At 65.2% G+C, this 52,271-nt stretch carries 51 protein-coding genes, 1 tRNA gene and 1 other RNA gene (1 of these 53 cut by a window edge); 44 read left to right on the top strand and 9 right to left on the bottom strand.

Going from position 1 to position 52,271, the window contains the following annotated elements:
- Positions 1–882, top strand: the 3' portion of a protein-coding gene (locus NE591_RS09920; RefSeq protein WP_114540604.1) for a DegV family protein. Its footprint begins 21 nt before the window's first position; the window shows 882 of its 903 coding nt (coding positions 22–903); its start codon lies beyond the left edge, outside the window; its stop codon occupies positions 880–882.
- A 41-nt stretch (positions 883–923) separates the two neighbouring features.
- Here the strand turns inward: NE591_RS09920 and NE591_RS09925 are convergent, their stop codons facing one another.
- The 3 genes from NE591_RS09925 to NE591_RS09935 form a co-directional block, all read right to left on the bottom strand.
- Positions 924–1,880 carry a TIGR03915 family putative DNA repair protein gene (locus NE591_RS09925; protein ID WP_256156656.1) on the bottom strand — a complete coding sequence of 319 codons (957 nt, stop codon included), beginning with the start codon at positions 1,878–1,880 and terminating at the stop codon, positions 924–926.
- A gap of 9 nt (positions 1,881–1,889) precedes the next feature.
- Positions 1,890–3,407 (bottom strand): putative DNA modification/repair radical SAM protein, encoded by a 1,518-nt coding sequence (locus NE591_RS09930; RefSeq protein ID WP_256156657.1) that lies wholly within the window; start codon positions 3,405–3,407, stop codon positions 1,890–1,892.
- 236 nt (positions 3,408–3,643) lie between these two features.
- A complete protein-coding gene (locus tag NE591_RS09935; protein WP_114548716.1) occupies positions 3,644–4,492 on the bottom strand; it encodes an Rpn family recombination-promoting nuclease/putative transposase in 849 nt (282 codons plus the stop codon).
- A 206-nt stretch (positions 4,493–4,698) separates the two neighbouring features.
- On the opposite strand from NE591_RS09935, the gene pyrE reads away from it, so the two are divergent.
- From pyrE to hisF, 21 genes are all read left to right on the top strand, one after another.
- A complete protein-coding gene (pyrE, locus tag NE591_RS09940; RefSeq protein WP_161127796.1) occupies positions 4,699–5,382 on the top strand; it encodes an orotate phosphoribosyltransferase in 684 nt (227 codons plus the stop codon).
- A 100-nt stretch (positions 5,383–5,482) separates the two neighbouring features.
- Positions 5,483–5,557: transfer RNA gene (locus NE591_RS09945), tRNA-Thr, on the top strand.
- Between the two features lie 371 nt (positions 5,558–5,928).
- Positions 5,929–6,225 (top strand): hypothetical protein, encoded by a 297-nt coding sequence (locus NE591_RS09950; protein ID WP_022740210.1) that lies wholly within the window; start codon positions 5,929–5,931, stop codon positions 6,223–6,225.
- A gap of 1 nt (position 6,226) precedes the next feature.
- Positions 6,227–7,396 carry a M42 family metallopeptidase gene (locus NE591_RS09955; RefSeq protein ID WP_161127795.1) on the top strand — a complete coding sequence of 390 codons (1,170 nt, stop codon included), beginning with the start codon at positions 6,227–6,229 and terminating at the stop codon, positions 7,394–7,396.
- Positions 7,397–7,401: 5 nt separating this feature from the next.
- The gene (smpB, locus tag NE591_RS09960; protein WP_022740208.1) at positions 7,402–7,869 is read left to right on the top strand and encodes an SsrA-binding protein SmpB; all 468 of its coding nucleotides are present in this window, start codon (positions 7,402–7,404) and stop codon (positions 7,867–7,869) included.
- Positions 7,870–8,085: 216 nt separating this feature from the next.
- Positions 8,086–8,718, top strand: a complete 633-nt coding sequence (locus tag NE591_RS09965) for a hypothetical protein (protein ID WP_114540611.1) — start codon at positions 8,086–8,088, stop codon at positions 8,716–8,718.
- A gap of 125 nt (positions 8,719–8,843) precedes the next feature.
- Positions 8,844–9,797 carry a choloylglycine hydrolase gene (gene bsh, locus NE591_RS09970; RefSeq protein ID WP_114548719.1) on the top strand — a complete coding sequence of 318 codons (954 nt, stop codon included), beginning with the start codon at positions 8,844–8,846 and terminating at the stop codon, positions 9,795–9,797.
- Positions 9,798–9,893: 96 nt separating this feature from the next.
- Positions 9,894–10,272: a transfer-messenger RNA gene (ssrA, locus tag NE591_RS09975) on the top strand.
- 292 nt (positions 10,273–10,564) lie between these two features.
- Positions 10,565–12,259: a L,D-transpeptidase family protein gene (locus NE591_RS09980; RefSeq protein WP_161127793.1), complete on the top strand. Its 1,695-nt coding sequence runs from the start codon at positions 10,565–10,567 to the stop codon at positions 12,257–12,259.
- Positions 12,260–12,265: 6 nt separating this feature from the next.
- Entirely contained in the window at positions 12,266–13,141 is an 876-nt protein-coding gene (murI, locus tag NE591_RS09985; protein ID WP_022740204.1) for a glutamate racemase, read from the top strand.
- Positions 13,142–13,186: 45 nt separating this feature from the next.
- Positions 13,187–13,813 carry an RdgB/HAM1 family non-canonical purine NTP pyrophosphatase gene (rdgB, locus tag NE591_RS09990; RefSeq protein WP_256156658.1) on the top strand — a complete coding sequence of 209 codons (627 nt, stop codon included), beginning with the start codon at positions 13,187–13,189 and terminating at the stop codon, positions 13,811–13,813.
- A 135-nt stretch (positions 13,814–13,948) separates the two neighbouring features.
- Positions 13,949–14,332 carry a MerR family transcriptional regulator gene (locus NE591_RS09995; RefSeq protein ID WP_256156659.1) on the top strand — a complete coding sequence of 128 codons (384 nt, stop codon included), beginning with the start codon at positions 13,949–13,951 and terminating at the stop codon, positions 14,330–14,332.
- Between the two features lie 132 nt (positions 14,333–14,464).
- Positions 14,465–15,190 (top strand): nickel pincer cofactor biosynthesis protein LarB, encoded by a 726-nt coding sequence (larB, locus tag NE591_RS10000; RefSeq protein WP_227070763.1) that lies wholly within the window; start codon positions 14,465–14,467, stop codon positions 15,188–15,190.
- 64 nt (positions 15,191–15,254) lie between these two features.
- Complete coding sequence (locus NE591_RS10005; protein WP_114540504.1) at positions 15,255–16,112, top strand: LarC family nickel insertion protein; 858 nt, start codon at positions 15,255–15,257, stop codon at positions 16,110–16,112.
- Positions 16,113–16,431: 319 nt separating this feature from the next.
- A complete protein-coding gene (hisG, locus tag NE591_RS10010) occupies positions 16,432–18,144 on the top strand; it encodes an ATP phosphoribosyltransferase (protein ID WP_256156661.1) in 1,713 nt (570 codons plus the stop codon).
- A gap of 12 nt (positions 18,145–18,156) precedes the next feature.
- Positions 18,157–19,518, top strand: coding sequence for a histidinol dehydrogenase (hisD, locus tag NE591_RS10015; protein WP_232325754.1), 1,362 nt, complete (start codon positions 18,157–18,159; stop codon positions 19,516–19,518).
- Complete coding sequence (gene hisC, locus NE591_RS10020; RefSeq protein ID WP_114540502.1) at positions 19,511–20,605, top strand: histidinol-phosphate transaminase; 1,095 nt, start codon at positions 19,511–19,513, stop codon at positions 20,603–20,605. The genes hisD and hisC overlap by 8 nt, the downstream gene beginning before the upstream one ends.
- A gap of 12 nt (positions 20,606–20,617) precedes the next feature.
- The gene (gene hisB, locus NE591_RS10025) at positions 20,618–21,208 is read left to right on the top strand and encodes an imidazoleglycerol-phosphate dehydratase HisB (RefSeq protein WP_114540501.1); all 591 of its coding nucleotides are present in this window, start codon (positions 20,618–20,620) and stop codon (positions 21,206–21,208) included.
- On the top strand, positions 21,205–21,909 hold the full coding sequence (gene hisH / locus NE591_RS10030) for an imidazole glycerol phosphate synthase subunit HisH (RefSeq protein WP_114540500.1): 705 nt from the start codon (positions 21,205–21,207) through the stop codon (positions 21,907–21,909). Before hisB ends, hisH begins: the two co-directional genes overlap by 4 nt.
- A 2-nt stretch (positions 21,910–21,911) precedes the next feature.
- Positions 21,912–22,703 (top strand): 1-(5-phosphoribosyl)-5-[(5-phosphoribosylamino)methylideneamino]imidazole-4-carboxamide isomerase, encoded by a 792-nt coding sequence (hisA, locus tag NE591_RS10035; RefSeq protein WP_114540499.1) that lies wholly within the window; start codon positions 21,912–21,914, stop codon positions 22,701–22,703.
- A gap of 178 nt (positions 22,704–22,881) precedes the next feature.
- Positions 22,882–23,646, top strand: a complete 765-nt coding sequence (gene hisF / locus NE591_RS10040) for an imidazole glycerol phosphate synthase subunit HisF (RefSeq protein WP_114540498.1) — start codon at positions 22,882–22,884, stop codon at positions 23,644–23,646.
- 6 nt (positions 23,647–23,652) lie between these two features.
- Here hisF and NE591_RS10045 read toward each other — a convergent pair whose 3' ends face one another.
- From NE591_RS10045 to NE591_RS10055, 3 genes are all read right to left on the bottom strand, one after another.
- The gene (locus NE591_RS10045; protein ID WP_114540497.1) at positions 23,653–23,955 is read right to left on the bottom strand and encodes a nucleotidyltransferase family protein; all 303 of its coding nucleotides are present in this window, start codon (positions 23,953–23,955) and stop codon (positions 23,653–23,655) included.
- Between the two features lie 225 nt (positions 23,956–24,180).
- Complete coding sequence (locus NE591_RS10050; RefSeq protein WP_181869741.1) at positions 24,181–24,624, bottom strand: helix-turn-helix domain-containing protein; 444 nt, start codon at positions 24,622–24,624, stop codon at positions 24,181–24,183.
- A 30-nt stretch (positions 24,625–24,654) separates the two neighbouring features.
- Positions 24,655–24,828, bottom strand: a complete 174-nt coding sequence (locus NE591_RS10055; protein ID WP_114540495.1) for a type II toxin-antitoxin system HicA family toxin — start codon at positions 24,826–24,828, stop codon at positions 24,655–24,657.
- 152 nt (positions 24,829–24,980) lie between these two features.
- On the opposite strand from NE591_RS10055, the gene NE591_RS10060 reads away from it, so the two are divergent.
- Together NE591_RS10060 and hisI are read left to right on the top strand one after the other, a co-directional pair.
- Positions 24,981–25,274, top strand: coding sequence for a helix-turn-helix transcriptional regulator (locus NE591_RS10060; RefSeq protein WP_114540494.1), 294 nt, complete (start codon positions 24,981–24,983; stop codon positions 25,272–25,274).
- Between the two features lie 8 nt (positions 25,275–25,282).
- Positions 25,283–25,606 carry a phosphoribosyl-AMP cyclohydrolase gene (gene hisI / locus NE591_RS10065; protein WP_114540493.1) on the top strand — a complete coding sequence of 108 codons (324 nt, stop codon included), beginning with the start codon at positions 25,283–25,285 and terminating at the stop codon, positions 25,604–25,606.
- 126 nt (positions 25,607–25,732) lie between these two features.
- Here hisI and NE591_RS10070 read toward each other — a convergent pair whose 3' ends face one another.
- Positions 25,733–26,458 carry an EamA family transporter gene (locus tag NE591_RS10070; protein ID WP_256156662.1) on the bottom strand — a complete coding sequence of 242 codons (726 nt, stop codon included), beginning with the start codon at positions 26,456–26,458 and terminating at the stop codon, positions 25,733–25,735.
- On the bottom strand, positions 26,404–26,691 hold the full coding sequence (locus tag NE591_RS10075) for a hypothetical protein (RefSeq protein ID WP_157012851.1): 288 nt from the start codon (positions 26,689–26,691) through the stop codon (positions 26,404–26,406). Before NE591_RS10075 ends, NE591_RS10070 begins: the two co-directional genes overlap by 55 nt.
- A gap of 189 nt (positions 26,692–26,880) precedes the next feature.
- Here NE591_RS10075 and NE591_RS10080 point away from each other — a divergent pair, with 189 nt between their 5' ends.
- The 18 genes from NE591_RS10080 (at position 26,881) to polA (ending at position 47,415) form a co-directional block, all read left to right on the top strand.
- Positions 26,881–27,765, top strand: coding sequence for a LysR family transcriptional regulator (locus NE591_RS10080; RefSeq protein ID WP_114540491.1), 885 nt, complete (start codon positions 26,881–26,883; stop codon positions 27,763–27,765).
- A gap of 284 nt (positions 27,766–28,049) precedes the next feature.
- A complete protein-coding gene (locus NE591_RS10085; RefSeq protein WP_114540510.1) occupies positions 28,050–28,736 on the top strand; it encodes a transaldolase family protein in 687 nt (228 codons plus the stop codon).
- Positions 28,733–30,754: a transcription termination factor Rho gene (gene rho / locus NE591_RS10090; RefSeq protein WP_114540490.1), complete on the top strand. Its 2,022-nt coding sequence runs from the start codon at positions 28,733–28,735 to the stop codon at positions 30,752–30,754. The genes NE591_RS10085 and rho overlap by 4 nt, the downstream gene beginning before the upstream one ends.
- 33 nt (positions 30,755–30,787) lie before the next feature.
- Positions 30,788–32,038: a signal peptide peptidase SppA gene (sppA, locus tag NE591_RS10095; RefSeq protein WP_114540489.1), complete on the top strand. Its 1,251-nt coding sequence runs from the start codon at positions 30,788–30,790 to the stop codon at positions 32,036–32,038.
- Positions 32,022–34,043 (top strand): class I tRNA ligase family protein, encoded by a 2,022-nt coding sequence (locus NE591_RS10100; protein WP_256156660.1) that lies wholly within the window; start codon positions 32,022–32,024, stop codon positions 34,041–34,043. Before sppA ends, NE591_RS10100 begins: the two co-directional genes overlap by 17 nt.
- Positions 34,044–34,589: 546 nt before the next feature.
- The gene (gene rpsB / locus NE591_RS10105) at positions 34,590–35,414 is read left to right on the top strand and encodes a 30S ribosomal protein S2 (protein ID WP_114540508.1); all 825 of its coding nucleotides are present in this window, start codon (positions 34,590–34,592) and stop codon (positions 35,412–35,414) included.
- Positions 35,415–35,457: 43 nt separating this feature from the next.
- Positions 35,458–36,318: a translation elongation factor Ts gene (tsf, locus tag NE591_RS10110; protein ID WP_227070761.1), complete on the top strand. Its 861-nt coding sequence runs from the start codon at positions 35,458–35,460 to the stop codon at positions 36,316–36,318.
- Positions 36,319–36,450: 132 nt separating this feature from the next.
- The gene (murA, locus tag NE591_RS10115) at positions 36,451–37,731 is read left to right on the top strand and encodes a UDP-N-acetylglucosamine 1-carboxyvinyltransferase (RefSeq protein ID WP_227070760.1); all 1,281 of its coding nucleotides are present in this window, start codon (positions 36,451–36,453) and stop codon (positions 37,729–37,731) included.
- An 8-nt stretch (positions 37,732–37,739) separates the two neighbouring features.
- On the top strand, positions 37,740–39,251 hold the full coding sequence (locus tag NE591_RS10120; RefSeq protein WP_227070759.1) for an LCP family protein: 1,512 nt from the start codon (positions 37,740–37,742) through the stop codon (positions 39,249–39,251).
- A 59-nt stretch (positions 39,252–39,310) separates the two neighbouring features.
- Positions 39,311–39,541 carry a NifU family protein gene (locus NE591_RS10125; protein WP_022740175.1) on the top strand — a complete coding sequence of 77 codons (231 nt, stop codon included), beginning with the start codon at positions 39,311–39,313 and terminating at the stop codon, positions 39,539–39,541.
- 197 nt (positions 39,542–39,738) lie between these two features.
- Positions 39,739–40,029 (top strand): hypothetical protein, encoded by a 291-nt coding sequence (locus tag NE591_RS10130; protein ID WP_041714575.1) that lies wholly within the window; start codon positions 39,739–39,741, stop codon positions 40,027–40,029.
- A 308-nt stretch (positions 40,030–40,337) separates the two neighbouring features.
- A complete protein-coding gene (locus NE591_RS10135) occupies positions 40,338–40,568 on the top strand; it encodes a hypothetical protein (protein WP_022740173.1) in 231 nt (76 codons plus the stop codon).
- Positions 40,568–41,419 (top strand): prolipoprotein diacylglyceryl transferase, encoded by an 852-nt coding sequence (gene lgt, locus NE591_RS10140; protein WP_161127780.1) that lies wholly within the window; start codon positions 40,568–40,570, stop codon positions 41,417–41,419. Before NE591_RS10135 ends, lgt begins: the two co-directional genes overlap by 1 nt.
- A 150-nt stretch (positions 41,420–41,569) precedes the next feature.
- Positions 41,570–41,950 carry a desulfoferrodoxin family protein gene (locus tag NE591_RS10145; protein WP_227070758.1) on the top strand — a complete coding sequence of 127 codons (381 nt, stop codon included), beginning with the start codon at positions 41,570–41,572 and terminating at the stop codon, positions 41,948–41,950.
- Between the two features lie 165 nt (positions 41,951–42,115).
- The gene (gene rpmE / locus NE591_RS10150) at positions 42,116–42,598 is read left to right on the top strand and encodes a 50S ribosomal protein L31 (protein WP_114540480.1); all 483 of its coding nucleotides are present in this window, start codon (positions 42,116–42,118) and stop codon (positions 42,596–42,598) included.
- Positions 42,599–42,750: 152 nt separating this feature from the next.
- Positions 42,751–44,094, top strand: a complete 1,344-nt coding sequence (locus NE591_RS10155) for a glutamine synthetase family protein (protein ID WP_157012849.1) — start codon at positions 42,751–42,753, stop codon at positions 44,092–44,094.
- 1 nt (position 44,095) lies between these two features.
- Positions 44,096–44,770, top strand: a complete 675-nt coding sequence (locus tag NE591_RS10160; protein ID WP_022740168.1) for a winged helix family transcriptional regulator — start codon at positions 44,096–44,098, stop codon at positions 44,768–44,770.
- A gap of 17 nt (positions 44,771–44,787) precedes the next feature.
- Positions 44,788–47,415, top strand: coding sequence for a DNA polymerase I (gene polA / locus NE591_RS10165; protein WP_227070757.1), 2,628 nt, complete (start codon positions 44,788–44,790; stop codon positions 47,413–47,415).
- A gap of 245 nt (positions 47,416–47,660) precedes the next feature.
- On the opposite strand, the gene NE591_RS10170 is transcribed toward polA, so the two are convergent.
- Positions 47,661–48,626: a helix-turn-helix transcriptional regulator gene (locus NE591_RS10170; RefSeq protein ID WP_227070756.1), complete on the bottom strand. Its 966-nt coding sequence runs from the start codon at positions 48,624–48,626 to the stop codon at positions 47,661–47,663.
- Between the two features lie 483 nt (positions 48,627–49,109).
- On the opposite strand from NE591_RS10170, the gene arcA reads away from it, so the two are divergent.
- Together arcA and NE591_RS10180 are read left to right on the top strand one after the other, a co-directional pair.
- The gene (gene arcA, locus NE591_RS10175; RefSeq protein WP_227070755.1) at positions 49,110–50,333 is read left to right on the top strand and encodes an arginine deiminase; all 1,224 of its coding nucleotides are present in this window, start codon (positions 49,110–49,112) and stop codon (positions 50,331–50,333) included.
- 68 nt (positions 50,334–50,401) lie between these two features.
- Positions 50,402–52,000, top strand: coding sequence for a YfcC family protein (locus tag NE591_RS10180; RefSeq protein ID WP_227070754.1), 1,599 nt, complete (start codon positions 50,402–50,404; stop codon positions 51,998–52,000).
- The last annotated feature ends 271 nt before the right edge of the window (positions 52,001–52,271 follow it).

A 52,271-nucleotide genomic window follows, 5' to 3' on the forward strand; every position in this document is an offset into this window, starting at 1 on the left:
TCGGTCGCCTCTATCCCCGCCGAGGTGGTGCGGGAGCGCGATATCGAAGTCGTCTCGCTGTTCGTGAATCGGGATGGTCGTGAGTACCGCGAGGCCGACATGGACGTCGATGCATTCTATGAGGATATCGCCGACATGATCGACAATCCGCCTACGTCGAGCCAGCCCTCGCAGCATGCGATGGAGACGATTTTCGAAAAGGCGGCGCAGGCGGCCGATGAGGTGCTCGGGGTTTTCATCTCGTCGAAGATGTCCGGAACGTTCGAAGGGGCGGTGCGCAGCGCTCGGGCCTGCAAGGAGCGCTACAAGCAGTTCCGCTGCACGCTGATCGACTCGACGTCGAACTGCGGCGATGAGATGTTCGCGGTGCTCGATGCATGCGATGCGCGCGATGCGGGCGGCGATCTGACGCGGTGCGCGCAGGCGGCGATTGATTCGGTCGTCTCGTCGCGGTTCATCTTCGCTCCGGAGAGCCTTGCTTTTTTGAAGGCGGGCGGTCGCATTGGAGGTGCGTCGGCGTTGCTCGGCGGTCTGCTGCAAATCTCCCCCGTGCTCACGGTGGCCGATTGGGAGACATCCACGTTGGCGAAAGTGCGCACGTGGAAGAAGACGCTTGCTCGCATGGCAGACGTCTTCAAAGAGGAGATCGAGGCCTTTGGGCTCAAGCGCGTGGTGGTGCACTACATCGGATCGGCGGCCCCCGCCATCAAATGGGCGCGCGAGGCTATCGAGCCGGCGGTGGGACACGCGGTGGAGGTGCTGCCCGTCAGTCCGGTCATCGGCGTTCACGTGGGGCCGGCCGTAGGGATTGCCTATGAGTGCGAGTGCCCCGTGCCCGGCAAGCTGACCGCCCCGACCGGCGAGCTGGTATTCAGCTTGTAGGGCCGTCGTCGCACCGGCGGGGATGTTTGCGCGGCCGCGGCTCACCCGCGTTCAGCGTAGCGCGGGCGCAGGGCGGCAGGGCTTTCCTGCAGCTCGGTGAGGTTCTTCCAGAAGCGCTTGGGCATGAATTGACGGCGCAGCTCCGGGTGGTAGCGGGCGTCGATGGAGACGCTTTTGTAGAAGGTGCGCCAGGCCTCGCTCATGAGGGCCTCGTCGGCGGTGCGGTCGGGCAGCGCTCGTTCCAAGTCGCCGGCGCCCTCGGTGTTCACCAGCTGCCAGTCGCCGCCGTCGTAGACGCCGGCGAGATGGTGCACCTCGTCGTAGATGATGAAGGGCTGCACGCCGAGACGTTCCACGAAATGATCCATGATAAGCGGCACCACCGAGGCTTTCGGGTTCACGCGGGCGAACCATACATCGGCTCCTTCGCCGGCGAGGTGCTGGAAGCGCACGAACTGGCGCATATGCTCGCATTCCTGACCGACCGAGCGCGAAATGCGGAAGAGCCGCTCCACGGCCGGATGCGTGATGTCCGAGAAGGCGCGGCCCCGCTGCTTGGGGCACGGCCCCATGCCGCCGCGGCCTGCGCAGGAGGCGCGCTTGCGACAGTGCTCGCATGCGCGATGCTTTTGCTCGTCGATGGCATAGCGCACGAAGCGGTAGACCGCCGTGCCCGCATCCGGCTCGTCCGAGCAAGCGGCGCGGGTCACCGCCAGGGCTGCCGCGCGGCCGCACTGGCGGCGCAGGGTGCTCATGACGCGCAGGGCCCGGTCCTGGTCGGTGGGGATGAGCGCCACGCGCTGGCCGAGACGGGGCTGCAGGCGCTCTTCCGGCGCGACATCGGTGGGACGCTCGTGGCGCTCGTAGGCGGCGAAGACGGCCGAGAGCAGCCCTTCCAGGGAGCCGTCGTAGGCGTAGGCCACCTCGTCGTAGATGTCGGGAGGAGGGGAGGGCGTCGCAGGGGCGCCCTCCGCGTATGCGTTCGGGATATGCTTCATGGCGCCCACCTAGGCCACCGAGAGCAGCGGGCTGTCGAGCGTTTTGCGGCCGTCGGCGATCGAGCGCTCTGCGACCGATGCCGGCTCGGTTGCGGCCGCTTGCCGCCCGGTCGCCGTCCCGGCCGCCTCAAGGGCCCGGCGCTGGGCGGCGAAGGCGACCTCGCGGGCGGTTGCCGCATCGGGGCTCGCCTCGGGCAGTACGGGCGGTGCCTCCACGGTTTCGAAGAGGCTCATCTGGCCAGCTGGGGCGCGGTCGGCGCGGCGCCCATGGCGACCGCCGTCGATAGGGGCCGAAAGCCGCGCGTGCAGGGCCTCGCGTGAGAAATCGACTCCTGATCCGCCCCAGGCGCCGTTCACGGTGATGAAGTAGCGGGCCCGCTTGTAGGCGATGCCGAGCTTTCTCAGCTCCGCCTCGCCGAGGGTGGACTGCCGTCGTGCCCGACAGATGAGCTTCGCCCCGCGCACGCCGATGCCGGGCACGCGCAGAAGGGCCTCCAAAGGCGCGCTGTTCACCTCCACGGGAAAGAAGTCCAGGTGGTTCAGAGCCCAGTTCGCCTTCGGATCGACATCGGGGGCGAGGAAGGGGTTCTCCTCGTCGATGATCTCGCTCACGTTGAAGCCGTAGAAGCGCAAGAGCCAGTCGGCCTGGTAGAGGCGGTGCTCGCGGTTCAGCTGCACGGCGTCGGTGGCGGGCAGGAGCGGGTCGGACACGACGGGGAGGTAGGCGCTGAAGAACACGCGCTTCAGCGACAGGTGGGTGTACAGGGCCGCCGACAGGTTCAGGATCTGGTAGTCGCTTTCCGGGGTGGCTCCGACGATCATCTGGGTGGACTGGCCCGCCGGCGCGAAGGCCCGTGCCTTCCGGGCGTTCTTCTTCGTCAGGTATACCGTAGTGCGCTTCTTCGCCAGCGAGCGCGATTCCGCATCGTCGGCGATGGAGTCGCAGATATGCCGCATGGGGGCCAGGATGGACGCACGCGACTTGTTGGGGGCCAAAAGCCCCAGGCTCTGCCGGCTCGGCAGCTCCAGATTCACCGAGAGACGGTCGGACAGGTGCCCCAGCTCGTCGATGAGCTCCACCGAGGTGCCGGGGATGGCCTTGGTGTGGATGTAGCCGCGAAAGCCGTACTCCTCCCGCAGGATGCGCAGGGCCTCGATCATGAGCTCGGTGGTGCGGTCGGGGCATCCGGCGACACCGGAGGAGAGGAACAGCCCCTCGATGTAGTTGCGGCGGTAGAAGCCGATGGTGAGGTCGGCCAACTCGCGAGGCGTAAATGCGGCTCGGGGTGCCTCGGCGTTGCTCGCGCGGTTCACGCAGTAGCAGCAATCGTAGACGCAGACGTTGGTCATGAGCACCTTGAGCAGCGTGACGCAGCGCCCGTCCGGCGTGAACGAATGGCAGCATCCCGCCTGGGTGGCCGCGCCCAGCTGTCCGGCCTTGCCCGCGCGCTGAACCCCGGAGGAGGTGCAAGCCACGTCGTACTTCGCCGCATCGGCCAGAATCTCCAGCTTCTCGATGACGTTCACCGCGCAACCCCTTCCAACCGCCAGACATCTTCCCGCCGCTAACACCAAACGAGCACACTTGTTCGCCCGAATGAATGTACGCTATACTACCCGAATAGATGTTCGCGTGTCAATGGGCGGAACATCGCCGGTTTGCTTGCGGCGTATGTCTTCTGGGGTCGGGAGAGGAGTGTGGCGGCGAGGGGGCTTGCGAAGGGGGAGACTTCGTTGTCGTCGGTTCGCGATTGCTCCTGCTTCTACGAGTCAAGCTCCTCGAGCAACCCCTCACGGTATTCCGCATCGGTCGCCGCACGGCGGGCGTCCTCGAAGCGGCCGGCATCCATAAGCTGAGCTATCAGCTTTCCAAGTTGGTCGGCTCCTTCCGCCCGTCCCGCGGCCCTACCCTCGGCTCTGCCCTCGGCAAGCCCCTCCTCACGACCCTTCTTCTGCAGGAGGCGGCCTTGGGCGCGCATATCCTCTTCCAGCGTCAGCATGACAAGAGACTCCTCTCTCCATGGAGCGTCTTCGTTGGCGGCCTCCACGGCGGCCGCGAGGTCGGCGGTAAGGCCGTCGCCTCCGACCTCCTCGGTGGCGACGTACCGAAGTAAACCACGAAGCGGCCCGTCTGGCAACATCTCCCAAGCGGAGGCGTTGAGCACGACCCATCTGAAGCCGTGCCCGAGTACCACGGATCCGCTCTCATCGCATATCATGTCGAAGGTGTAGACGGGGAGCCCCTCCTTGAACTCGTCGTGTAGGCAGATGAAAACGATAAAGCTCTCGGGCAAACTGTCGTAGGTGGCTCCCGGGCGCAGCATCGCAGTGTCCATGGCGCTCTGGTAGTAGCGCATGCGTCGACCCAGGCCCTCGCGGGAGTAGGTCTGCATCTCCACGTCGTAGAGCGCGTCCGAGGTGCGAACCCAGGCGTCGAGGCGCACTCCGTGGGAGCCGACGCGGGGCTGCAGGGTGCGCTCGGCGACGACGTTGCGTACCTCGTCCACGGGCACACCGAGGGCCGTCTCCAGCACTCGGCGGCACAGATCGGGGCGCTCCTCCATGATCCTGTCAAACATGGGGTACTCGCTGAACAGAAGGTTTCTCGACATCTAGGCCGTCCTTTCACCGGGGGTTTGGATCGTGCCATGCTACGCGATCCGAACCGCAGAAATGACGCGGGAATGTCCCGGTTCGTTCCCCGCGCCAACCGTGCTGGAGCCGCACTTTGATCGATTCGGGGAAACCGACGAGGAAATCGGGTATCATGGTGCCCATAGGAAACATGAGGGAACTCCTCACGGATGAAAGGGCGGCTATGGAGGCTTACAAGCGCGAGTTCATCGAGTTCATGGTTCAGAGCGACGTGCTGAAGTTCGGCGATTTCACGCTGAAGAGCGGGCGCAAGTCGCCGTTCTTCATGAATGCGGGCGCCTATGTGACCGGCGAGCAGCTGCATCGGCTGGGTCTGTACTACGCCCAGGCCATCAACGACAATTTCGGGCTGGACTTCGATGTGGTGTTCGGGCCAGCCTACAAGGGCATCCCCTTGGCGGTGGTGACGGCCATGGCGCTTCAGGAGCTGTACGGCAAGGAGGTAAAGTACTGCTGCAACCGCAAGGAAGTGAAGGACCACGGGGCCGACGCGGGCAACCTGCTCGGCGCGGAGCTTCACGACGGCGACAAGGTCATCATGGTGGAGGACGTCACCACTTCGGGCAAGTCCATCGACGAGACCTACCCCATCTTGAAGGCCGCTGCCGATGTGGATGTGCGCGGGCTCATCGTGTCGCTCAACCGCATGGAGGTGGGGAAGGGCGGCGTCACCACGGCCCAGAAGGAGATCGAGGCGAAGTACGGCTTCCCGGTGGCTTCCATCGTGTCCATGGCCGAGGTGAAGGAGTGCCTGCACAACCACGAGGTGGCCGGGCGCATCGTGATCGACGACGATATCGCGGCCGCCATCGACGCCTACTACGAGCAGTGGGGCGCCAAGGAGTAGGGAATCTGCGGTTGCAACTTCCCTAAATCGGAGCGTTGTCGTACAATGGGCCGACGCGGAACGGCATCGATGGGGAGGGTCGGCCGTTCACGCGCTCGTCGCCGGTGTGGCTCAACGGTAGAGCAACTGATTTGTAATCAGTGGGTTGCGGGTTCGATTCCTGTCACCGGCTCCATGTTTTACCAGGTCAGAGGTTTATAGCCTCTGGCCTTTTCTCTTTTTTGGACACTGAAGATACTGTTTGGTATCCAACGGTGCCCAGGCTGGTGGCCGGTCGTCTCCAGATGTTTTTCCGATTCTGCCTTCGAAATGCCACTTTGGCCTAGAAATGGTTGATGGACAAGAGACGGTTTGTACATTTCGGGGCTGAAATGGCAGAAAAGTGCCAGTTGAAGATAGAAATGTACAAGACGTGGAAAATGGGGCGCACATTTCGGGGTCGAAGTGGCATTTACCTGGCAGAATCTGGCGTCCGGGCCATCCACGAAGTTCGTGCGCTCTGCTATCATGGCTCGGGAACGTTTGAGAAAGGAAGCGCGCGAGTTTATGGCAACGTACATCGCCCATTATCAGTCGCCGAAGGGTTCCTACGAGAGGGAGCGCGGGCTGTTCGAGTTCGAGAGCGACGCGCGGGCCGGCACCAAGGCCAACGCCCACGACGCGCGCATGAAGATGCTAGAGCTGTTCGGCGCGAGCGCGGTGTCGTGGACCATCGAGAAGGTGGAGCGCGCCGGCGCCGCTCCCGCCGAGAAGCGGGAGAAGACCACCGACGGCCAGCTGGCGCTGGACTTCCGCCCTCCCAAGCCCGAGCGCAAGCGCAAGCATTCGAAAGGATATTGGTGATATGAAGAAGAAGCACCTGAAATTTCTGAAGCAGCTGGTGGAGACTCCCTCGCCGACGGGCTTCGAGGAACCGGCGGCGTCTCTCGTGCGCGAGAGGCTCGCCGATGTGGCCGACGAAGTGGCCACCGACACCATGGGCTCGGTGCGCGCGGTACTCGAGGGCCGCGACGCCGGTGCGCCCTCGCTCATGCTGGCGGCCCATATGGACGAGATCGGCCTCATGGTCACCTACATCTCCGACGAGGGCTTCCTCTCCGTGGCCTCTTTGGGCGGCGTGGACGCGGCCATCCTGCCCGGCATGCGGGTCGACGTGCACACCGCTTCCGGCACCCTCCGCGGCATCGTGGGCCGCAAGCCCATCCACCTCATCGAGCCGGACGAGCGCAAGACGGTGACGCCGCTCTCCTCCCTCGTTATCGATTTGGGCATGAAGCCCAAGCGCGTGAAGAAGCTTGTGCGGGTGGGCGACCCCATCACGTTCGGCGTCGGATTCGAGCGGTTCGGCGACGACATGGCCGTCTCGAAGTGCTTCGATGACAAGTGCGGCGTGTGGATCGCCTGTCGCGTCATGGAGAAGCTGGCCCGCGCCGGCCGCGCCCCGGGCGACTTCATCGCCGTAGCCACCACTCAGGAGGAGATCGGCACCCGCGGCGCCATGACAAGCGCCCATGCCGTGAATCCGGACGTGGCGCTCGCCTTCGACGTCACCCATGCCACGGACTACCCGGGCATCGACAAAACGAAGTACGGAAAGATCGTCTGCGGGGCGGGCCCGGTTATCGCGCGGGGGCCGAACATCAACCCCGTGGTGTTCGAGCGCCTCGTGGCCGCTGCCGAGGCGGAGGGCATTCCGTACCAGCTGGAGGCCGAGCCGTCGGTCACCGGTACCGACGCTCGGGCCATTCAGGTGACGCGCGGGGGCATTCCCACAGGCCTCATCTCCGTGCCGCTGCGCTACATGCATACTCCCACCGAGGTCATCTGCCTGCGCGATTTGGAGGCCACGGTGCGCCTCATCACCCGCTTCGCACAAGACCTCGCCCCCGACACGAGCTTCGTGCCGGGGCTGGGCGGCGCGGTGACCGAGAATGCGGAAGGGAAGGCCGCCGGCGCCGATGCCGATGCCGATGCCGATGCGTCCGACGCTTCCGCCGCACCCGAGGAGGCGTGAGGGCCGTGCCGAAGCGCGAGGAGAAGACCATCGCGAAGAACCGCCGGGCCTTCCACGACTACGAGATCTTGGAGACCTACGAGGCCGGCATCGAGCTGACGGGCACCGAGGTGCGCTCGCTGCGGGAGAACAACTGCCAGCTCACCGATTGCTTCGCCCTCATTCGGAACGGCGAGGTGTGGCTCAACAACGTGCACATCTCGCCGTACTCCAATGGCAGCATCTTCAACCCCGACCCCGACCGGCGCCGGAAGCTCCTGCTGCACAAGAAGCAGATTCGCTACCTGGACGCGAAGGTGGCCGAGAAGGGCCTGGCCATCGTGCCCTTGAAGATGTACTTCAACGAGGACGGCCGGGTGAAGGTGGAGCTGGCGCTGGCCCGGGGCAAGAAGCTCTACGACAAGCGCGCCTCCATGAAGGAGCGCGACACCAAGCGCGAGATCGACCGCGCGCTGAAGGAGCGCGTTCGCTAGGCCGGGGTCTGCGGGGCTGCGCCGCGCGCCGGCGTTCGGTTGCGCCACCGCCTTCGCTCGGTGTCTGCGGGCTGCACGACCGGCGTCGCGCCTTGGCACGTTCACGCTCGGTCAACGAAACGGCGCGGGAGGGCCACGGCGCGGGAAGTCGTGGCATCATAGGTTCGGCGGGCGAGGTCGCCCGCGCACGTACATCACGAGGTTAGGAGTCTGGCAATGGGTCTTGACGAAGAGCTTGAGAGCATGGAAGAGGTCGGCGAGACCGATGCCGAGTGGACCGACCAGGAAACAGAGCTGGAAGACGCCGAGGACGACGAGGACGCCCTCTTCGACGCCGATGAGGAGGATGCCGCCGAAAGCGACTTGGAGCACGCCTACGACAGCTTCATGACCGACAACGAGGCCGACTACGACGGCTGGGATCCCGACGAGGTGCCCGAGGCCATCCAGGCCGAGGAGGACGCCGACATCCTGCACTCGGAGGGCTATCACATCGAGGAGGAGCCCGAAGAGGAGAGCGAAGTCATCGAGATGGAGATCGAGGACGGCGATGTCTATGCGGTGATCGTCGACGAGCACGACAACGAGATCGGCTTCATCTTGCTCGACGAGGACGGCAACGAGCAGGAGTACTACTACGTCGCCGAGGACAACGACGGCGACGGCGTGCGCGTGGAGCGCACCTCGGACGGCGATGAGTTCGACCTCGGCATCAGCCGCGAGGGCGTGGCCGCCGCCACCAGGGACGTGAACGCCATCTACAAGGACGGCGTTCAGGTGGCCGCCGAGCTGAAGAGCACCTTCGACGAGATCTCCGATTCGCTGAGTTTCCTTAAGAAGAAAAAGTAACGGCGACAAGGCGCTGTCGAAACGACAACGGAGACGGCCCGCATCGGCGAACGTCGGTCATCGGGGCCTACCATGAATGGGAGCGATCGGTTGGGTCGCTCCCATTTCGTCGTTAGGAGATCATTATGTGCACGGGCGTTCGTTTTGCCGATGCAGCCGGCAACTTGTATTTCGGCCGCAACCTCGATTGGTGCGAGAGCTACGGCGAGGGCGTGGTCATCACCCCGCGAGGGGCGTCTATCCCCACGCAGTTCCTTGGTTCGCTGAGTCCAGAGCATGCCTGCGTGGGCATGGGCATCGTCGTGGGCGGCGTGCCGTGCTACTTCGATTGCGCCAACGAGGCGGGACTCGCCATCGCCGGCCTTAACTTCCCCGGCTACGCCCAGTTCGCCGAAGCTCCCGAAAAGGGAGCGGTGAACGTGGCGGCCTACGAGTTCCCTCTGTGGGTGGCGGCGAGCTTCTCCACGGTGGCCGAGGTGCGCAAGGCGCTTAAGGACGTTGTCATCGTGGCCAAGGCGCCCAGCGAGGGCTATGGCGTGGCCCAGCTGCACTGGCTGGTAGGCGATGGGAAGGAGTCCATCGTCATCGAATGCCAAGCCGACGGCATGCACGTGTACGACGACGGGCTGGACGTGCTTACCAACCAGCCGCCCTTCCCCTGGCATACCGAGAATGTGCGTAACTATATGCACATCGAGACCGCGCATCCCGAGCCGGTTGCGTGGACGCGCGACACCCTGCGCGCGTTCGGCAGCGGCGCGGGCATGATCGGGTTCCCGGGCGGCTACGATCCGGCCAGCCGCTTCGTGCGGGCCGCCTTCCTGAATGCGCATTATCCCGCAGAAGAGGGGGAGGCCGCCAATGTGACGCGCCTGTTCCGCACGCTTGAGGGCGCGTCCATGTGCAAGGGCGGCGCGCAGATGGCCGACGGTCGCTTCGAGTACACGATGTTCTCCGACGGCTACTCGGCGGCCACCAAGACCTATTACTGGTGCACCTACGACGAGCCGGCGCGCCAGAGCGTGTGCTTGGACGATTACGACCTGAGCGGCGCCGAGCTCATCCGCGTGGCGGCCTAGCGCCGCGGCGGCTCGGGCGTGTCGGGCTGACGGGGCCGATGGTGCGGCTCTTGACAGGAGCGGCGCGCCCGCTAGAATAAATCGACAACCCTTAAAGGGGGCGACTGGTTTCGACATGGTAAGTTCGAAACGAGGAGCAGGCCGTGGTCTCCTCGCCACGCTAAACAGGGGTACCGTCAAGTTAATTGGCAAAAACACTTCTAAGACCGGCTACTACATGCCGGCCGCCATGGCTGCCTAACAGCAGTTCTGGTGATCACCGACCCCGGTGTTTCCCCGAACCGGGCAAGGTGTCATTTGAGGGGAATGCCCCGCGGCACGTAGTCGGTATGGCCGCTGGAAAGACGGAACCGACTAGGAGCGGCCACGTTGGTCTGCGAACCGATCCGCTCCGAAGCCCGATCGCTGACTAAGCCTGTAGCGCCTTGTGGACAATTTAGTATGGACCGGAGTTCGATTCTCCGCGCCTCCACCAAGCTTTTCGCGGCCGCTCTTCGGGGCGGCCGCTTTTCTCTCCTTGCGTGGCTTATTCCTTACGAAAACGGTCATGTTCTGGGGAAACAGGCTGAAAATCCTTTAAGTTCTGTGGGGGAGTCGTGGGGAATGGCGTGCAGGGTGGCGCGCGGGGCGCGGTCTGTGGGAAAGTAGCGCCGAACGACGTATCCGCCGGCGGCCGCGGGCTCCTTGGCTTATAATGGGCCTAAGGCGCATCCGCCGACTTGCGCGGCGGCCCCAAAGTAAGTTGAATCGCACCACGGAAGCGCACTATGCCACGACACAGCACATCTGACAATCGAATTTCCGAAGCGGGCGCAAGCGCGACCCGCGGTTTCGTCATGCCCGAGGGCCGCTTCGGCGCGCCGAGGCCCGTGGGGCCCCAGGCCACGGGCGCGATGCCGCCCCAGCACGACCAGGGAACCGCCGCGATGCCCCCTCAGCCTTCGCGCCCCGCAATCAGCGGCGCCGGCGCCATGCCCGTCGTGCCCCCCATGGGCCCGACGTCCGGCGGCTACGTGCCCGGCTACCAGGTGAATGCCCGGCCGCCCAAGAAGCATCGGGGGCTCAAGATCTTCGGCATCGTGATGGCCTCCATTCTAGGCGCCATCGCCCTTGTCTACTTCGCCGGCGTCATCGTGTTCTCCGGGCGCTTCTTCCCGCAGTCCACCATCATCGGCATGGACATCTCCGGCAAGACGCCCGAAGAGGTCCATCAGATGCTCGACGAGGTGCTGGGCGACTACACCTTCAAGGTGGAGGGCCCGGGTCTTTCCCTCACGCTGGACGCCACGGACATGGGCATGGCGCTCGACAGCCAATCTATCGCCGACGGCCTTCTGGCCGAGATGAACCCCTGGGCGTGGCCCTACGAGGTGTTCCAGCGCCACGACGACACCGACGACTTAGTCTCCACTCTGGAGAACTCGAAGCTGGCCGACACGCTGACCGCCGCCGTGGAGGAGGCCAACGCCCGCGGCACCGCTCCCAAGAACGCCACCGTGGCCTATGACGCCGACGAGGGCGGCTATGTCGTCGTGCCCGAGGAGGAGGGCAACACCCTTTTGGCCGACGTCGTCATCGACGAGGTGACGCGGGGCACGGTGAACTTCGCGCCGAAGGTGACGCTCTCCGACGCCGTGCTGGCCAAGCCCACGGTGACGCGCGACGACCCCGCGCTGGCCGAGGCGCGCGATGCGGCCAACAAGCACCTCGGCGGGGCGCTTTCCCTCACCATGGCGGGCGCCGAGAAGATGGCCATCACCGCCGACGAAATCGCCGAGCACATCACCTTGGGCGACGATCTCTCCGTGACCTTCGACCCTGAGCCTTTGGTGGCGGCGGTGAAGGAGAAGGTGAACGCCATGGACACCACGGGCGCTACCCGCACGTTCACGCGTCCCGACGGCAAGGCCGTCACGGTGAAGGGCGGCGACTACGGCTGGATCACCGACAGCCAGGCCACCGCCGACGCCGTGCGCGAGGCGCTCACCTCCGGGGCGGGCGGCACGCTGGAGATCATCATGAAGCAGAACGCGGCCCAGGCCCCCGACGAGGGCGGCCGCGACTTCGGCACCCGCTACATTGACGTGGATCTCACCGAGCAGCACGCGCGCTTCTACGGCGAGGACGGCGCCATTATCTGGGAGAGCGATATCGTCAGCGGCAAGCCCGCCGACGGGCGCGACACGCCCCAGGGTACCTACTACATCAAGACCAACGACGGCAAGTCGGTGCTGCGCGGCTACAAGCCCGACGGCACCAAGGACTACGAGACCGAGGTGGAGTTCTGGATGCCCTTCAAGGACAACTCCGTGGGCTTCCACGACGCGGGTTGGCAGGAGAAGTTCGGCGGCGACTGGTACGTCGAGCACGGCAGCCACGGCTGCATCAACCTGCCTCCCGATAAGGCCGAAGAGCTTCACGGGCTTCTGTCGGTGGGCGACGTCGTCGTCGTGCACGAGTAGGGCGCTGTGGATACGGAGCATTTCGACAACCGCCCCATCGGGGTGTTCGATTCCGGCTACGGGGGCCTCACGGTGGCCCGCGCGCTGCAGAAGCGCCTGCCGGAGGAGTCCATCCTGTACTTCGGCGACTCGGCGCGCTGCCCCTATGGGCCTCGCGATCAGGCCGAGGTGGACGGCTTCGTGCAGCAGATCTGCACGTGGCTCGTCGGCCGGGACGTGAAGATGATCGTCATCGCCTGCAACACGGCCACGGCCGCTGGCCTCGCCCATGCCCAGGAGAACTTCTCCGTGCCCGTCGTCGGCGTGGTGGAGCCGGGCGCCCGGGCGGCGGCCCATACGACGCTCAACCGGCGCGTGGGGGTCATCGCCACCAAGGGCACCGTGGATTCCAACGCCTACAGCGACGCCATACGCCACATCGACGCCGGCATCACCGTGTTCTCCACGGCGACGCCTCGGTTCGTGGAGATCGCCGAGATGGGGCTGAAGCTCTCCGACGGGCCCATCGAGGACTACATGGCCGACACCACCAAGGTCTACATCCGCCCGGAGTTCGAAGACATCGCCCGGCAGTACCTGGAGCCGCTGCGCCGCTGCGACATCGACACGCTCGTTTTGGGTTGCACCCACTATCCGCTTCTGAAGGCGCTCATCGGGGGCGTGGTGGGGCGCAAGGTCACGCTGGTGAACTCGGCCGATGAGACGGCCCGCGACGTCGATCACATCCTGCGCCGGCGCCGCGCCCATGCCCGTTCGGGCAACGTGCCCGTCCACTCGTTTTTCACCACGGCCGACGACGTGGAGGAGTTCCGGCGCTTCGGCGGCCGCGTGCTCGCCCGCCCCATGGACGTCGTCGCGCATGTGGATCTGCCCGCACTGTAAGCAACCGCCCGCACCGGCGAGGTGCCCGTCTGCAAGGAGGAGCCCGTGAAGGAAGTGCTCATCGCTACGAACAACGCCCACAAGGTGGAGGAGATCCGCACGGCCCTGAACTTCGAGGGCTGGACGTTCACGACGCTGGCCGAGGCGGGGGTGACATCAGATCCGGCCGAGGACGCCGACAGCTTCGAGGGCAACGCCCGCATCAAGGCCCGGGCGGCGCGTGCGGCGGCACGGGAGTCGCTGGGGCGCTTTGTGGCGGTGCTCGCCGACGACTCCGGTTTGGAGGTGGACGCCCTGGACGGCGCGCCGGGGGTCTTCTCGGCGCGCTACGCGGGATCCGACGGGGACGATGCGGCCAACAACGCGAAGCTTCTGGCCGAGCTTGCCGCCGTGCCGGATGCCGAGTGCACGGCACGGTTCGTGTGCACGCTCGTGTTCATCGACGAGGACGGTACGGAATCGGTGGCCCGCGGCACCATCGAGGGTTCCATCGGGCGCGAACCCCGCGGCAGCGAGGGCTTCGGCTACGATCCGCTGTTTTTGCCCGACGAGTACGGCGGCACGCGAGCGCTGGCCGAGGTCTCCCAGGCCGAGAAGAACGGCATATCTCATCGGGGAAATGCCTTGCGCGTGCTCAAAAAGGCCCTTTCCCAAAGCGTTGACGAACGGTAAAAATAGGCTGTGTGCGGGGCTTTTCCATGGGATATTATTTTGATCTATTGACTTGTAGCATACTCCATATGGTCTAATGGGCACGCAGGCTGCGCGAACGTGAGATGCGCAGCGGCGCGTTTCGAAGGGGACGGCATGAAGATTGCGGAAGTCAGCAAGCGCTACGGTGTTTCCACCGACACGCTGCGCTATTACGAGCGCATTGGCCTGTTGCGCCATGTGCCTCGCAACAAGAGCGGCATTCGCGATTACGATGTGGCCAGCTGCAACGCCGTCGAGTTCGTCAAATGCATGCGCGATGCCGGCATGTCCATCGAGTCTTTGGTGGAGTACATGGAACTTCTGGAACAGGGCGACGAGACGACGGCGGCCCGCAAGGAGCTGCTCATGCGGCAGAGCGGAGAGATCCGGGAGCGCATTGCCGGCCTGGAGCGGGCCTTGGCGCGTCTCGAGTACAAGATCGAGCACTACGACGAGGTCATGACGGCCACCGAGCGGACTCTGCGCGCGGGGGAGTAACCGCCGCGAATGCGTTTGTTCCGTGGGCGTTGCCCTCGAGTCTTTTATTGGAGCTGACTCCAACATTTATCATGGCTTTCCGAGAAACCAACTGAGAACGAGTGAGGGCGTTCGTCGGAAAGCGGGGTGGCCGTGGCCTTTCACCAGAGCGAGAATTCTGAGAGTCTTTGCTGCGGAGCCGCGTTCGCGCGGCCCGACTACGACCGTGCGATGCGACAGGGCGCCGGCGAGGTGATTTACGGCGAGGGAAAGACCGCCGAGCAGATCGCCGCCATCGCCTCGTCGCTCATGGGCGCTGGTCAACCGCGCGTTCTGGCGACCCGCGTGGACGCGAAGAAGGCCGATGCCGTGGCCGCTCTATGGGGCGACGACGGCGGGATCGCCCCGTGCGCCTACTACGAGACGGCGCGGCTCGTCGTGTTCGGCGGCATGCCCGCGCCCGACGGGGACGGAGTGGTGGCCATCGCCTGCGCCGGCACGAGCGATCTGCCCGTGGCCGAGGAGGCGGCGCTCACCGCGGAGTTCCTCGGCAACGAGGTGCGGCGCTTCTACGATGTGGGCGTGGCGGGCATCCATCGGCTCTTGGATGTGGCCGACGAGCTGCGCGCGGCCCGAGTCGTGGTGGCGGTGGCCGGCATGGAGGGCGCGCTCGCCTCCGTGGTGGGGGGTCTTGTCGCCGCGCCGGTGATCGCGGTGCCCACCTCGGTGGGCTACGGCGCCTCCTTCGGCGGCGTGACCGCGCTGCTCGCCATGCTGAACTCCTGCGCGAGCGGGGTGTCGGTGGTCAACATCGACAACGGCTTCGGCGCCGCCTTCCAGGCAAGCGCCATCAATCACTTGAATTCCCGACAGGGATAGGCCTGCGGCGGTTCCCGCCGAGCGCGGGCGCCTCGAGGGTGGCACCATCATGAAAGGCGATGCAATGACGAAACTTCTCTACTTGGAATGCACCTCCGGTATCAGCGGCGACATGTGCGCGGCGGCCCTGCTGGATGCAGGCGCGAGCGAGGAGGCGGTGCGCCGGGCGCTGGAGAGCCTGCCTGTGGAAGGTTTCGCTGTGGAGATATCCCGGGTGAAGAAGTCGGGTTTGGACGTCTGCGACTTCAGCGTCGTGCTGGATGCCGCCCACGAGAACCACGACCACGATATGGCCTACCTGCACGGGCAGGGGGGCGCAAGCGAGCACGGCCACGGCCATGACCATGACCATGGTCACGCCCACGATCACGACCATGGTCACGGTGCCCCCGGTGACCATCATCACCGCGGCCCTGCGGAAATAGCGGAGATCATCGACGGTGCTGCCATGACCGATGGCGCCAAGGCCATTGCGCACCGTATGTTCGGCTTCGTGGCCGATGCTGAGGCGCGGGCCCACGGCGTGCCCGTGGGGGAAGTTCACTTCCACGAGGTGGGCGCCGTGGATTCCATCGCCGACATCATCGCCATCGCCGTGGCGGCCGACGACTTGGCGCCCGACGGGGTCGTGGTGTCCGATCTGCCCTGCGGGTACGGCACGGTGCGCTGCCAGCACGGCCTCATCCCCGTGCCCGCCCCGGCCACGGCGTTCATCGCCGAAGCTGCCGGATTGACGCTTTCCCCGGTGGACGTGGAAGGCGAGCTCGTCACCCCCACGGGCGCCGCCGCGGCCGCCGCTCTGCGCACTGAGTCCGTCCTTCCCGAGCGCTTTTCCATCAAGGCCATCGGCATGGGCGCCGGGAAGCGCGCCTACGCCACCCCCGGCATCCTCCGCGCCATGATCATCGAGCCCGTGGAGTAATTCCAACCGTAGGTGAAAATTCCCATTGCTTTAGCACTCTACTGTGATAAAGTACTAGCATCGATGCGAGATCCTCGTGCGTTCTTTGCGTGGGAACTCTGTCGATAATTCGCCGTTTGCCGTCCCGGTGCGCCGGGAGGGGAGAGGGCGTGTAACATGACAATCTCGGTAATCGAAGGCGCTTTCGACGAGACGAGCCAGGCGATGGCCTCGGCTGCCTGCGAGCCAGGGCGAAAGCTCCGGCTGCATGCATGCCGGGCCACGGGTCTTGAGCCGTTCGCGCATCGCTTGCGCCAGTGAGGAATGTGCGTTGAACGCTGTGACACCATCGGGCTTCCGCGACGTGCTCTCCGAGGAGGCGCGCGTCCGCGAGGCCATCACCCGGGCCGTGGCCGACCTGTTCGCCTCTCGCGGCTATGTGCCCATCGAGACGCCCACCCTGGAGGTGATGGACGTCCTGCGGGCCGGCGGACGGGTGCCGGCCACCCCCTTCAAGTTCTTCGACTCCCGGGGCGATCTTCTGGCCATGCGCCCGGACGTTACCCTGCAGATCGCGCGCATGTGCGCCACGCGTCTGGCCGGCGTGCCCGGCCCCTTGCGCTTCCGCTACACCCAGCGCGTCTTTCGCGAGGCCGAGACGGAGAACCAGGTGCAGGCCCGCGAGCTCACCCAGTGCGGCGTGGAATGCATCGGGGAAGTGGGACCGGCGGCCGATGCCGAGATCGTCGTGCTGTTCGCCGAGGCGCTGCGGCTGGCCGGAGCGACGCAGTTCGTGCTCGCCATGGCCACGGTAGGGGTGCTCCGGGCCCTGCTCGAGCGCTCCGGCGCCTCCGAGCCGTGGAAGGCCGCGGTGCTGGATGCCTACCACAGCTCGGACTTCGTGGCCCTCGACCGTTTGTGCGACGTCGCCATGGGGCGCGCCGTGGAAGGGGAGGCCGTCGATGCGGGGGCTGCGGCGCCCGCTTACACCGAGGCCATCCGGCAGCTCGCGCGCATCCGGGGCGCCCAGGACGCCATCGACGCGGTGCGCGCGCTCGTGGCCCCGCTCGGGTGTGTGGCCGATCTGGACGACTTCCAGGCCACCTACGACCTTCTGGGCGAGGCCGGCCTGGCCTCCTCCGTGCTCGTCGACTTCTCGGTGGCCAGCTCCTTCAACTACTACACGGGCCTCGTCTTCGAGGCCTGCTCGCCCTATCTGGGCTCGCCTCTGGGCTCCGGCGGCCGCTACGACCGCATGATAGGCGCCTTCGGGGCCGATCGTCCCGCTGCGGGCTTCGCCTTCTCGCTGGAGCAGGCCATGGCCGCCGCCTCTGCCGAGGCCGACGCCGCGGCCGCCTCTGGCCGCCCGTTGCGCATCGCCGTGCCCAAAGGCTCCCTGAACACCGAGGCCATCGCCTGTTTGGAAGAGGCCGGGCTCGACGTGACGGGACTTGCCAATCCGGGCCGCGCACTCGTCATTTCCAACCCCGGGGTCGACTACATCATCGTGCGGCCCTCCGACGCGCCCGTCTTCGTGGCCCTGGGCGCCGCCGACTGCGGCATCTGCGGCAAGGACTCGCTTCTGGAAGTGGGCGCGGCCGTGGAGGAGCTGGTCGATCTGCGCTTCGGCGGCTGCCGCTTCGTCGTGGCGGAGTCGGCCGGCACGAGTGCGGCCATCGAGGAGCGCTACCGCAAGCTCGGCAGCATCCGCATTGCCACGAAGTACCCCTCCATCACCCGTGCCCATTTCGTGCGCACCGGCACCCAGGTGGAGATCGTCTACCTGCACGGCAACATCGAGCTGGCGCCCATCACCGGCATGGCCGAGCGCATCGTCGACATCACCGCCACGGGAACCACCCTGCGCGAGAACAACCTGGAGATCGTGGAAGAGGTGCTCGCCTCCACGGCCCGCTTCTTCGCCAACGGCTGCGCCCTGCGCACCGACGAGCGCATCGTGGCGCTGGCCCGCGTGCTCGCCGAGAACGCCCCCAAGCACACTTACGCGCCCATCGCCGGCGCTTCCAACCCTGTCCAACCGAGCCTATCCTAAGGAGTGCGCCCCATGACCATGAGACGAATCGACCTGCAACCCCTCGAGCCCTTCACGAGCGACTTCATCGACCGCACCGGCGCCTTCAACCCCGGCGCCCTTGAGGCGGCCACCGCCATCATCGAGCAGGTGCGCCAAGAGGGCGACGGTGCCCTGCGCGCGCTTACCCAGAAGTTCGACGGCGTGGCCATCGAGAACTTCCGCGTGCCGCCCGAGGCCATCGACGCCGCGATGGCGGAAGTGGACCCGGACACCCTCGAGGCCCTGAGGCACGCCGCGGCCCAGATCCGCGACTTCCACGAGCGCCAGAAGCAGCAGAGCTGGTTCTTCGCCCGCGAGGACGGGGCCATTGTGGGCTCGAAGGTGACGCCTCTCGAATCCGTGGGCATCTACGTGCCCGGGGGACGGGCGCTGTACCCCTCCACGGTGCTCATGAACGCCCTGCCCGCCCAGGTGGCCGGCGTGGAGCGCATCGTCTGCGTGACGCCGCCCACCAAGGACGGCACGCTGGACGCGGCCATTCTCGCCGCCTGCAAGATCGCCGGGGTGACCGAGATCTACACCGTCGGGGGCGCCCAGGCCGTGGCGGCGCTCGCCTACGGCACCGAGACCATCCGCCCGGTGGCCAAGATCACCGGCCCGGGCAACGCCTTCGTGGCCGCGGCCAAGAAGCTCGTCTCGGGCGATGTGGGCATCGACATGATCGCCGGGCCGTCGGAGGTCTGCGTCGTGGCCGACGAGACGGCCGACCCGCGGCTGGTGGCCATCGATCTCATGGCCCAGGCCGAGCACGATCCCCTGGCGGCCTGCTACCTCGTCACCTTCTCGGACGCCTACGCCGACGCAGTGGAGGCGGCCATCCAGGTGCACCTGGCCGATTCCACCCGCGCCGACATCACCCGCACCTCCCTGGACGACCACGGGCTCATCGTCGTGTGCACTTCCATGGATCAGGCCCTGGAGGCAGTGAACGTCATCGCGCCCGAGCACTTGGAGATGCACGTGGAGGGCGCCATGGAGTACCTGGGCGCCATCCGCAACGCCGGGGCCATCTTCTTGGGCGCGTGGACGCCGGAGGCCGTGGGCGATTACGTGGCCGGCCCCAACCACACGCTGCCCACCGGCGGCACGGCCCGCTACTCCTCGCCCCTTTCCGTGGACGACTTCGTGAAGAAGTCCTCCATCATCCAGTACAGCCCGGCGGCCCTGAAGAACGACGCGCGCGCCGTGGTGCAGATCGCCACCCACGAGGGGCTGTGGGCCCATGCCCGCTCGGTGGCCCTGCGTCTTAAGGCGCTGCTGGACGCCGAGCAGGCGAGCGTGGCCGGCTCGGCCGCGGCGGGCGTGGAGGACGGCGAGGCGCGCGGTGAATAAGGTTCGCGCGTCGGCGCCCCAGCTTGAGGGACTCGTTCCCTACGACCCGAAGTACCTGCCGGCCGAGGCGTACCTGTCGGCCAACGAGAATCCGCGCGACGTGGACGCCGAGGTGCGCGCCGCCATTGCGCGTCGCATTGCCCAGGTGCCTCTGAACCGCTATCCCGATCCTCTGGCCAACCGCCTGCGCGATCTCATCGCCGAGGCCAACGGGCTCGACCGCGCCAATGTCCTTCTGGGCAACGGCGGCGACGAGCTTTTGTTCGATGTGGCCCTCGCTTGGGGCGGCCCGGGGCGCAGCTTCCTGAACCTGCCCCCGACCTTCTCGGTGTACGCGGCCAACGCACGGCTCACGAACACCCGCTGCGTGGATGTGCCGCGTCGGGCCGACTTCTCCATCGACGAAGCGGCAGTGCTTGAGCGCGTGGGGAAGGGCGACATCGATTTCGTCATCGTGACGAGTCCGAACAACCCCACGGGCCAGAGGGCGTCCACGGCGTTCATCGAAGAGCTGCTCGACGCCACCGATGCGCTCGTGCTGGTGGACGAGGCCTACTTCGAGTTCTCGCGCGCCACGGTGCGCCCTTTGCTGGCGACCCACGAGAACCTCGCCATCCTGCGCACGTTCTCGAAGGCGTTCTCGCTGGCTGGTGCGCGCCTGGGCTACGTTTTGGCGAACGCGCCGGTCATCGAGGAGCTGTGCAAGGTGCGCCAGCCCTATTCCGTGGACGCCGTCTCCCAGGCCATAGGAGAGGTGGTCTTCGAGAACCGCGCCCGCTTTGAGCCGGGCATCCGCGAGATCATCGAGGAGCGGGGCCGCGTCATGGAGGCGCTGCGCACCCTGCCCGGCGTGACCGCCTACCCGTCGGATTCCAACTGGATTCTGTTCTCGATGGAAGATGCCGGGGCGGCCTGGCAGTACCTGTACGACCGCGGCGTGCTCGTGCGCGATTTCAGCAGCGCCCCCATGCTCGAGGGCTGTCTGCGGGCGACCATCGGCACGCCGGAGCAGAACGACGCGTTCATCCGCGGGCTGCGCGACTTTCTGTCCGAGAGCCGCGAGCGGCGCGCGCGGGCTATGCAATAGGGAAGGAGAGCAATGACGAGAGAGGCCACCATCCTCCGCGAGACGGCGGAGACGCGCATCGAGGTCACGGTGAACCTGGACGGCGCGGGCCAGGCGGAGATAGCGACGGGCATCGGGTTCTTCGACCACATGCTATGCGCTTTTGCACGTCACGGCCGTTTCGATCTGAAGGTGTCGGTGCGCGGCGACTTGCATGTGGACGGCCACCACACGGTGGAGGACACGGGCATCGTGCTGGGCCGCGCTCTGGCCGAGGCCTTGGGAGAGAAGGCCGGCATCGAGCGGTTTGGCAGCGCGTTCGTGCCGATGGACGAGGCGCTGGTGCTGGCGGCTCTGGATATCTCCGGACGCGGGCAGCTGCACTGGGACGTCGAGGCGCCGTTCGGCATGGTGGGCGATTTCGACACTCAGCTCGCCCGGGAGTTCTTCATCGCGCTTGCCGCTAACGCGGGCATCACCCTGCACATCCGGCAGCTCGCTGGCGACAACGTGCACCACATCTTCGAGGCCGCCTTCAAGGCGGCAGGCCGCGCCCTGCGCCAGGCCGTGGCCGTCGACCCGGCCCTGGGTGGCGCGGTTCCCTCAACTAAAGGCGTGCTATGAGCATCGTCATTGTCGACTACCATAAGGGAAACCTGCTCTCGGTGGAGCGGGGACTTGTAGGCGCGGGGGCAGACGTCGTCGTGACCGACGAGGCGGATGTCATCCGCGCGGCCGACGCCGTGGTGCTGCCCGGCGTGGGGGCCTTCGCCGATGCCGCCGCGTCCATGGAGGAGATGGGCCAGATGGAGGCGGTGCGCGCGGCGGTGGCCGGCGGCGCGCCGTTTTTGGGCATCTGCCTTGGGATGCACCTCATGTTCGAGGCGGGCACCGAGCACGCGCCCGCTGACGGCCCGCTGCCACGCGGCCTCGGCTTCATCGAGGGCGTGGTGGACGCCATGCCCCGCACCGACGCTGCCGGCCGCGCCTACAAAGTGCCCCATGTGGGATGGAACTCCGTGGAGTTCTCCGAGCCGAATTCGCTGTTCGATGGAATCGCGCCCGGCGAGTTCTTCTACTTCACCCACAGCTTCGTGGCGCCGCCGAGCGTGGCCACCATTGCCGAGACGGTGCACTCGGTGACCTTCCCCTGCGCCGTGCAGGTGCCGGGCCGTCCCGTCTTCGGCGTGCAGTTCCATCCGGAGAAGAGCTCGGATGCGGGCGCGCGCCTGCTTGCCAACTTCGCAACCATTGCACGAGCCGCGCGCGCCGGCAGCGCGCACGCTGATAAGGTGGCGGAAAACCCCGTCGCGTCAAAGGAGTAGCCATGTACCTTCTTCCTGCCATCGATCTTTTAGACGGGCGCGCGGTGCGCTTGGCCAAAGGAGACTACCACGCCGTCACCGTGTACAACGACGACCCGGCGTATCAGGCTCAGCTGTTTGAGGAGGCCGGTGCGACGTGGCTTCATGTGGTCGATCTGGATGGCGCGAAGTCCGGCAATCCCGACAACTTGGAAGTGGTGCGCGCGATTTTGGCGCGCACGAGCCTGAAGGTGGAGGTAGGCGGCGGCGTGCGCTCCCTGGAAGCGGCCGACCGTCTGCTGGATGCTGGCGCGACCCGCGTCATCCTAGGCACCGCACTTGTGCGCGATCCTGATTTCGCCCAGGCTGCTATAGAGAAGTTCGGCCCCGATGCGCTGGTTGCCGGCATCGACGCGAAGGCCGGCGAGGCCGCTGTGGCCGGCTGGACTGAAGGGTCGGGCGTGGCCGCCGCCGACCTGGCCCGCCGCATGGCGGCGCTGGGATACGAGCACCTCGTCTACACCGACATCGCCCGCGACGGCATGCAGACCGGCGTGGAGAACGGCGCCTACGCGAAGATGGCCGCCGCCTTCGGCAATCCGGTCATCGTTTCCGGCGGCATCGCCACCGCAGCTGACATCCGGGCGCTGGCCCCCATCGCCGACGCCGTCGAGGGCGTCATTACCGGTCGGGCCATCTACGAGGGCACTCTTACCGTGGCCGATGGCGTCGCGGCGTGCGACGGCACCTTCCAGCTGTCCGATCAGCTGGAAGAGGAGGAGCGTCCCCTGACCATCGAAGAGCTGGAAAGCTAGCAAACAAGGAAGAGCAGCCCGGGCGACGCCGGGTGCCTTGACCGAGCGAGTTCCGCAGATGGTATCGAAGGCCAAAAGGGAAAGGGAGCAGTTGGCCTTGACGCCTTCGATACCAGCGAGGACTGTCTGAGCGAATCAAGGTACCCGGCGGCGCCCGGGCGGACGGGTTGAAGAGAGTATGCTAACAAAGAGAGTAATCCCCTGCCTGGACGTAAAGGACGGCCGCGTCGTGAAGGGTGTGAACTTCGTGGGCCTGCGCGATGCGGGCGACCCCATCGAGCTGGCCCGCGCCTACGACGAGCAAAAGGCCGACGAGGTCATCTTCCTGGACATCACCGCCACGAGCGACGATCGCGCCACCACGGTGGAGCTCGCGAGCCACGCCTCGGCCGAGCTGCATCTGCCCTATTGCGTGGGCGGCGGCTTCCGCAGCGTGGCCGACATCCGCAAGATGATCGCCGCCGGCGCCGACAAGGTGTCGGTGAACTCGGCAGCCGTGGCGAACCCCCAGCTCATCACCGATGCAGCTCGGGCCTTCGGTACGCAGGCGATCCTCTGCGCCATCGACGCGAAAGCGGTGCCCGGCAACCCCAACAAGTGGGAGGTCTACGTGGCCGGCGGCCGCAAGAACACCCACATCGACGCCATCGAATGGGCGCGCGAGGCGGCCCGGCGCGGAGCGGGGGAGATCCTGCTCACCTCCATGGACCGCGACGGCAGCCGCGACGGCTTCGACTGCCACTTGACGCGCTCCGTGGCCCGGGCCGTCGATATCCCCGTCATTGCCAGCGGCGGCGTGGGCAAGCTGGAACACTTCGCCGAGGGCATCATCGAGGGCGAGGCCGACGCCGTGCTCGCCGCCAGCGTCTTCCATTTCGGCGAGCTTACCGTGCGCCAGGTAAAAGAATCCATGCGCGCCGCCGGCATCCCGGTACGGCTTTAGGCGAGCTTAGGATTTCGCATAAAGAAGATTTCTGTCTTTCAGGTAGCGCTGTTGAGCGCGCGGGTGGAAGGAATTGCTGCCGCACACGACATCCACGGAGCGACCGAGGGCAGCCTCCAGAGCAACGCCGGGTCCTCCCAGGGAGAAGAGCGTGATGGAGTCGCCGCATTCGATGCAAATATCGACGTCTGATTCCTCGTCGGCCTCATTGCGAGCATAGGAGTCAAAAAGATAGGCTTCGGTGATGTCGTATCGCGGCATCACCTCACGAACGGCAGAGGAAATGGTATGTTCATCCAGCGTCTTCATAGTGCAAGTTTAGCATAACCAGCCAGGGGATCGTCGATGGGCAGGAAGTCGTTGTGGGATGCGACGAGGTTTCCTCTTTCAGATAGATGCTCGTGTTGTTGAGGTTGTTGCTGTTCGACTTTTGCCGCAGAGCTTCGTGCTTGGAGTGAGAATTCTCCCATGCTTGGATGAACTCGGGATTACGTTTACTTCGCTTCTGCACATAACGCTCAATGTCATTAGTCGTCATTCGCGCTTTCCGGCCTTTGGCCTTCCCGCTGGGGCGCGGGAGGCAAGGCGCGCGTCGATGCTGGCTTTGGCCACCCAGGTGTTGCGGCCGTCTTTCCAACCTTCTAGAAGGCCCGAATGCAGCATAGCCGTCACGCGGCTGCGGCTGACGCCGAGTAGTTCCGCCGCCTGAGCAGCGCTCACTTTCTCGATGTCGTCCAGTGTGACATCGACGGACACGATGAGTCTCACGCCTCCGTGAGAGGGCTCGTGGTCGAACGTTGCCTTGGGCGGTGTCTCGCCGCGCATCAGGTATTCCCGAGCGAGCTCCCTCAAAAGGTCGGCCGCCGACTCGCAGACATCTTCCACGTCGACGCCCTGGGTGATGCCCACAAGATCGAAAGGTGCAGCAATCCACGCGAACTCCCCGCGCCACATTTCGAATTCATAGGTATATTGCATCTCTTGCTCCTTGATCATCTGGCTGATCTTCTATAAAAGGCCTGCCTGCTTCTTCAACTCCCTGAATACCTCATCCTCGATTTCTCGGTGTCTCTTGATCATGATGGTTGTGCGGCCGTTGGTGAACTTCTCGTGCTTCGTGCCGCCGACGGACCAGAACCCGTGATTTTCGAAATACCTTATGACATCCCTTCTCTTTGTCATGCTCTCTCCTTAGTAAGATAATTATGAATTGAATTTACAAAAAGTCAACTGCTAACGTGGTTTCGCAACAAACTTGCGTTTGAATCGTAGTCGAACTATAATGCAACCATCACTTTAGCAGATTACGAACTATAGTGCAATAGGAGATTTGAATGGCTAAGGAGAACAGCGTTATCGATTGGGAGGCCTACGGGACGTTGCTGAAGGCGGCGCGGCTGGCCAACGGGTACTCGCGAGGCAAGAAGCTCACCGACGCGGTGGAGGAGAAGACGGGCATGAGGATCTCGGAGCGCACGATTTACGCGCTGGAAGACGCCTCGCGCGCACCTTCCGCCGATATCTTCCTCGCGTTGCAGCAGGTGCTGCCCGAGCTGTGCGATCCGGAATACATGCGCCCGGCCTTCCGCAAGGCCGACATCAAGGTCATGCTCGTCACGCTGCCCTAGGAGGAGAGGTGGATCTTCCCGAGTTGAAGTACAACGAGGCGGGGCTCATCCCCTGCATTGTGCAGGACGCCGACACGGGCGAGGTGCTTATGATGGCATGGATGAGCGCCGAGTCGCTGGCGCTCACGTTGGAGCGCGGCGAGACCGTGTTCTGGAGCCGTAGCCGGCGCGAGCTGTGGCACAAGGGGGCCACGAGCGGCAACACCCAGAAGCTGGCGGATCTGCGCTACGACTGCGATGCCGATACCCTGCTCGCGCTGGTGCATCCGGCCGGCCCCGCCTGCCATACCGGCGAGCGAACCTGCTTCTACCGCTCGATGCTGGAGAGGTAGCTGGTTGCTCGCGTTTTGCGCTCGTCGAGCAAAGGTGCGAGGGGCGTTTTAGGTGGATGAGTCCAAGGATCAATGCTCAGAAGCTGGAAAGCTTGTCCCGCGAGGCTCGGTGATGCCGAGTGAGGCCTAGGCCGCGTGGTGCAGGACGTGACGCTGGGCGCGCACGAGGCGCACGTAGGCGCGGCGCATCCGGCGTCGCTGGGCAGCCGGCAGCTTCACGCGCGCCTCGCCGAGCAGCGCGCCGCCGATGATGCAGCAGGCGCCGGCGAGCTGCACGGGCGTCATCACCTCGCCGAGCGCGAGCGCCCCCAGCACCACGGCCGTGAGCGGCTCGGCGTAGGCGCACACCGACACGGTCTGCATGGGCAGCTGGTCGATGGCCCGGTAGTAGAGGAAGTAGGCCAGGGCGGTGAACACGGCGCCCAGGGCGATGACGGTGGGCCACGAGCTTGAGGGGATGCGGCCGATGAAGGCGAAGCCCTCGCCAGCCGCGGCCACGGCGAGGGCCACCGCCACCGCCGTGGCGAGTTGGATGGTGGTGCAGGGGACGCCGGTGATGTCGCGGGCGAGCTTGTTGAAGATGACCATGCCAGCGGTGCTGGCGGCCGCGGCGAGTCCCATGAGGATGCCGGGAACCGACAGCGTGCCCTCCAGAGCGGACGCATTCAGCAAAAGCAGGCCGCCGACCACGATGGCGAATCCGACCATCACGGGAATCCGCAGGCGCTCCTTGAACAGGAGGGGGGACAGCGCCATGGTGATGACCGGGGCCGTGGCGGCCAGAACGGCGCCGAGGCCTACGCCGAGTAAGCGGTAGGCAGCGAAATGGTCATCATGGCGAGGCCGAGACAGGCGCCGGAGAGGGCCACGAACAGGTACTGGCGACGGCCGACGTGCCGGGGCAGTCGCTGGCGGGTGACGACGAAGATCAGGCCCATGGACAGCGCGCCAATAATGAGGCGCATGAGGCAGACCTCGAAGGCCGACAGCGGCAGCGTGCTGGCAACGATGCCCGACGATCCGAACATCATGACGGCTGCAATGAAGCACAGAAGGTACTTCATCGATGCGATCTTCGTGCGCATGGCAAGCCTCTCCTTCTCGGTGCAGGGCGCGGGGCTCGCAGGCTCAGCGCGCCGCCTCCTTCCTTTTGATGCAGCTGCATTATGGCGCTTGACAAATCCCTTGAAAAGCGAAACTATTTCATAGTTCACATGAGAAATTCTCATAATATGAGGCGATGAGGCACGAAGCAACGAGGGGAAGAGGGAGCTGTGGACGCCAACATTCAGAAGTACCAGGCCTTCGTGGAGGTGGCCGATGCCGGCAGCTTCACCAAGGCGGCCGAGACGCTGGCCTACTCCCAGTCGGGCATAAGCCACATGGTCTCCGATTTGGAGCGCGACTGGGGCGTGGCGCTGTTCGAGCGGAGCCGCCGGGGCGTGGTGCTGACCGGCGACGGCGCACGGCTTCTGCCTGAGGCCCGCGCCCTCTGCGAGAGCTTTCGAGCCCTGGAGGCCACCGTGGACGAGGTGCGCGGTCTCGAGACCGGTCTCATCCGCATCGGTGTGTTCCCGAGCGTGGCCGCCCATTGGATCCCGCGCATCATCAAGCGCTTCAACGCCGACTACCCGGGCATCGACTACAAGCTGCGGGTGAGCGATTACACCGAGATCGAGGAGTGGATCGCCGCTGGCACCGTGGACTGCGGCTTCGTGATGTTGCCGTTGCGCACCGATGCGCGGCTTGTCGTGCGGGCCTTGGAGGAGGACGAGTTTCTGGCCGTGCTTCCGCGCGACCATGAGTTGGCGAGCGCGGAGGTGTTTCCCGTGGAGCGCCTGGCCGAGCTGCCGCTGCTCTCGCCGGCATCGGAGTCCGACGACGAGCTTTTAGAGTTTCTGGAGCGGTGGGGCGTGCGGCAGAACCCGCATTTCACCTCATGGGACGATCGGGCCATCCTCTCCATGGTGGAGTACGGCATGGGCGTGAGCGTGCTGTCGCGCCTTATGCTGCGGGGCCTGTCCCAAAACGTGGTCACGCTGCCCTTGTCCGATCCGGTCTTCCGCACCATCGGCGTGGCCTATCGCAGCGCCGGTCACCTTCCTTTGGCCACCCGCCGCTTCCTCGATTACTTGGAATTTCGCAAAGAAGAGGAGTGAGCGCGGACGGCCTGAGCGAATTGGAATGCCGTCGGAACGCCGACTGGCTCCCCTCCGAGTTGAGTCGCGGGCAGTCTGTGCTTTTTCTTGTGCGGCGCGGTCGGTTGCGCTACTATGGTTCCAGCTCTGAATCTTGGGCGCGATGGCGCCCCACTTCCTTCCCATAGTCCCGTATCGCCCATTTTCAACGTTCTCTCGGTTCGGGTTCGCAGTGCGCTTTACCGCGGTCGATTCGAGCGCCATTCCCATTCCTTTGCCTGTAAACCTCAAGAAGGAGGATGAACGTGAAGTTCTTTCTGGACACGGCCGACCTCGCCGAGATCGAGGAGGCGGCCAGCTGGGGCGCTTTGGCCGGCGTGACCACCAACCCGACGCTGTACTCGCGCATCGGGGGCAAGCTGGACGACTTCCACGCGCACATCAAGCGCATCTGCGACATCGTGGCGCCGGATTGCCCGGTGTCCGCCGAGTCGGTGGCCATGACCCGCGACGAGATCGTCCGCGACGGCCGGGAGCTCGCCGCCATCGCGCCGAACGTCGTCGTGAAGATCCCCACCATGGTGGAGGGCCTGGCCGCCACGCGCGCGTTGGCCGACGAGGGCATCCCGGTGAACATGACCTTGTGCTTCACGGTGCCCCAGGCCATTTTGGCCGCTCGCGCCGGCGCCCGCTACATCTCGCCGTTCGTGGGCCGCTTCGACGACATCTCCGAGGACGGCCTGGCGCAGCTGGACGACGTCGTGCGCGCCATCGGCAACTACGACTTCTCCGAGGACACCGTGAACGGCGAGCAGATCGAGATCATCGCCGCCTCCATCCGCAGCGCCAACCATGTGACCCAGGCCGCTCTCATGGGGGCCGACATCGCCACGGTTCCCTTCGGCATTCTGAAGAAATGCGTGCAGCATCCGCTGACCGACCGCGGCCTTGAGTCGTTCCTCAAGGACTGGGAGAAAGTGCAGAACGCATGAGCGATACCCAAGAGACGATGACGACGGAAGCGGCCGCCCCGGAGGCGACCCTCGAGAAGCCGAAGCGCGGCCGTCCCCGCAAGAAGGCGGAAGAGGCCCCGGCGCCGGCACCGGCACCGGCTGCCGAAGGCGCCGAGGCGTCAGCCGCTCCGGCCAAGAAGACGACGCGCCGCCGTGCTGCGGCCAAGCCCGCCGACGAGGCCGCATCTCCCGCAGCCACCGAGGCGCCGACGGCCGAGGAGGCGCCGAAGCCGCGCCGCACCCGCGCCCGCAAGACGCCCGAGCCGGCGGCGGAGGAGGGGACGGGTGCCGCGACCCACGCAGCATCTACGACTTCCGAGACTTCCGAAGAGGCTCCCAAGCCGCGCCGCGCCCGCGCCCGTAAGGCGGCATCCGAGCCGACGGCCGGCGCGGAGGAGAAGGCCCCGCAGGCCAAGGAGCCCGAGGGCGCCGAGGCGTCCGCAGCGGGCACCGGCACGTCCGAGGCGCCCGCGCCCGCCGATGCCCCCGAGTCCAAGGAGGCTCCTCGCCGCGAGCGCACCACCACGACGGTGATCCGCCGCCGCGACCGCGAGGAGCGCCGCCAGAACCAGAACGGCCAGAACACTCAGAACGGCCAGGGCCAGGGCAAGCAGAACGGCCAGAACAAGCAGAGCGCCCAGAATAGCCAGGGCGGCAAGAAGAACAAGAAGAACCGCCACGAGAATCGCAACCGAGAGCCTCAGCCCTCCGTCTCCAAGGAGGAGCTGACAGAGCTCAAGGTGGCCGACCTGCGCGCTCGCGCCGCCGAGGCCGGGGTGGATGCCGCGGGCCTGAAGAAGGCCGAGCTGGTGGACGCCATCTACGAGGCCGTCTGCAAGGCCGAGGGCTTCGCCGAGGTCACCGGCGTGCTGGACATCATGGGCGACGGCTACGGCTTTTTGCGCACCTCCGGCTACCTGCCCGGCGAGAACGACATCTACGTGGGGCTCGCCACCATCCGCAAGAACGGCCTGCTCAAGGGCGACATGGTCACGGGCACGACGCGCCCGGCGCGCCCCAACGACAAGTTCGCGGCCCTGCAGAAGGTGTCGGCCGTCAACGGCATGGCCCCCGAGATCATGGCCCTGCGCCCGAAGTTCGCCGACCTGACCCCGGTGTTCCCCGACGAGCGCCTGCTCATGGAGCACGGCAAGAACACCACCACGGCCCGCGTCATCGATCTGACGGCCCCCATCGGCAAGGGCCAGCGCGGCCTCATCGTCTCGCCGCCCAAGGCCGGCAAGACCACCGTGCTCAAGGACATCGCCGCCGCCATCACAGCGAACAACCCGGACGTGCACCTCATGTACCTGGGCATCGACGAGCGTCCCGAAGAGGCGACCGACATGGAGCGCTCCATCCGCGGGGAGGTGGTCTCCTCCACCTTCGACATGCCCTCCGAGAACCACATCCAGGTGGCCGAGCTCGTCATCGAGCGCGCCAAGCGCCTGGTCGAGCAAGGGAAGGACGTCGTTATCCTGCTGGATTCCATCACGCGCTTGGCCCGCGCCTACAACTTGGCGCAGCCCGCGAGCGGCCGCATTCTCTCCGGCGGCGTCGATTCCACGGCCCTTTATCCGCCCAAGCGCTTCCTCGGCGCCGCTCGCAACATCGAGAACGGCGGCTCGCTCACCATCCTCGCCTCGGCCCTCATCGAGACCGGGTCGAAGATGGACGAGGTGATCTTCGAGGAGTTCAAGGGCACCGGCAACATGGAGCTGAAGCTCGACCGCTACCTGGCCGATCGCCGCATCTTCCCGGCCATCGACCCCATCTCCTCGGGCACGCGCAAGGAGGAGCTGCTCATGGATCCGCAGGAGGCCCCGCTCATCTGGGGCGTGCGCCGCATTCTGGCCAACACGAACTCCACCGAGCGCGCCATGGACATGCTCATCAAGTCGCTGAAGCAGACCAATTCCAACCAGGAGTTCCTGCTGCGCATGGCGAAGAAGATGCAGGCTCAGCAGGGTCGTGCGGACGATGGCATGGAACTGTAAGCCCGACGAATCCGGCCCGACGAAAGAGGCATCATGAGCGATCAAAACCAATGGCAGAACGCCGCCTGGGGCGCACCGCAGGAGGGCACCCCGTCCTCGGGCGGCACATCGGCGGGGCAGGGGCAGGGCGCCCCATCGCAGCAGGCCGCTCCCCAGCCTCCCTATCAGGTGGCTCCGCAGCCGCAGGCGCAGGCAAATCCCTACGGCTACGCCGCTGCCCAGCCGCGCCCGACTGCCGCCTATGCCGCCCAGTCCCAAGCCGCTTACGCCGCGCAGCCCCAGTCGCAGCCGGCTGCCGCCTACGCGGCGCCGGCCCAGGCTCCCTACGGCACCGCGGCTGGGGCCGTCCCGGCCCAGCAGCCCAAACGGCGCGGTTGGATCGTCGGTCTGGCCGCCGTGCTGACGGTGCTCATCTTGGGGGTGGCCACCATCGGGTCGTGCACCTCGGTGTTCACCAGTTCCATGGGGGCCTTCTCCTACGAGTCGCCCTCCTGGGCCGACACGGTTACCGGAGACACCGTGGGCATCATCAACATCAGCGGCACCATCCAGTACGACGGCACCACCTCAAGCCCCGAGGGGCTTAAAAGCCAGTTGGACGCCGCCGAGCAGAACCCGCATATCAAGGCGGTCGTGCTGCGCGTGAACTCCGGCGGAGGCGTGGCCACGGCCGGCGAGGAGATGAGCACCTACATCCGCGACTTCTCCAAGCCCGTGGTGGTCTCGAGCGCCTCCATCAACGCGAGTGCCGCCTACATGATCTCGTCCCAGGCCGACTACATTTTCACGGACAAGACGACCTCCATCGGCTCCATCGGCGTCATCATGTCGGTGACCGACCTGTCGGGGCTCTACGAGAAGCTGGGTATATCCGTCGAGAACATCACCTCGGCCGACGCCAAGGACTCCGGCGCCGGCAACCGCCCGCTCACCGAGGAGGAGCGCGCCTGGTACCAGGATCAGGTGGATCAGATCAACGAGGTGTTCATCAACTTCGTCGCCGAGGGCCGCGACATGCCGGTGGAAGACGTGCGCGCGCTGGCCACGGGCCTTACGTTCACCGGCATGGACGCCGTGGAAAACGGGCTGGCCGACGAGTTGGGCACCCAAGAGGCCGCCGTGGCGAAGGCCTGCGAGCTGGCCGGTATCGCCGATGCTGATACCGTGTATCTGCAGTCGTCCACGAGCGATTTGTCGCGCCTTCTGGATATCATGGGCACCGAAGATTCGCTGGATGTTTCCGGGACACTGAAGGAGTTGGAGAACCGTGTCGGACTTGAATAGCAGAGAGCGGGTCGAGTGGCCCGCCCGCGCCGTGGTGACGGCGGGCATGCCCTATGGGAACAAGCCCTTGCACTTCGGCCACATCGGCGGCGTGTTCGTGCCCGCCGACGCCTTCGCGCGCTTTCTGCGCGACCGCATCGGCGCCGAGAACGTCCGTTTCGTCTCCGGTACCGACTGCTTCGGCAGCCCCATCAACGAGGGCTACCGCAAATTGGTGGAGGCCGGCGAGTTCTCGGGCACCATCGCCGACTACGTGCTCGCCAACCATGAGCGCCAGAAGGCGACCCTCGAGGCCTTCCAGGTGAGCCTGGACATCTACGAGGGAAGCGGCATCGGGCACGCGGGCGACGTGCACCAGATGATCTCCGACCAGTTCATCGAGCGCCTGCACGAGAGCGGCCACTTGAAGCTGGATTCCACCCTGCAGTTCTACGACGCTAAGGCCGGCACCTTCCTGAACGGCCGCCAGGTGCAGGGCCACTGCCCCGTGCAGGGCTGCAAGTCGGAGCACGCCTACGCCGACGAGTGCGATCTGGGGCACCAGTACGCGCCAGTGGACCTCATCGCTCCGGTATCCACGCTCACGGGCACCGTCCCCGAGATGCGGCCCGTGGAGAACTGGTACTTCGATCTGCCCGGGTTCGAGGACTTCCTGAAGGGCTACGTGCGCGAGCTTGAGGCCGACGACGAGGTGCGCCCGGTAGTGACCAAGGCCATCGCCGAGTTTCTGGCGCCGCCCGTGATCTTCGTGAAGAACGAGCACTTGGAAGAGTACGAGGCCATGGCCGCCGAGCTGCCGCCCCACGAGTTCCGTCCCGCCGAGGGCAACAAGCAATCCTTCGAGATAGAGTTCGCCTCCATCGGCGAGCGCGATCGGGCCCGCGACGCGCTGGCCGCGGCCGGCCTGCGCTTCCGTACCTCGAAGACGCTCGTGCCCTTCCGCATCACCGGCAACATAGAATGGGGCGTGCGCGCTCCCGTCATCGACGGCGTGGAGGGGCTCACGGTGTGGTGCTGGCCCGAATCGCTGTGGGCGCCCATCTCGTTCACCATTACGATCAACGACGAGCAGGGGATGCCGCGCACGAGCTGGCGCGACTTCTGGTGCTCCGACGACGCTCGGGTCTACCAGTTCATCGGCCAGGACAACCTGTACTTTTACGGCGTGGCCCAGCCGGCGCTGTGGGAGGCTCTGCGCCCCGGCGGCCTGTTCGCCGAGGGCCCCGACTCCCAGATGCGCCAGACCACGCTCGTGGCGAACCACCATATGCTCTTCGGGAAAAAGAAGGCCTCCTCGTCGGGCGCGGTGAAGCCGCCCACGGGCGAAGAGCTGCTGGAGCACTACACGCCCGAGCAGCTGCGCGCCCACTTCCTGGCGCTCGGGCTCGACCAGAAGTCCGTCGGCTTTTCCCCGAAGCCCTTCGACCCGGACCCGGCCAAGCGCGACGATCCGCGCTACGCCGACCCGGTGCTCAAGGAGGGGGCGCTGCTCACCAATGTGTTCAACCGCCTCGCCCGCAGCTGCTTCTACGAGGCGCAGAAGAACTTCGACGGCTGCATGCCTTTGGGCGCCGTGACGCCCGAGGTGCGTCGTCGCGCCTTCGAGGCGCTGCTCGACTACGAGGAGCGCATGCACAAGGTGGAGCTGCACCGGGTGATGTCGGTGTGCGACGAGTTCATCCGCTGGTCGAACAAGTGGTGGGCCGACGGCATCAAGGCCGCCGAGGCGTCCGAGGACGCGGATGCGCGCCGCCAGGTGCTTGTGGACTCGTTCTACCTGCTGCGCGTGGCCTGCCTGCTCATGCATCCCGTCGTGCCCGTGGGCTGCGAGAAGATCTGCGACTACCTGAGCTTCGACTTCGGTGACTTCTTCAGCTGGAACTACGACTTCGATTCCAACGACGAGTTGTGCCCGGCCATCGAGATCGATGCCGGCGCCCACCGCATCCACGAGCTCCCTCCGCGCTTCGATTTTTTCCGCAAGCACGAGTCGCAGTACAAGTAAGGCTAACGTGCCGGACCGATCGTTCCGAGAGCCCGCTTCTGGCGGGCTCTTTTTGCTCCTTCGGATGTCCTGTCCGCGAAAGCGATGGTCCGTAAGGGATGAGCGAGAGCGCGCAAATGGGGCTGCGAGTGCCCAGCATGGCGGATCCGATGCATCGAACCGGAAGTCGCGGTTGCGCGGCTGCGTGGCGGAGGCTGTCGGTCGGAGGTTGCGGCCGCGATGCTGTTCGTTGAGTGGTGCGGACGAGATAGCGCGGGCTGGGAGCTTTGTAGCGGAAGGGGAATGAGATGGCTACGATTGTCGAGGGCCTTCTTGCTGCGCGGGGACGCCTCCTCCGGCGCTTGTCTGCCTTGTCGTACTTTCTTTGCGCAATCCCTTGCTTTTGCGGGGGATTGTGCTATTTTAGACAGGCTGTCTTCGCAGGCGTGCGATGGGCAGCGGCAATTATCACACATGCTCGGGCGACCGGCACCGCGAGTGGCCACCGGAAAAGGCTGCGGTTGAGCTGGGATGACCTCGGGCAGAGGACTAACGAATGGAGTGATCATGACGAAAGTCAGCATTACTACGCTGCTCGACGCCGGCGCGCACTTCGGGCATCAGACCCGCCGCTGGAACCCCAAGATGAAGCCGTACATCTTCGGCAGCCGCGGCGACATCTACATCATCGACCTGAAGCAGACCCTCTACGGGCTCGACGCCGCCTACACCTTCGTGAGCAACCTCACCCGCAAGGGCGGTACCGTGCTGTTCGTGGGCACCAAGAAGCAGGCCCAGGAGGCCGTCGCCGACGCCGCCAACCGCTGCGGCATGCCCTACGTGAACGCCCGCTGGCTCGGCGGCATGCTCACCAACTTCGCCACCATCCGCACCCGCGTGAAGCGCATGGAGGAGCTGGAGGCCATGGACGCCGACGGCCGCATGGCGCTGCTTCCCAAGAAGGAGCAGATCCTGCTGCACAAGGAGCTCGCGAAGCTGCAGACCAACCTCAACGGCATCCGCAACATGAAGAAGGTGCCCGACGCCATCTTCGTGATCGACACCAACCGCGAGGGCATCGCCCTGCACGAGGCCCATCGTCTGGAGATCCCCGTCGTGGGCACGCTGGACACCAACTGCGACCCGGACGACGTGGATTACGGCATTCCGGCCAACGACGACGCCATCCGCTCCGTGCGCCTTCTGGCCGACTTCATGGCCGATGCCGTCATCGCCGGCACCGGCGCTGACGTGACCGCCGCCGAGATGGCCGGCGAGGCCGCTGCCGCCGACGCCGTGGCCGAAGTGGCCGTCGAGGCCGCTGCCGACGTGGCCGAGGGCGCGGGCGCCGAGGTCGCTGCCGACGTGGTCGCCGACGCGGTTTCCGAGTAACCCGACCGAGTAAGAACCACCGTTTTCCCCAAAGGAGGAATTCATGGCTAACATCACCGCTTCCATGGTGAAAGAGCTCCGCGAGATGACCGGCGCGGGCATGATGGAGTGCAAGAAGGCCCTGGCCGAGGCCGAGGGCGAGATGGAGAAGGCCGTCGACGTGCTGCGCACCCGCGGGCTCGCCGCCGTCGCCAAGAAGGCCGGGCGCGCCACCAACGAGGGCACCGTCATGGCCATCGTGAACGATGCGTGCACCACCGGCGCCGTGGTCGAGCTGAACTGCGAGACTGACTTCGTGGGCATGAACGAGAAGTTCAAGGCCTACGCCGAGAAGATCGCCAAGGCGGCGCTTGCCGCGAAGCCGGCCGATGTGGACGCGCTGAAGGCCGCCGTCATCGACGGCGAGACCGTCGAGGAGATCGTCACCGACTGCATCCATGTAATGGGCGAGAACACGCAGCTGGCCCGCGTGGCCGTGGTGGACGCCCAAGCTGTGTCCGCCTACATCCACGGCGGCGGCAAGATCGGCGTTCTGGTGACCTTCAACGTCGAGGGCATCGATCCGGCCTCCGACGCCTTCCAGAAGTGTGGCCGCGACATCGCCATGCAGGTGGCCGCTCTGAACCCGGTGTCCGCCACCCGCGAGGACGTGCCCGCCGACGTGGCCGCCCACGAGATGGAGATCTACAAGGCCCAGGCCGCCGAGTCCGGCAAGCCCGAGGCCATCCAGGAGAAGATCGCTCTCGGCCGCATGGACAAGTTCTACAAGGAGAACTGCCTCGCCGAGCAGGACTTCGTGAAGAACCCCGACCTCACGGTGGCCCAGTACGCCGATGAGTGCGCCAAGGAGTTGGGCGGAAAAATCGCCATCACCGGTTTCGTGCGCTTCGCCCTGGGCGAGTAGCCGCAACGGGATGGATTTATTTCCAAAAGGAGGAAAGCCCGCGCGGGTGCGCGGGCTTTTTTCTATAATAGGGACACTTGTGAATAGTTGCATGACGCGGGGCGCTCGGGCGTCCCGGCAAAAGGACTAGAAATGAACCAGGAAGTCATCATCGTTCGGGGAAATCATACCCTCAAAGGCGACGTGCGCGTCTCCGGCGCCAAGAACTCGGCCTTGAAGCTCATGGCCGCGTCCATTCTGGGGCAGGGGGAGACGATCCTGCACAACGTGCCACTCATTTCCGATATCGAACTTATGAGCGAGGTGCTCGCGCGCCTGGGCGCCACCGTGGTGCGCGAGGGGCATACCCTGCGCATAAACACTGCCGACGTCGACAGCTGCGAGACGCCCTACGAGCTCGTCTCGAAGATGCGCGCCTCCATCTCGGTGCTGGGGCCGCTCATCGGGCGCTTCGGCGAGGCGCGGGTGGCCATGCCCGGCGGCTGCCAGATCGGCGCCCGCAAGATCGACATGCACCTGGTGGGCTTGGAGGCCCTGGGCGTTGCGTTCGACGTGGATCACGGCGTTCTGGCCGCCACGACGCCGAACGGCCTGCGCGGCACCCACGTGTACCTCGAGTTCCCCTCGGTGGGTGCCACGGAGAACATGCTCATGGCCGCCGTGACCGCCGAGGGCCACACGGCCATCGAGAACGCCGCCTGCGAGCCCGAGATCGAGGATCTGGTGAACATGCTCAACGCCATGGGCGCGCGCGTGTCCGGCGCCGGCACCTCGCTCATCGAGATCGAGGGCGTGCCGCTCTCGACGCTCCATCCCTGCGAGCACACGACGGTGGGCGACCGCATCGAGGCGGGCACCTTTCTCGTCGGCGGCGCGCTTACCGGAGGCCCCCTCACCGTGCACGGCATCGACCCCGCCTTTTTGCGCATGGCCATTATGAAGTTGCGCGCCATGGGCTGCGATGTCGAAACGGGCGACGACTGGATCACCGTGCGCCGCGAGGAGCCCCTGTCCTCCGTGGACATCCAGACGCTGCCGCACCCCGGGTTTCCCACCGATCTCCAAGCTCAGTTCATGCTGCTGGCGGCCCTGGCCGATGACGTGTCGGTCATCACGGAGAACGTCTTCGAGAACCGCTTCATGTTCGCCGCCGAGCTCATGCGCATGGGGGCCGACGTGACGTTGGACGACCACCACGCCATCGTGCGCGGCGTCGATCATTTGGAGGGGGCGCCCGTGTCCTCCACCGATCTGCGGGCGGGCGCGGCCCTCGTGCTCGCGGGTATCGTGGCCGACGGCGAGACGAGTGTGCATCACCTCGAGCACATCGACCGCGGCTATGAGGACTACGTGGGCAAGCTGGCCTCCCTCGGCGCCGACATCCGTCGCGTGTCCGCGGATTCTCTCCGCTAGGGGCGTCCATGGCACTGCATGGCAAAAAGGCCCCTTCGGCCTCCCAGACCCGTCGCGTCTCCCGACGCGTGAACGATTCCATGATTGGCTCCCATGTGGAGCGCGGCTCCTCCGCTCGGGGGCGGCACGCTGCCGGCGCCGACCGTCCGGCCCGCGTCGACTTCTCCGACGGACGCCGCAGCCGCCGAGCCGACCGCGGCATGGTGGACCAGGTGGACGTGGGCGCCACGAGCGGCGAGAGCGACTCCGATTACGCTCGGCGCCGCGCCCGGCGCAGCTACGCCGAGGAGATTCAGGCCAAGGGGCGCCGCCGCAAGATGATCTTCTTCGGGGCGGTTGCCCTGCTCGTAGTAGTGGTGGCCGTTGTGGCGGGCACGGCGGCGTTCTTCGCCTGGTCCGATTCTCAGCTGTCCTTGGGCGACTCGAACGCCAAAGAGGCGCTGGCGGCTCCCGAGGAGGGCGCGCCCTATTACGCGCTGCTCGCCGCCGATCTCGCCAAGAACACGGCGGCTCCCTCCGCGTCTGACGAGGCCTACCTCGCCGTGCGCATCGACGAGGGCGCCCGCACGCTTACGTTCATCTCGCTGCCGCCCTCGGTGTCCGTGGAGCTTTCCGACGGCGAGCGCCACGCCCTGCGCGACGCCGCGTCGGTGGGCGGCGACGCAGAGCTTCTCCGGGCCGCCGGGTCGCTGCTCGGGGTTCAGTTCGCCCACTTCGCGTCCACCGATGCCGAGGGCCTCGCCTCCCTGGTCGATCTGGTGGGGGGCGTGCCCGTGGAGCTGTCCGAGGAGGTGGACGACCCCCGGGCCGGTATCCATGTGCTGGCCGCCGGAGCCCAGACGCTCGACGGCGCCCAGGCGCTTACGCTTCTGAGGGCGGCCAACTACAGCGATGCAATGGGAACGCAGGCGAAGATGCGGGCCCTGTTCACGGTGAACCTGGCCGAGCGCGCCACCTCGGGCGAGGGCCTTTCCTTCCCGAGCGTGATAGCCGACGGCGCGCCCTTCGTCTCCACGGACTGGACGAGCGGCCAGCTCATTTCCTTGGGCGATGCTCTCAGCCCCCTCACGGAAGCGACGGTGTATGCTGCCGTGGTTCCCGGGCGCCTTACGACTTCCGACGAGGGCGAGGAGACCTACGAGGTGTCCGACGAGGATCTCGCCGCGATGATGGAGGCGGTGAATGCGGGCAACTCGCCAGAGAGCTTCGAGGGCAACCTTGCCAATGTCGATCGCAGCCTCGTCACCGTGGAGGTGCGCAACGGCAGCGGCATTCAGGGAGCGGCGGCCCGCTGCGGCGAGCTTCTGACCTCGGCGGGCTACGACGTGAAATCCGTCGGCAACGTGGACGACGGCACGGTGTACCCCGAGACGCTCGTCATCTACAAGGACGAGGCCTTCGAAATCGCCGCCAAGGCCATCGTGAGCGACCTGTCTGCGGGACGGGTGGTGAACGGCGGTGACTTCTATGCCTTCGACACCAACGTTTTGGTGATCATCGGCACCGACTGGATCGGCTAGGCGCCCTCTGTGTTATGATGCTGGCCGATATAGGAAACCTCTCACGATAGGAGTGACTCATGGTTGAGAAGTCCGATGTGGCCGCGGTGCTGGAGCTGATCCGCCCGAGCCTGCAGGCCGACGGCGGCGACGTGCAGCTGGTGGACGTGTCCGACGACGGCGTCGTCACGGTGGAGCTGCAGGGTGCCTGCAAGGGCTGCCCCATGTCCCAGATGACGCTCGCCAATGGCGTCGAGCGCATCCTGAAGGAGCGCGTGCCCGGCGTTACCTCCGTGGTGCCGGCGATGTAATCTGTTCCGTGCGGCCTGACGGCCACACGGACCACTCGACGCTGCGAGGCTCTGACGCATTTCATATTCACCCTTGTTTTGCACGCGGCGTTGGCCGAAGCCAACTTGGTGCAAAGGCGGGCGAATCTGAAACGCGTCAGAGCCTCTCGCTGACTTTGCCAATTAAGCGTTTGTTCGTAGAGATGAGAGGCTGGTGTATGGAAGGGTGCTGGAGCCGTCGCGGGTGCGATGACGAGATGCAGGGGCGCTGTCCGCACAACGTGCCGGGGGAGCCGTGCCCGGCAGACTGCCATTACGCGGCGTGCCATCGACCGACCCATGTGGTGTGCGAGGACTTCGGGGTGCTTCTAAACCCGAATCGCGATTACGACGCGGCGGTCAAGCAGGTGTGCCGCTTCTGCGAGCATTTCCTTGTGAACGGGCCGGATATCGATCCGGAGACCCGCACGCGCGACAAGTTCAGCGGCCGCAACCGCTTCCTTCTTTAGGTTTCGACATAGGTTTCGAGAAAAATGGTCACAAAATCGACTTTTGGGTTCTAAACGGGAATTTGGAAGAGGAGAAATTAATGTATTGAATTAATTTCTCGCAAATCAAGGGCGAATCTCGTCGATGTAAGGCCTTCTTTAGGGTTCAGCCGAACCCAGAACTCGATTTTGTGACCATTTTCTCTCGACTTTTTGCAAAGACCGAGAAGGCAGTTGGGTGAGAGGGCTTGCTTTTGCGTGATTGTCGAGGGGCTCTGCTACAATGCGGTTCGGTAAAGGTTCAAGCGCGAGCGAAGGCGGTGAGAGCGGTGAAAGCGAAGGTGACCTGTCCGGCCTGCGGGGCCGATGACGTCGATGTGCGATCCTACGAGTCGCTCATGGCCCTGCGCTCCGACCTGGCGCTGTTCACGCTGACCTGCCCCCATTGCGCCGCCCGCATCTCGGCGCTTCTGACCATTCCGCCCGAGTTGCGGGAGGAAGTTGTATTTGCCGCTATCGAGCTGGGTGCTGGTATGGGCGCCCATGAGGGAACATCGTAATGCTGAACGACATTTATCAGGGGCTCGACCCCATCGCCTTCTCGCTGGGGCCTCTGGTGGTGCGCTGGTACGGCCTGGCCTACGTGCTCGGGTTCGTCTGCGCCGCCGCCATCATCTACTTCGTGGCGAAGCGCTGGAAGCTCGGCATGAGCGAGGACAACCTGCTTACGCTCATGGTCTGCGCCATCGTCGGCGTGGTGCTGGGTGCGCGCATCGGATACGTGCTGTTCTACGGCGACGGCTACTACCTGTCCCATCCGCTGGAGATACTCGCGTTCAACCAGGGGGGCATGAGCTTCCATGGCGGTCTCGTGGGGCTGCTTATCGGCGGCGCCGTAGCTGCCCGTATGACGCGCATCCCGTTTCTCACGTTGGCCGACTTGGGATCCATTGCGGCGCCGATTGGCCTGTTCTTCGGCCGCTGCGCCAACTTCGTGAACGGCGAGCTGTGGGGCGCGCCCACCGACGGGCCGCTCGGCGTGGTGTTCGGCGGCGCGGCCGGCATGATGCCGCGGCATCCCAGCCAGCTCTACGAGGCGGTGCTGGAGGGGATCGTCATCTTCTGCGTCCTGTTCGCGCTCTCGCGCAAGCGGCCACCGAGGCCCCAGGGCACCTTCCTCGGCGCATTTCTGGTGCTCTACGGCATCTTCCGCTTCCTCATCGAGTTCGTGCGCGAGCCCGACGTGCAACTGGGATACCTGTGGGGCGGTTGGCTCACCATGGGCCAAGTGCTCTCGGCACCGCTCATCGTGGCCGGTATCGCGTTGCTCATCTATGCGGCGAGGACGCGGCATCCCCAGGCCGGACCGCAGGAGATTCAGCCGCCGTCTGTCCCTGGCGATGCGGCTTAGGCGCTCCATCGGGTTTTCTTGTAACGACGTGGTGTCACCCGGCGTTGCGGAAATCGGGGTGGCACTCCTTCCAGTACAATATTTCAAGGCTGCGGACAGCGCGTCTGCGGCTCTTTGTAACGAGCAGCTACAAGAGATATGAGGTAGAACATGGACGTGAAATTCTACAAGTGCATGCATTGCAGCAACATTGCCGTTAAGGTCTTCGACGCGGGTGTGCCGCTGGTGTGCTGCGGCGAGAAGATGGTTGAGCTGGTCGCCGGCTCCCAGGACGCCGCCCTGGAGAAGCACGTGCCCGCCGTCGAGGTCGAGGGCAACAAGGTCGTCGTGAACGTCGGCTCGGTGGATCATCCCATGCTGGAGGAGCACTGGATCCAGTTCATCTGCCTGGTGACCGACAAGGGCTACCAGATTCACCCGCTCGCCCCGGGCGAGGCGCCCCACGCCGAGTTCGTCATCGCCGAGGGCGAGACGCCGCTCAAGGTCTACGAGCACTGCAACCTCCACGGCCTGTGGGTGACCGAGATCTAAACGCCCGCTCGCGGAGCGAAATGAGAAAGACCCGTGTTGCGCGGGTCTTTTTTCTTGCATTCGGGGAAAACGATGCTAATATAGACAAGCTTGTCTCAGGGCTTGGTCGGAAACCAAGCCGCATTCGGCCCCTTGGTCGGAAACCAAGGAAGTTAGGAGAACCCAATGAAGCAAGGTATTCATCCGGAGTACGTGGACTGCGTCGTGAAGTGCAGCTGCGGCAACACCTTCACCACCCGCTCCACCAAGCCCGAGCTGAAGATCGACATCTGCAACGCCTGTCATCCGTTCTACACCGGCACCCAGAAGCTCATCGACACCGGTGGACGCGTCCAGCGCTTCGCCGACCGCTTCGGCGCCGCTAAGGACGTCGTGGCCGAGCGCGAGGCCGCCAAGAAGGCCGAGCGCGCCGCTCAGATCGCCGAGCGCGAGGCCGCCAAGAAGGCCGAGCGCGAGGCCAAGGCCGCCGCTAAGGCCGAGCGTGCCGCCGCCTATGCCGCCAAGGCCGCCGAGGAGGCCGCCCGCGCCGAGGCCATGGAAGAGGTCCAGAACATGGAGGACGCCGCTGCCGCCGGCACCGCCGAGGAGGCTCCCGGCGTGGAGCTGACCGACGCCGAGGTGACCGAGGCCGTGGAGGCCGCCGAGTAGCCCGTCATCGCATTCGGTGAACGCAAGACCCGCTTGCACCCCCTGTGTGCGGCGGGTCTTTTCTTTTACCGTCCTGTGAATTCCCGCATGGGGGAGCGGGCGCGGTTTTATAATGCTGAAGGTTGAATGTAACGCGACCGATGGGAGTAGAGATGGTTGCGAATCCGGAGCAGGACTTCGTCCTGAAAACGGTGGAGAGCAGGGATGTGCATTTCGTTCGGTTCTGGTTCACCGACGTTTTGGGCAACATGAAGTCCTTCGCGGTGGTGCCCGGCGAGCTGGAGAGCGCCTTCGAGGAGGGCATGGGCTTCGACGCCAGCTGCATCGAGGGGTTCTCGGCGGCGCAGGAGTCGGATATGCTGGCCTTTCCCGACCCCTCCACCTTCGAGATCCTGCCCTGGCGCCCCCAGGCCAACGCCGTGGCCCGCATGATCTGCGACATCCGCACGCCGGAAGGGGAACCCTACGCGGGAGATTCGCGCCATGTGCTGGAGCGCGTAGTGCGTCGGGCCGCCGAGGCCGGCTACTCGTTCATCGTGGGGCCCGAGCTGGAGTACTTCTACTTCAAGGACGCCGAGGGCACCCAGGTGCTCGACCACGGCAGCTATTTCGATCTGACGTCGCTCGATTCCGCCTCCGACTTGCGCCGCGACACGGTGCTCACCCTGGAGAAGATGGGCATTCCCGTGGAGTACTCCCACCATGAGAAGGGTCCCTCCCAGCACGAGATCGACTTGCGCTACGCCGATGCGCTCTCCATGGCCGATGCTGTCATGACCTACAAGCAGGTGGTGAAGGAAATCGCCATGAAGCACGGGGTGTACGCCTCCTTCATGCCCAAGCCCATGGCGGACGCGCCCGGCAACGGCATGCATGTGCACCAGAGCCTCATGGACCGCTCGGGCAACAACGTGTTCTTCGACCCGGACGATCCGTCGGGCTACAACCTGTCGGCCACGGCGAAGAGCTATATCGCCGGCCTTCTGAAGTACGCGCCCGAGTACACCCTGGTCACGAACCAGTACGTGAACTCCTACAAGCGCCTGCAGCCGGGAGGTGAGGCACCCACCTGCATCAGCTGGGGCGCGCGCAACCGCTCGACCTTGGTGCGCATCCCAGGCTATCGCCCGAACAGCGAGTCGGCCTGTCGGGTGGAGCTGCGCAGCCCCGACCCGGCGGCGAACCCCTATCTGGCCTTCGCCGTCATGCTGGCCGCGGGGCTGGCGGGCATCGAGGAGGGGCTTGAGCTCATGCCCCCCGCCGACGAGGCCGCGCCCATCGGCTGCACGCGCTACGAGCATCGGGCGCGGGGCATCGAGACCTTGCCGGAATCCCTCGGCGAGGCCGTGGAGCGCTTCGCGGAAAGCCGCCTTATGCGCGAGACCTTGGGCGAGCACATCCACGATTACCTCGTGCGCACCAAGCGCGAGGAATGGGAGGCCTACCAGGGCATCGTGACCGCGTGGGAGCTCGAGCGCAATTTGGCGGTGTTGTAGCATGCAGCGCAAAACGGTAATCTTCATCGCGGACAGCCTCGATAACGCCCACAAGTTCCAGCAGGTGCTCTCGAAGCTGGACGTAGACGTGGCTGCGGGCTCATCGGTGCAGTTCAAGAAGCTGCTCGCGGCGCACCCGAGCCACGATCTGGTCATCTACGAGGCCCGGGGCGACGCTCTGGGCACGGTGGCCTCGGTAGAGGCGGCGCTTGCCGAGGAAGGCGCCACTGCCATGCTCGTCATTGTGAACGAGGACCAGCTGGCCCAGTTCCGTCTGCCGGTGTCCTGCAAGGCCGACTTCGTCGTGCACGGGGCGAGCGCCGCCGAGTGCGCCACCCGCATCCGTCAGCTGCTGTGGCCCGGCAACGAGGGCAGTTCGGCCGACTACATCACCGTGGACAACATGACGGTGAACCTTGCCACCTACCAGGTGAAGGTCGGCGGGGAGCCGGTGGACCTCACCTATTTGGAATACGCCCTGCTCGCCTTCCTCGTCACCCATCCGGGCCGCACCTACTCCCGAGACGCGCTGCTGCGCCGCGTGTGGGGCTTCGACTACTACGGCGGCAGCCGCACCGTGGACGTCCACGTGCGCCGCGTTCGCGCCAAGCTCGGCCCGGAGCTCGCTCAGCGCCTGGAAACGGTGCGCGGCGTCGGCTATTTGTGGAACGCCTAAGACCCGAAAGGCTCGAAATGTCAAAAAAGATCGCCGTTATCGACGGAAACTCGCTCATGCATCGCGCCTACCATGCGGTGCAGACGCCCATGACCGCCAAGGACGGCACCCCTACCAACGCCGTCTTCGGCTTCCTCACCATGCTCTGCAAGTTCATCGAGATGGCCTCGCCGGACGCGGTGGTGTGCGCCTTCGACGCCGGCAAGCCGGTGCACCGCATCGAGGCCATGGCCCAGTACAAGGCGCAGCGGCCGCCCATGGACGAGGAGCTGCACGTGCAGTTTCCCGTCATTCAGGAGCTGCTCGAGTCCATGGCCATCCCCGTGGTGAAGGTGCCCGGCTGGGAGGGCGACGACATTCTGGGCACCATTGCCGCCCGCGACGAGGCGCTGGGATACGAGACCCTGCTCGTCACCGGCGACAAGGACGCCTACCAGCTGGCGAGCGAGCTGACGCGCATCGTGACCACGAAGAAGGGCATCACGGACGTGACCATCAACGGGCCGGCCGAGGTGGAGGAGCGCTACGGCGTGACACCGGCGCAATTCATCGACTATCTGGGCCTTATGGGCGACAGTTCCGACAACATCCCCGGCGTGCCCGGCATCGGGCCGAAGACCGCCACGAAGCTTTTGCAGACCTACGGTTCCATGGAGGGCATCTACGAGCATGTGGGGGAGCTCAAGGGCAAGCAGAAGGAGAACATCGAGAACAACCGCGAGACGGCGTTTCTGTCCCGCGAGATCGCGACCATCGTGACCGATCTGGACTTCCCCCTCGATCTGGAGTCGGTGAGCTTCCCCGCCTTCGATGCGGCGGACGTGGAGGAGACCTTCGGCAAGTACCAGCTGGCGAGTCCTCTGGCCCGAGTGCTGGCCATGATCGACGCCGAGCCGCCCTCGCGGGAGGCGAAGCTGGAAGTGGCCCCGATGCTCGAAGGGGATGCGGGTGCGGCGGAAGTCGCCCGGGCCGTGGCGGCCGGGGAGACCATCGGCGTCGCCTTCGTCGATCCCGAGCAGGTGTCGCTGTTCGACGAGGGGGCCTGTGGCGCGTTTGCCACCGATAAGGCGACGGTGATCGCTGTCGGCGACGCGGCGCTGGCGCTGCTTGCCCAGGTGGTGCGCGAGGGCTCCTTCGTGGCCCTGGACGTAAAGGCCGAGCTGCACCGGGTGTACCCGGCCGACACCGCCGAGCCGGCTCTCGTGAGCGATGGGGAGGTGCTCTCTGCCGACGGCTTCGACCTGTCCGTGGCGGGCTACGTGCTGAACTCGTCGCTTTCCGCCTACACCTACGACTCGCTCATGGAGGTCCTGGCCGCCTCCACGCTGCCCGAGGCCGAAACCGACGCCGAGCGCGCGGCCATCCGCGCCACGGCGGCCCGACTGCTGAAGGGGCTCTTGGAAGAGGCGCTGAAGAAGGACGGCAGCTGGGACGCCTATGCCGACATCGACTTGCCGCTCGTGGGGGTGCTCGCCGTCATGGAGCGCGTGGGCGCCGCCATCGACGTGGAGCGTCTGGAGGCGCTGGGGTGCGAGGCCCAGGCCGAGGTGGACGGTCTCACGGCCCAGATTTACGAGCTGGCCGGGGAGCCCTTCAACTTGAGTTCCCCCAAGCAGCTGGCCCACATCCTCTTCGAGGTACTGGAACTGCCCCCGGTGAAGAAGAACCAGCGCGGGTACTCCACCGACGCCAAGGTGCTCACGGAGCTGTCGGCCATCCATCCGTTGCCCGACCTCATCCTGCGCTACCGCGAGTTCTCGAAGATCAAGAACACCTACATCGACGCCCTGCCCCGCATGCGGGCCGCCGACGGCCGCGTGCACACCCAGTTCAACGAGACGGTCACCACGACCGGGCGCCTGTCCTCATCCGACCCGAACCTGCAGAACATTCCCGTGCGCACCGAGTTCGGCCGCCAGATCCGCAGTTGCTTCGTGCCGCTGCGGGCGGGCGAGCTGTTCCTGTCGGCGGACTACTCGCAGATCGAGCTGCGCCTGCTCGCGCATCTGTCCGGCGACGAGCACTTGGTGGCGGCATTCAACTCCGGGGCGGATTTCCACGCCTCCACGGCCTCTCGCGTCTTCGGTCTGCCGGTGGAGGCGGTGACGCCGGAGCTGCGCAGCCGCGCCAAAGCGGTGAACTTCGGCATCGTCTACGGCCAGCAGGCCTTTGGGCTCTCCCAGACGCTGGACATCCCCGTGGCCGAGGCCCGCGAGATGATCGACCGCTACTTCGAGGCGTACCCCGGCGTGCGCACTTACTTGGACGAGACCGTCGCCGAGGCGAAGGAGCGCGGTTTCGCCGAGACCATGCTCGGCCGCAAGCGCCACATTCCCGAACTGAAGAGCTCCAACGGCCAGCAGCGCGCCTTCGGCGAGCGCACGGCCATGAACCACCCCATGCAGGGCAGCGCCGCCGACATCATCAAGATGGCTATGAACGAGGTGCAGCGCCGGCTTTTGTCCGAGGGCTTTGCGGCCCAGCTCATGATCCAGGTGCACGACGAGCTGGACTTCTCGGTGCCGGCTGGGGAAGTGGAGCGGTTGGCCGCCATGGTGAAAGAGGTCATGGAGGGCGTCGTCGAGCTGAAGGTACCCCTCATCGCCGATGTCAGCTGGGGCCCCACCTGGGCCGAGGCGCACTAGCGAGTCGACCAAGTCAGCTGAGTGAGCCATGCGCTGGGAGGTCGGGAAGAGGTATTCCCAGACCTCTGCGCGCCCCCTGTAGAACGCGGCCGTTAAGAAATAGCTTCCACTTCAGCAGCAGCGATGCGGGGATGGTACCGACTGATGTGCGTTCCTTTCGCTATTTCTTTTGCCGCGTTCGAAAGGGGATAAAGCGCGCAGCGGGCTGGGGATACCTCCTCCCGACCTCCCAGTCAGAGGAGCCCCTACACCGTCTTCCAAAAATCCTGAATGAGCTCCTGGCGGTTAGTATGCCCCGTCTTTTGCAAGATGTTGTGCACGTGCACCTTCACGGTGGAAGGGGAGAGCGACATCGACGAGGCGATGTTCTGGTTGTCCTGATCGCGCAGGATGTAGTCGAGCACCTCCTGCTCGCGGGCCGTCAGCTGGTGGCGCTTGGCGTAGACGAGCAGATCCTCGGCGGTCTGACGATAGCGGAGAGTATCGTCCACCACGGGTGCCTTGTTGGAGTGAATATCCAGCTGACGCAGGGCGAACCAGCAGGTCATGGCCGCGCAGACCATCATGAGCACGTTCTCGGCGTAGTTGCGCTCCGCTGACAGCGTGATTGGCCCCAAGGTGATTGTGTCGGTGGACAGCACGAGGAAGAACAGCGCGTCCTCGGCCACCATGACCATTCCGAGCAGGGCGAGAGCGATGCAATGGTTCTTGTAGCGTCCGAGTCGTTGCCGCTCGACCGGGTCTTTCGTGCGCAGGTAGTGAACGGCGCCATAGGCGAGGATCCAGAACATGAAGGCGGCGCGGCAGCTGTAATAGCAGAACCTCAGCACTTTGCTCTCGCCGGAGATGGCGAGCAGGATCAGCGAGAGGGCGGCATAAACGACGATGGGCGTGATGCGGATGCTGCGACGGCGCTCGCCGATGTACTCGCAGACCATGAACCAGAAGGCACCGAGAAAGCCGGCTCCGGTGACCATCGTGTAGAGCGAGCGGATGAAATAGTACTCCTGGGTCAGCCCCGAGGCCAGCTCGCGCGCCGCATAATCGTCCTGCAGGATGGAGGCCACGTCGAAGAAGTAGAACATGAACGCGATGCATGCGAACAGCATCGTCTTTCGCTTCGTCACCAAATACGAGGAAAGACACACTGCCGCCGTCAGTGCCGAGACGAGAATAACCAAGAGCGTCTCGTAGAAAATCGCCAGTCCCATAGACCCCTTCGTTCCAGCCGATCCGCATTAAATCTATGCTCGCGGCCCATTATATCGCTTCGCGGGGACTTTTGAGGGGAGCGGGGGGCCGCCGATAGCGCCGAAGGCTTGGATGGCGCTCCATTTGCTCCCAATGGGTCGAATAAAGGCGAGTTGTGGAGAAGGGCCGGGGCGAGGATTTTTGAGCAGAAAGCTTACGAAACGGTAACAGTGCCTAATTTTCTGACGGAGAGTCAATAGAAGATAAGTCAAAAAGTCATTGTTGACCTGTGGTTTAGGTCGGTTGTAGAAGGAACCGGAAGAAGAGAGGCTGACAAGTTGGGGCGAGCTACAACTGGTTTAGACCTTTCGCAAAGTTCATAGTTCCTGCACATTGAATTCATGAAATCGCGAGCCTGTTCCTTCGAGGCCCGCGGAGCCGCGGAAGGGAAATCGCGGCAGCCGGCAATCGAGTGGCGCGGATGCGCCAGATCGGAGAGTCACATGCAAGGAGTAAACGTCAAGAGCGAGATCGGTAACCTCAAGAAGGTTATCCTCCATCGCCCGGGGGACGAGCTGTTGAACCTCACCCCGAACACGCTGGAGGAGCTGCTGTTCGACGACATCCCGTTCTTGGAGGTCGCCCAGGCCGAGCACGATGCCTTCGCTGGAATTCTGCGCGAGGAGGGCGTCGAGGTCGTGTACCTGGAGGACCTCATGGCCGAGGCCCTGGATACCGATCCGGCCCTGCGCGAGAAGTTCCTCGACCAGTGGATCTACGAGGCGGGCATCCGCACCGATCTGTACACCCAGATCATCAAGGACTACATCAATAGTGAGTACGCCGGCACCAAGGACATGGTCATGAAGACCATGGCGGGCATCAACCTGCAGGAGCTCCCGCAGCAGCACACCAACCTGCTCGTGGACATGGTGTCCGACCGCACGAAGCTCGTGTGCGCCCCGATGCCGAACCTGTACTTCACCCGTGATCCGTTCAACATGATCGGCAACGGCGTGGGCATCAACCGCATGTACAGCCAGACGCGCAACCGCGAGACCATCTACGGCGACTACATCTTCAACTACCACCCGGATTTCAAGGACGTGCCGCAGTACTACAGCCGCGAGAACACCTTCCACATCGAGGGCGGCGACGTGCTGAACATCAACGAGCACGTGCTGGCCATCGGCATCTCCCAGCGCACCGAGCCCGACGCCATCGATCAGCTGGCCCACAACGTGTTCGGCGACGAGACGTCCACCATCGACACCATCCTGGCCTTCAACATCCCGGTGTCCCGTGCCTTCATGCACCTGGACACCGTGTTCACCCAGATCGACTACGACAAATTCACCATCCATCCCGGCATCATGGGACCTTTGACCGTCTTCGAGATCACCCCGGACGGCAACGGCGGCACCAAGATCCGCGAGCGCGACGAGGATCTGGAGTCCATCCTGACCGAGTACGTCGGCCAGCCCGTGAAGCTCATCCCCTGCGGCGGTGGCGACCGCATCGCGGCCGAGCGCGAGCAGTGGAACGACGGCTCCAACACGCTCTGCGTGCGCCCCGGCACGGTCGTGGTGTACCAGCGCAACAACGTCACCAACGACGTGCTGTACAAGAACGGCATCAACTGCCTGGTCATGCCGTCCGCGGAGCTTAGCCGCGGCCGTGGCGGCCCGCGCTGCATGTCCATGCCGGCCTGGCGCGAGGCTATCTAGGCTTTCTTCCTGTCCAAACGGCGGCCGATCTCCCTTATCGGCCGCCTCTCCCTTAAGGAGAAACTCCTATGGCTGATACTAAAAAGAAGAAGCGCGCGAGCCTCTCTTCGTTCACTATTTTGCTGATCATCCTGGTGGCGCTTGCGGTCATTACCGTTATCATGGCCGCTTGTGGCGTCGAGGGCATCGAGGGGGCCACGCTCTCCGGCGTGCTCACCGCGCCGGTCTTCGGCTTCCAGGACGCCATCGGCGTGTGCCTGTTCGTTATGATCCTCGGCGGTTTCCTCGGTATCGTCACCGAGACCGGCGCGCTCGATGCCGGCATCGCCGCGCTGGTGCACAAGCTCAAGGGCAACGAGCTCGTGCTCATCCCCATTTTGATGTTCATCTTCTCCATCGGCGGCACCACCTACGGCATGTGCGAGGAAACGGTGCCCTTCTACCTGCTGCTCGCCGCCACCATGGTGGCCGCCGGCTTCGACAGCCTGACCGGCGCGGCGGTCGTCCTTTTGGGCGCCGGCTGCGGCGTTTTGGGCTCGACTGTGAACCCGTTCGCCGTGGGCGTGGCCGTCGATGCGCTCTCCGGTATCGGCATTGCCGTCAACCAGGGCATCATCATCGCACTCGGCGCTATTCTCTGGCTCACGACGACGATCATCTCCATCATCTTCGTGATGCGCTACGCCAAGAAGGTGAAGGCCGACAAGGGCTCCACCTTCCTGTCGTTGCAGGAGCAGCAGGACATGATGAACGAGTGGGGCATGACCGACTCCGAGGCCGAGGCTGCTGACGGTCAGGAGATGGCTCCGAAGATGACCGGTCGCCAGAAGGCCACCCTCATCGTGTTCGCGCTTACCTTCGTCATCATGATCGTCTCGTTCATTCCTTGGGAAGACCTGGGCTTCGATGGCTTTGTGGCCGGCCAGTCCTATGAGGAAGTGACGACGACGGTTGCGGGCGATGAGGTCATTGCCGCCTACGACGAGGCCAACGGCACCACCACCGAGGTTGCCGCTCCCTTCGAGGCCACCTCGGTCTCCGAGGAGGAGGTCACTCCGGCTTGGTCGAGCTTCCTCACCGGCATTCCTCTGGGCCAGTGGTACTTCGACGAGGCCTCCACGTGGTTCCTGCTCATGGCGCTCATCATCGGCGTCATCGGCGGCGTGTCCGAGAGCCGCTTCGTGAAGGCGTTCATCAACGGCGCCGCCGACATGATGTCGGTCGTGCTCATCATCGCGCTGGCCCGCTCCATCACCGTGCTCATGGCCTCCACCGGTCTGGACATGTGGATCCTGAACAATGCGGCCAACGCGCTCGCGGGCATGTCGGCGATCATCTTCGCTCCGCTGTCGTTCCTGCTCTACATCGTCCTGTCCTTCCTGATCCCGTCCTCCTCCGGCATGGCCACCGTGTCCATGCCCATCATGGGTGGTCTGGCTAGCCAGCTGAACTTCTCGGTCGAGACCATGGTCATGATCTACTCCGCCGGCAACGGCCTTGTGAACCTGTTCACGCCGACCTCCGGCGCCATCATGGGCGGCTTGGCCCTCGCCAAGATCGAGTACTCGACCTGGCTCAAGTTCGGAGCCAAGCTGTTCGTCGTGCTCGGGGTGGTTTGCATGGTGATTCTTACCGCCGCCATGCTCATCCTGCCCGGCGCGGCCTAAGATTCGTTGATAACAGCCTGCCGGCTGTCATCCTTCCGGGAGGGCGTCCTTTAGCGGGACGCCCTCCTCGTTTTCAGGCTCGTGAGCCTGCACGGCGCGCGAAGCGCGGCGGGCAAAAAACCACCCGCTATGCGGGTGCGCGTCGAAGGCTCCGCCCTTGCGTCAAAACGCCGCCAGTCGGGATACGATACGGGTGTTCAAGTCGTATCAGCCCGGAAAGGCGGCCGTTTTGGCAAACAAGGCACACAGCCTGTCGCACACGAAGTGGATG

The organism is Adlercreutzia sp. DFI.6.23, assembly GCF_024462535.1.
Classification (GTDB): domain Bacteria; phylum Actinomycetota; class Coriobacteriia; order Coriobacteriales; family Eggerthellaceae; genus Adlercreutzia; species Adlercreutzia rubneri.

Excerpts from the sequence above, each read along its gene's own strand:
- NE591_RS10045 (WP_114540497.1), bottom strand. The coding sequence starts at position 23,955 with ATGAAGACGCTGGATGAACATACCATTTCCTCTGCCGTTCGTGAGGTG.
- polA (WP_227070757.1), top strand. The coding sequence starts at position 44,788 with ATGTCAAAAAAGATCGCCGTTATCGACGGAAACTCGCTCATGCATCGC.
- NE591_RS09955 (WP_161127795.1), top strand. The coding sequence starts at position 6,227 with ATGAAGAAGAAGCACCTGAAATTTCTGAAGCAGCTGGTGGAGACTCCC.
- NE591_RS10180 (WP_227070754.1), top strand. The coding sequence starts at position 50,402 with ATGGCTGATACTAAAAAGAAGAAGCGCGCGAGCCTCTCTTCGTTCACT.
- lgt (WP_161127780.1), top strand. The coding sequence starts at position 40,568 with ATGCTGAACGACATTTATCAGGGGCTCGACCCCATCGCCTTCTCGCTG.
- murA (WP_227070760.1), top strand. The coding sequence starts at position 36,451 with ATGAACCAGGAAGTCATCATCGTTCGGGGAAATCATACCCTCAAAGGC.
- pyrE (WP_161127796.1), top strand. The coding sequence starts at position 4,699 with ATGGAGGCTTACAAGCGCGAGTTCATCGAGTTCATGGTTCAGAGCGAC.
- NE591_RS09925 (WP_256156656.1), bottom strand. The coding sequence starts at position 1,880 with ATGAAGCATATCCCGAACGCATACGCGGAGGGCGCCCCTGCGACGCCC.
- hisD (WP_232325754.1), top strand. The coding sequence starts at position 18,157 with ATGACCATGAGACGAATCGACCTGCAACCCCTCGAGCCCTTCACGAGC.
- NE591_RS09935 (WP_114548716.1), bottom strand. The coding sequence starts at position 4,492 with ATGTCGAGAAACCTTCTGTTCAGCGAGTACCCCATGTTTGACAGGATC.
- NE591_RS10125 (WP_022740175.1), top strand. The coding sequence starts at position 39,311 with ATGGTTGAGAAGTCCGATGTGGCCGCGGTGCTGGAGCTGATCCGCCCG.
- NE591_RS10060 (WP_114540494.1), top strand. The coding sequence starts at position 24,981 with ATGGCTAAGGAGAACAGCGTTATCGATTGGGAGGCCTACGGGACGTTG.
- NE591_RS10155 (WP_157012849.1), top strand. The coding sequence starts at position 42,751 with ATGGTTGCGAATCCGGAGCAGGACTTCGTCCTGAAAACGGTGGAGAGC.
- NE591_RS10075 (WP_157012851.1), bottom strand. The coding sequence starts at position 26,691 with ATGCGCACGAAGATCGCATCGATGAAGTACCTTCTGTGCTTCATTGCA.
- NE591_RS10005 (WP_114540504.1), top strand. The coding sequence starts at position 15,255 with ATGACGAAACTTCTCTACTTGGAATGCACCTCCGGTATCAGCGGCGAC.
- hisB (WP_114540501.1), top strand. The coding sequence starts at position 20,618 with ATGACGAGAGAGGCCACCATCCTCCGCGAGACGGCGGAGACGCGCATC.
- NE591_RS10170 (WP_227070756.1), bottom strand. The coding sequence starts at position 48,626 with ATGGGACTGGCGATTTTCTACGAGACGCTCTTGGTTATTCTCGTCTCG.
- NE591_RS10130 (WP_041714575.1), top strand. The coding sequence starts at position 39,739 with ATGGAAGGGTGCTGGAGCCGTCGCGGGTGCGATGACGAGATGCAGGGG.
- arcA (WP_227070755.1), top strand. The coding sequence starts at position 49,110 with ATGCAAGGAGTAAACGTCAAGAGCGAGATCGGTAACCTCAAGAAGGTT.
- NE591_RS10145 (WP_227070758.1), top strand. The coding sequence starts at position 41,570 with ATGGACGTGAAATTCTACAAGTGCATGCATTGCAGCAACATTGCCGTT.
- rpsB (WP_114540508.1), top strand. The coding sequence starts at position 34,590 with ATGACGAAAGTCAGCATTACTACGCTGCTCGACGCCGGCGCGCACTTC.
- hisA (WP_114540499.1), top strand. The coding sequence starts at position 21,912 with ATGTACCTTCTTCCTGCCATCGATCTTTTAGACGGGCGCGCGGTGCGC.
- hisH (WP_114540500.1), top strand. The coding sequence starts at position 21,205 with ATGAGCATCGTCATTGTCGACTACCATAAGGGAAACCTGCTCTCGGTG.
- hisF (WP_114540498.1), top strand. The coding sequence starts at position 22,882 with ATGCTAACAAAGAGAGTAATCCCCTGCCTGGACGTAAAGGACGGCCGC.
- rho (WP_114540490.1), top strand. The coding sequence starts at position 28,733 with ATGAGCGATACCCAAGAGACGATGACGACGGAAGCGGCCGCCCCGGAG.
- NE591_RS10160 (WP_022740168.1), top strand. The coding sequence starts at position 44,096 with ATGCAGCGCAAAACGGTAATCTTCATCGCGGACAGCCTCGATAACGCC.
- NE591_RS09995 (WP_256156659.1), top strand. The coding sequence starts at position 13,949 with ATGAAGATTGCGGAAGTCAGCAAGCGCTACGGTGTTTCCACCGACACG.
- sppA (WP_114540489.1), top strand. The coding sequence starts at position 30,788 with ATGAGCGATCAAAACCAATGGCAGAACGCCGCCTGGGGCGCACCGCAG.
- NE591_RS09950 (WP_022740210.1), top strand. The coding sequence starts at position 5,929 with ATGGCAACGTACATCGCCCATTATCAGTCGCCGAAGGGTTCCTACGAG.
- NE591_RS09965 (WP_114540611.1), top strand. The coding sequence starts at position 8,086 with ATGGGTCTTGACGAAGAGCTTGAGAGCATGGAAGAGGTCGGCGAGACC.
- NE591_RS10055 (WP_114540495.1), bottom strand. The coding sequence starts at position 24,828 with ATGACAAAGAGAAGGGATGTCATAAGGTATTTCGAAAATCACGGGTTC.
- rpmE (WP_114540480.1), top strand. The coding sequence starts at position 42,116 with ATGAAGCAAGGTATTCATCCGGAGTACGTGGACTGCGTCGTGAAGTGC.
- bsh (WP_114548719.1), top strand. The coding sequence starts at position 8,844 with ATGTGCACGGGCGTTCGTTTTGCCGATGCAGCCGGCAACTTGTATTTC.
- NE591_RS10050 (WP_181869741.1), bottom strand. The coding sequence starts at position 24,624 with ATGCAATATACCTATGAATTCGAAATGTGGCGCGGGGAGTTCGCGTGG.
- tsf (WP_227070761.1), top strand. The coding sequence starts at position 35,458 with ATGGCTAACATCACCGCTTCCATGGTGAAAGAGCTCCGCGAGATGACC.
- NE591_RS09980 (WP_161127793.1), top strand. The coding sequence starts at position 10,565 with ATGCCACGACACAGCACATCTGACAATCGAATTTCCGAAGCGGGCGCA.
- NE591_RS10120 (WP_227070759.1), top strand. The coding sequence starts at position 37,740 with ATGGCACTGCATGGCAAAAAGGCCCCTTCGGCCTCCCAGACCCGTCGC.